This window comes from Acinetobacter sp. YH12069, assembly GCF_013419675.1.
GTDB classification, from domain to species: domain Bacteria; phylum Pseudomonadota; class Gammaproteobacteria; order Pseudomonadales; family Moraxellaceae; genus Acinetobacter; species Acinetobacter amyesii.
In genome coordinates this window covers 1-43,876 of sequence record NZ_VOZS01000021.1, presented here as the reverse complement: position 1 = coordinate 43,876, position 43,876 = coordinate 1, and the positions used below count along the sequence as shown (strand labels likewise).

Sequence of the window (43,876 nt, the reverse complement as noted above, 5' to 3'; positions counted from 1 at the left end):
AGCAAGTAACTTGGACCAGTGTTGATCATTTAGCATTGTTCGAGGCATAGCGAGTGTAAAATTGGGTTTGGCGATTTAATTTTACTATCTCGCTATTTTTTTAATCAACAAATGTCAACAGATCCTAGTACAAAATAGACTTAAAAACTATCTTAAAGAACCTCTATAAACGTGTATTTTTAATCATGGATATAGATGATAAAAGCCGTTATTTGAGCTATTTATTTATAAAAAACCCCGCACTTAGCGGGGTTTTTATTTAATCAAATGAATGATTAAGCATTTTCACGAGCAATTGCACGGTAACCAATATCTTTACGGTATTGAACGCCGTCAAAGGTTACTTTTTGGCAAAGTTCTAAGGCTTTCGCTTGAGCTTCACCAATGGTGTTTCCAAGCGCAGTCACGCACAGTACACGGCCGCCAGCAGTTACAATGTCACCATTCTCAAGTGCTTTAGTACCAGCATGGAATACTTTCGCATCAGCCATTTCAGTGTCTAAACCAGAAATCACATCACCATTGCTAGAAGTTTCAGGGTAGCCCTTAGATGCAAGTACGATACCTACAGTCTTACGCACATCCCATTCAGCTTCCGCAGGTAAGTTACCCGCAATACCTGCTTCAACTAAGTCAACTAAAGATGATTTTAAACGCATCATAATTGGCTGAGTTTCAGGGTCGCCAAAACGACAGTTGAACTCGATCACTTTAGGTTGACCTTGTTCATCAATCATCAAGCCTGCGTATAAGAAACCTGTATAAACGTGACCGTCTTTTTTCATACCTTCAACGGTAGGACGCATCACTTCATTCATGGTTTTTTCAAATACGTCAGCAGTCACAACAGGAGCAGGAGAGTATGCACCCATACCGCCCGTGTTCGGGCCTTGGTCGCCTTCAAAGATACGCTTGTGATCTTGAGACGTTGCCATTGGCAAAATGTTGTCGCCATCAATCATACAAATGAAAGAAGCTTCTTCACCTGCAAGAAATTCTTCGATTACTACGCGTGAGCCAGCATCGCCAAATTTGTTGCCGGCAAGCATGTCATCAATCGCATCAAATGCTTCTTGATTGGTCATGGCAACAATTACGCCTTTACCCGCAGCAAGACCATCTGCCTTGATTACGATTGGTGCACCATTTTTTTCAACAAATGCTTTTGCTGCATCTACTTCTGTAAATACATCATAGAAAGCAGTTGGGATGTTATGGCGTTTTAAGAAGTGCTTCGCAAATGCTTTAGAGCCTTCAAGCTGCGCTGCAAATTGAGTCGGACCCCAAATTTTAACACCAGCTTCGCGGCAAGCATCGACTACACCATTTACAAGTGGTGCTTCAGGGCCAACCACGATTAAATCAACGGCATTGTTTTTTGCAAAGTCGATAATTGCAGCATTGTCTAAAATGTTAAGTGCAACATTTTCGCATTTATTTTCAGTTGCAGAACCCGCATTACCCGGTGCTACAAATACTTTTGCGACTTTGTCATCTTGTGCGATTTTCCATGCTAATGCATGTTCACGACCGCCATTACCCAAAACTAAAATATTCATCGGTTCATACTCCATGAATCGAAAATGACATAAAGTCCTCAGCCTAAAAATAGGAGAGGACTTTATGCAAGATTAGAAATCTGTTTTAAACCACATGTATGACTTTGTCATTACACTCTAAGCACTGTGCTTAGTGGCGGAAGTGACGCATGCCAGTGAAGACCATTGCAATACCAGCTTCATCAGCTGCAGCAATTGTTTCGTCATCACGCATAGAACCACCCGGTTGGATAATGCATTTGATGCCCGCTTTTGCAGCGTTATCAATGCCATCACGGAATGGGAAGAATGCGTCAGATGCCATTACCGCACCTTCAACCACTAAACCAGCATGTTCAGCTTTAATTGCAGCAATACGAGCAGAGTTAACGCGGCTCATTTGACCTGCGCCAACACCAATGGTTTGACGACCTTTTGCATAAACAATAGCGTTAGACTTAACGTATTTCGCAACTTTCCAAGCAAAGATTAAGTCATCAATTTCTGCTTCAGTTGGCGCACGTTTAGTCACAACTTTAAGGTCATCTTTCGTGATCATGCCTAAGTCTTGATCTTGAACCAGTAAGCCACCGTTTACACGTTTGTAGTCAAGTTGCGCTTTACGTTCTGTAATTGCAGGAAGCTCACCGCATACGAGTACACGTACGTTTTTCTTCGCGCCAGTTACTTCAAGCACGCCTTCGGCAACGCTAGGAGCAATGATCACTTCAACGAACTGACGGTCTACAATGGCTTGCGCAGTAGCAACGTCTAATTCGCGGTTAAATGCAATGATGCCACCGAATGCAGATTCAGGATCTGTTGCGTATGCAAGGTCATAAGCAGCTTGGATGCCGTCTAAAGATACTGCTACGCCACATGGGTTTGCGTGTTTAACGATTACACAAGCAGGTTTAGCGAATGATTTAACACATTCAAGTGCTGCGTCAGTGTCTGCGATGTTGTTATAAGAGAGTTCTTTACCTTGAAGCTGTTTCGCAGTAGAAACAGAGGCCTCAGTTGCTGTGTCTTCTACATAGAATGCAGCAGATTGATGCGGGTTTTCACCATAACGAAGATCTTGGACTTTATTTAATTGCGTATTGAATGTACGTGAAAATTTGTCAGCTTGACCTTCTTCCTTACCTACGCGAGCGCCTAAGTAAGAAGCGATCATACCGTCGTATTGAGCAGTATGTTCAAATGCTTTAACCGCAAGGTCAAAACGAGTTGCATGTGAAAGTGAACCTTCAGCTTTAAGCTCAGCAACGACAGTTGCATAGTCAGCAGCATTTACCACGATACCAACAGAAGCATGGTTTTTCGCAGCAGCACGAACCATAGTCGGACCACCGATATCGATGTTTTCAATCGCATCAGCAAGTGAACAGTTTGGTTTTGCAACAGTTGCAGCAAACGGATAAAGGTTAACAACTACAAGATCGATTGCATCGATGTTGTGTTCAGCCATCACAGCTTCGTCTAGACCGCGACGAGCTAAGATACCACCATGAATTTTCGGATGTAGCGTTTTTACACGGCCGTCCATCATCTCTGGGAAACCTGTGTGCTCTGAAACTTCAACTACGGCAACATTATTGTCTTTCAACAATTTGTATGTTCCGCCAGTAGATAAAATTTCTACCCCTAGAGCAGCAAGTTCTTGTGCAAATTCAACAATTCCAGTCTTGTCAGACACAGAGATTAAAGCGCGTTTAATAGTCATGATCTTCGTCACAGTTTTCAAGGAACAGATTAAAACAAAATTAGCAAAATGCAGGTTAAAAAAAATGCCTGCGGAAGCCGCAAGCATTTTATCATTTATTCACTCATTAAACCGTGAGCTTTCAACTTTTTACGTAAAGTACCACGGTTTAAGCCGAGAATCTCAGCAGCACGGGTTTGATTACCACGTGTATATTCAAGAACTACAGATAGAAGAGGCTTCTCCATTTCCGCCAGCACCATATCGTATACCTGAGATGGTTGCTCGCCTTGCAATTGTGCAAAGTAATGGCGAACTGCGCGATCTACGTGAATACGAAGAGCGACATCAGATTGTGCAGTAAAAATAGGAGATTTGCTATTCATGCGAATTAATCCGAAAAATCAAATATCACTTGGGTAAAGTGATTTGTTAAAAGTGGTCTATAAACTTGAATGAACTCCGTTTTAGTTCCTAATGCGGAGTTCTAAAACTTGTACATTACTTGTAGCTTGACACAACTCGCAAAATTGTTCGAAAAATAAGCGTAACAATAGATTAATAATTGTTACAGCCTAAAAAACAAACAAAAAATCTACTCAATACGCAATAAATATTAAAGCGCACGGTTGGGATTGTATTTGTTGTGAAAAATTAGCGAGGAGTTTGCAGCACAAAGCTTTCGTGGCGCGTATCATACCATTGTCTAGGAAAAAGTGAGCAAGAAAACTGCATTTTTTTTATGTTTTTTTTACTTTTTTAATAGTTTTTTTCAATATTAGGGGCGAATCAACTCAATTGAATAATTATCGAAGCTTTTGCGTGCAATCGGTAAGCTAAATTGGAATTTAAAAGGACTACTTTTTGGGATCCGTTGGATACCATGCAGACTTTTATCCAAATACTCTTCAGGTAAAAGCGTATAGTTTGCTATTTCAGCACCATTTTCTTTTAGTGAAATTTTCATATTGGGTAAGGCAAGGCTACGGTCATGAAAATTGATCATTTCACCAGTAAAACGTGTTTCATTATTTCCAATGCTACGAATTTTGACTTTTTTGGTACTAATTAAGCTGTAGTGTTCCTCAAGACGTGAACAATTGAATACATCACAGACCGCAGTAAATGCTGCACCCATTACTGGGCTGTTTTTTAAATATTGTGGATTGAACCAGAAAAACTGGAATATAAGTGCACCAAATAAGAAGGCATTAATACAGAACCACATAAAATAGTTGAGTGGTGTACGTTTTTTATCCTTTTCAGCCTGTTCTGCCCAATTTACAGCAGGAAGGTTGCCGATCGGTTCGGTGCTGAAATAATTTAAGTTATTTAAATAGGTTTTTAGATCGATATTAGAGTTTTCGACTTTTTGATCAAATAGTTTTAATAAATGGTGGGTTGGTGTTTCTTCAACAGTCACTGGTGTAAGCGTATTATTAAATTCGCTGACATTAATAATAGTATTGGAGTTTTTTTGCGGCGCATTTTCTGGCTCAGGGGTAGAAAAAGACAACGCTTTATCTACCACCAAATGAGACAGTGCATTAAAAGATGTAGAGCACTTTGGGCAACAAACCATGCCCTGAGCGACAGTAAGCTGCGGAACAGTTACTTTATATGTTGTAAAACAAGTAGGGCAGTTAGTTAATTTGTCGCTCATAAGTACACATTTTAAATTTTAATACTGTTGGCGTTTACCCGAAATTCGGCACCATGTTTCGTCACGTTTTTCTACGTCTAATATATCAAAAAATTCTGAATAAACACTAGAAACATCAGAAACTTGCTCTTCAATTACACCTGCAAGTGCGAACTCTCCCTCAGATTTAATTAAAGTTGAGAATTCTGCAGCCAAGGCCATTAGAGGGCCTGCAAGAATATTGGCAACAAACACATCGGCTTTTTGTCCAGCAAGCTCTTGGTTGAACTCTTCAGGTAGGCCTACATACAAATTTTCGAGCACACCATTCAATTCGGCATTTTGTTGTGTTGCTAAAACGGCTTGTGGGTCAATATCAGTGGCATAAACTTTTTTTGCACCCAAAAGTAAAGCGGCAACACCTAAAATACCAGAACCACAACCGTAGTCGATTACGATTTTATCCTTAAGATCAACTTTACCTAACCATTGTAGGCATAAGAATGTTGATGCATGGTTGCCAGTACCAAATGCCAGACCTGGGTCTAGTTTGATGTTTACGGCGTCTGCTTCTGGCGCTTCCATCCATTCTGGGACAATCCAATATTTCTCACCAATTTGAATAGGCTCATAAGCATCCATCCATGTGCGTTCCCATTCTTGGTCTTCAATGAATTCGCTACGCATTGGTGCTTCAGGAAGTTGAGCTTTAATAAATGTTTCTAATGCAGCAACATCAATTTCTTCATCATCTTCTTGTGCATAGATACCAGTAACGATCACTTTATTCCAAAGTGGTGTTTCACCTGGAAGTGGTTCAAGTAAATCCTGATTCTCTGCATCATCTAGCGTGACACTGACTGCACCTAAAGAACTGAGCAGCGTTTCAGTGTAATCAACTTGTGCTTTTTCAACAGTAATATGAATTTGTAACCACTTCACGGACATAACCTAAATGAGTTTTATAAAAAGCTATTGTAACGGAACTCGGCAACTTGCAGCTAGCGATTATCAAAATTGACCAAAAATAAAAGGATGCACGTGGCATCCTTTTAAGTTTTCAGTGACTTAACTTTTAATTGTTTCAGTTGTAGTTGTCGAGATCGGTGCAAAACGTGTAATTACGAAACCAAATACAGCGGCAAAGATGTACATAAAGATTGAATATACTGCCGCAGGCATTGCAACTGCAGAGCTTGCCATCACTGTTAAGGCGATGGTCATGGCCAATGTGCTGTTATGAATCCCGATTTCAAATGCACATGCACGTGCCTGAGCACTATTGATGCCGAAAAGTCGCGGAACAAAATAACCGATACATAAGCTAAAGATGCAGAATAGAACCGTTGCTAAGCCAACTTGAGTTAGATAAGCCGCAATATTTTGTCGTTCAGAGTAAATAGCACCGATAATAATTAAGATGAGAAAGACCACAGCAAAGATACGGAGTGGTTTATGCAGTTTCTCAGTCAGTTTAGGTGCATAGTGACGAAGCAGCATGCCTATACCGACAGGGATGATAATGATGCCGAAAACTTGGAGGATTTTTCCAAACTGCAGACTGATTTGTTGACCTTCTTGCATGAAGTGCATGATCGAAAAATTAACGATCAATGGAAGGGTTAATGCTGCAATGACAGAGTTGATGGCGGTCAGGGTAATATTTAAAGCCAAGTCACCTTTAAATAGATAGCTAAATAAGTTAGCTGTGCTACCACCGGGTGAGGCTGCGAGTAGCATCAAGCCGACAGCAAGCAGTGGTGGTAATGCTAACAGTTTACATAGTAGAAAGGCGATACCGACAAGCAACACGAGCTGGCAAAATAATGCAATCAACACGGCTTTAGGGTGCTTGGTGACACGTGCGAAATCTTTGGGGGTAAGTTCTAGCCCAAGCCCGATCATAATAAAGGCCAGTGCTAATGGCAAAAGAACCGTAATAATTCCAGAATCCATCGTATTTATTCTCCTTGAGCATATTTAATGGTTTTTCACCAAATTCCTTATGGTGATTGCGTTAGAAAAAAATAGTTTAGGTTTTCACTTGTTGAATCAGGTGACTGCCACGGCGCGTCAAAATAAAACCAAATAAGGTCGCCAATAAATACATAAAAATAGAATAAACACCGGCAGGTATCGCCACTGTGGTGTTTTCAAGCACACTCAGTGCGATGGTTAGGGCGATACTAGTGTTATGAATGCCGATCTCAAAGGTACACGCACGTGCCTGCTTTTCCGGTACACCTGCGAGGAACGGAATTAGGTAACCCAAAAATAAGCCACTGAAACAGAGTAAACAGGTCGCAATGCCGACGCTGGCAAAATACGTCATTATGTTGGATTGTTCACGCAAAACTGCGAGTGTAAAGATAAGAATTAATAAGAAAATAGACAACATTCGCATCGGCTTGTTGATGTGATATGCAATGGTTGGAAAGGAGTTTCGAATAAACATACCGAAACATACCGGTATCAAAATAATCAGAAATACATGGGTGATCTTATCGATAGGCATACCAATACTGGTACTTTCACCAACAAAATGCAAAATGGATAGATTGACGATAAAAGGCAATGTAAAGCACGATACAACTGAGTTAATGGCCGTTAAGCTAATGTTTAATGCAACGTCACCTTTATATAGGTAGCTAAAAAGGTTAGCAGTGGGGCCGCCGGGTGAAGCCGCAAGCAACATGAGCCCGACCGCGAGTAAAGGGGGTAACTCAAGCAACTTACACAGGAAAAAAGCAATACTGGTCAGTAGAATAAGCTGAGTAAATAAAGCGATGAAAATAACTTTTGGATAGCGTCCAACGCGTAAAAAGTCTTTGACTGAAAGTTCAAGCCCCAAACCCATCATCATAATGGCTAAAGCGATGGGTAGAAAAAATGCAAATAATCCCGAATCCATGGAATTTCCTGATATTTTTATCCTTATAGTGTTTTTGAGTTTATCTCAGTTTAATAAATAAGCAATAAATAAAAGCGAGTAAAAACTGATGTTTTACCCGCTTTATTTTTGATCTGTTAATTGGTCGATATTTTTATCGACAACTGTTTATTTAGGACGAGGAGGAGTGAACCCTAAAGCACATTTTCCTTTAATTTCTTGTCCATTAATCGTTGCAGTAGTTGCTTTTGCATCTGCACTACATGTGCTTAATAATTCGGCTTCTTCGCCATGAAGATTTGCATTTTTGGAAGAGCTAAAAAATTGTGGTTCGCAGGTACCATTCCAGATAATACCGCGATAGGCAAATGATACTTGAGCGCCTTGGCTTTTACCTTTACAGACTTGTTGATATCGCTGTGCATCATACACTTTCTCAACTTTATCATTGGCTGAGGCAGCAAGTGGTGATAAACATAAACCGCATAAAACCGTGGATAGCAAAATATTCTTATTCATGCTTATAGTCCTTATGATTCTCATGGGATCTATAACAGAATAAAAAATCATCAGAATAAAACAACAATCTTCGAGTAACATTTGCTTGAGAAATGTATATTTTTATGTGGAATATGCAAAGTATGTATGTTCTTAAAGAAATATATAGGCATAAAACAGTAGCCAATAACAATAAAATCGAGTTAATCAGTCAACTTATCGGTGAATTTTTGCTATAATCTTCCGTCATCCTTTTTTAATCTCCTTTACCACTATGCATTATCCTAAAGTTTACGATGTCATTGTTATCGGCGGCGGTCACGCGGGTACTGAGGCAGCTCTTGCTGCGGCACGTATGGGTCGACAGACTTTACTCTTAACTCATAATATTGAGACTTTAGGGCAGATGAGCTGTAACCCAGCCATTGGTGGTATTGGTAAATCACATTTAGTACGCGAAATTGATGCGCTTGGCGGTGCAATGGCATTGGCTGCTGACAAAGGTGGTATTCAATTCCGTATTTTAAACTCACGTAAAGGTGCGGCTGTTCGTGCGACTCGCGCACAGGCTGACCGTATTCGTTATAAAGCTGCGATTCGTGAAACCTTAGAAAATCAAGCGAACTTGGATATTTTCCAACAAGCAGCTGACGACTTAATCGTTGAGGGCGATACTGTAAAAGGTGTGGTTACTCAGATGGGTATTCGCTTTGATGCGAAAACTGTTGTATTAACTACAGGTACATTCCTAGGTGGTGTGATCCACGTAGGTCTAAATAATGCTTCAGGCGGTCGTGCGGGCGATCCTCCTTCAATTTCATTGGCTGCGCGCCTTCGTGAATTGAACTTACCTGTAGGTCGTTTAAAAACTGGTACACCACCACGTATCGATGCACGATCAGTTGATTTCTCTGTGATGACGCCACAGCCAGGTGATTTCCCATCTCCAACTATGTCGTTCATGGGTGATGCGTCGATGCATCCTGAGCAAATCAATTGCTATATCACACATACCAATGAAAAAACTCACGATATCATTCGTGGCGGCTTAGACCGTTCACCAATGTATACCGGTGTGATTGAAGGTGTGGGTCCACGTTACTGCCCATCGATTGAAGATAAAATTCATAAATTTGCCGATAAAGATTCGCATCAAGTGTTCTTGGAACCTGAAGGTCTGGACACACATGAGCTTTATCCAAACGGTATTTCGACTTCTTTACCATTCGACGTTCAGTTTGAATTGGTTCGTTCGATTCGTGGTATGGAAAATGCGCACATATTGCGTCCGGGTTATGCAATTGAGTACGATTATTTCAACCCACAATCATTGAAATTCTCTTTAGAAACCAAATCGATTAATAACCTGTATTTTGCGGGTCAAATTAACGGTACAACAGGTTATGAAGAAGCAGGTGCGCAAGGTTTGCTTGCAGGCTTGAACGCAGCACGTCGTGCATGGGATCAAGAGCAATGGACACCAAAACGTGATGAAGCGTACATGGGTGTATTGGTTGATGACTTGATTACTTTGGGTACTAAAGAACCGTACCGTATGTTCACTTCGCGTGCGGAATACCGTTTGATGTTGCGTGAAGACAATGCGGATCAGCGTTTAACAGCAATTGGCCGTGAAATGGGTCTGGTCGATGATGCGCGTTGGGATTCGTTCTGCCAAAAAATGGAAGCTGTAGAAACGGAGAAAGGTCGTTTACAACACCTTTGGGCAGCGCCAAACAATCCACTAGGCAAAAAATTCGTTGAAATGACTGGCGATGACCTGTCAAAAGAAACCAATGCAATTGATTTGCTCAAACGTCCAAATATCAACTTTGCGCAAATTGCTGAATTGACGGGTTCTGAAGTTTCAGCATTTGTTGGAGAGCAAATTGAAATTGCAGTGAAATATGCGGGTTATATTAACCGTCAGCAAGAAGACGTTGCGCAAATGAAGCGTTTGGAAGATACACGTATTCCTGCTGATTTTGATTATGATGTCGTTTCTGGTCTTTCACGTGAAATCACCATGAAGCTGAAAAATGTATTGCCTGAAACATTGGCACAAGCAAGTCGTATTCCAGGTGTAACACCTGCGGCTGTTCAATTGGTGATGATTACGATTCGTAAGAATAACCAAGCGAAAAAATCTGCATAAGATTTTGAGTTAAATAAAAAACCCGCAACTGAGCGGGTTTTTTATTGCCAATAAATTATTGGCTGTTGGTATTTGATCGGATTAAATGAATATTTTGATCATCATTAGTTTTAGCTATGGTTTGATTATTAAAACCTTTCATAAACCTAAGTGATTGATAATGAATTATAAATACAAAAAATAAGATCTAAAAAATATTGATATACAAAGTTTTAGGTTTTAATGGTGGGCTTTTGGTCGTGTGAATTCCGACCTTTGTAGTGGTATTTATTCTACCCAATAAAGCCGAAACTTCAGGGCATGGCGTACAAGTGGGTTTACGCTACATGAATGGAGTTCGATTATGGCAAATCAACAATCGGGAAAAATGCAAAAATTTCTAACGGTATTTTTGTGTTTCTGGGTAGCATTTTTTGAAGGTTTTGACCTGCAAGCGCCCGGTATCGCAGCAAAAGGAATCGCAGCGACATTTTCCTTAGATCAAGTGCAAATGGGCTATGTGTTTAGCTTAGGTGTGTTTGGTATGTTATTTGGCGCGTTCTTTGGGGGGCGTGTCGCTGACTATTTGGGACAGAAGAAAGTCCTGATGTTATCGATTTTTATCTTCGGTGTATTTATGTCTATCACGGCAGTTGCACCAAGTATTGAAATTTTATATATCGCACGATTCTTTACAGGTTTAGGTTTGGGTGCTGCGATGCCAACGATGATCTCGGTGGTGGGTGATGAAGCGACGGATGCTAACCGTGGGCGCTTAAATAGTTTGATGTACTGTGGCTTACCCGTAGGTGCAATCTTTGTTGCTGGCTTGGGTATTGTCTTTAAAGATATCTCATGGCATACACTATTTTTAATTGGTGGTTTAACGCCTTTAATCTTGATTCCATTCATGGCGATTATCTTAAAAGATAAGCGTACAGAAAAAGTTGAGGCAGAAACCAAGGAAACGGTTCCACCGATGGGGCAAATCCTTTTTGCTGAACAGCGTTATAAGTATACATTGCCGCTTTGGCTGAGTTTCTTCTTTACCTTAATGGTGAACTATATTCTGATCAGTTGGTTGCCTAACTTGCTTATGGAACAAGGGTTGGAAAAGCAACAAGCTTTTATGATCATGTTGATGTTCCAAGTGGGCGCAGTGATTGGTACGCTGGGTTTAGGCTACTTGCTGGATCGCCTAAAATTATGGCAAATGGCAGTGATTATCTATTCAGGTTTGTTTGTAGCATTGTTTGTACTGTTCACAACAAATTCCATTCCTGTACTTATCGCAGCAGGCATCATGGGCGGGATTTTCTCTACAGGTGGTCAATCGATTTTGTATGGGATCTCTCCAATTTTCTATACACCAGCTGGGAAAGTGACAGGTGTGGGAAGTGCAATTTCATGGGGACGTTTGGGTGCAATGACAGGTCCATTACTTACAGGCAAGATTTTGGCGTTAGGTCTAGGAACGACAGGTATTTTAATTGCAAGTGCGCCGGGTATTGCTTTGTCGGCTATCGCGGTGGCTGCATTATCTGCCTATAAGTCATCCCTTAAGAAATAATCGAAATCAGTCAAATTTAAAGGAGCTACGGCTCCTTTTTTATTGAATAAATATCTTTAGCTGAAACTAAGTTTTGTTAGAATAAATCTAATATTTATGAATAAATTTACTTTTATGTCTTATCAATTGATCGAACTTGATATTTCTCCGTCAGATAACATTCAGTGTCCACATTGCCAGCAGCAAGTGATTGATTGGTCAGAAGAGCAGTATGTACAGCCATGTGAGCATGTGCTGTTTATTGCAATGGATATTGGTTTTGAGTTTATTACCGATGAATTTGAGCAAACTATGCAGCATACAGTCGATGACTTGCATGCTAATGATGATCAGTATCATATGTTTACTGAAATTACCGCCTCGAGCTTCCCTGAGTTTCTGATTTATAAGTCTGATTTAGGGGTGGAAGGTTATTCACGTTATGTCGGCTTTACGGCATAAAATATTGTTAAAAAATCTCAAAATAAAAAAGCCAGTCAAGTGACTGGCTTTTTTAATGTAAATCAGAAAATTAACTTTCTAATTCTTCTTCGACATCATCTTCGGCACTGTCCATACCGAGTTCTTTAAGTTTACGGGTTAAGGTATTACGACCCCAACCTAAAAGTTCTGCTGCATGGCGCTTACGCCCACGTGTTTGCTGTAGTGCTGCATTGATGAGGGTGCGTTCAAACATTGGTGTGGCAATGTCGAGAATTTTCATCTCACCATTTTTAAGTTTTTGTACGGCCCATTGACCAAGTAACTCATCCCAGTGATGCACACCAATACGATCAATCCCTTGAGTAGCAGGATTGCCATCTGTGCCTTGAATTGGAATCTGTTTTAATTCAGACGGTAAATCTTCTGGATAAACTTCACGGCCTGTGATCATGACTGTTAGCCAGCGACAGGTATTTTCGAGCTGACGCACATTACCTTGCCACGGCAGTTTTTGCATGTATTCTTGCGTTTCAGGACGCAGAATTTTCGGGCTTACCCCAAGTTCTTTGCCTGCACTTGCTAGGAAGTGCTGTGCAAGCATCGGAATATCTTCACTACGATGTGCAAGTTTTGGAATATGAATACGAATGACGTTTAGACGGTGGTACAAGTCTTCACGGAAGCGACCTTCATGTACTAACTTTTCTAAGTCTTGGTGTGTTGCCGCAACGATACGGACATCCACCTTGACTGGGATGTGACCACCAACGCGGTAGAATTCGCCATCCGCTAAAACACGCAGTAAACGTGTTTGAGTTTCAAATGGCATGTCGCCAATTTCATCAAGGAAAAGAGTCCCGCCATTGGCTTGTTCGAAACGCCCTTGACGCTGTGTGTTGGCACCGGTGAACGCGCCTTTTTCATGACCAAATAATTCAGTTTCGATCAAATCTTTTGGAATTGCCGCCATGTTGAGGGCAATAAAAGGCTTGTTGCCACGTGGTGAATGCTTATGCAATGCATGCGCAACTAATTCTTTACCCGTGCCTGATTCACCATTAATTAATACGGTAATGTGTGATTGAGAAAGACGACCAATGGCACGGAAGACTTCCTGCATAGCAGGTGATTCACCAATAATCTCAGTAGATTGAATCGGTTGAACAGTTTTAGCAGATTCTTGTTGTTGTAATTTGGCAATATGCAAAATTGCACGGTTTACAAGCGCTAAGGCTTCATCAATATCAAAAGGTTTTGGTAGATATTCAAATGCACCCGTTTGATAGCTCGACACAGCAGATTCTAAATCTGAATGAGCGGTCATGATGATCACAGGTAAGTCTGGGTAGTTGCCTTTGACTTTACCTAAAAAGGTCAGTCCATCAATACCTGGCATACGAATGTCCGTCAAAATAACATCTGGCGCATCGACACTTAACTGATCTAAAGCGGATTGTGCTTCTTCAAAACTGGTAACATCAAAACCTTCTTCTTTGAATGTTTTTTCCAGCACCCAACGCATGGCGCGATCATCATCGATGACCCAAATCTTATTACGCGACATGATCTGACTCCCAAGGTAAATATAGGCTAAATACTGTTTTTCCAGGAACTGATTGGCATTCAATCATTCCGTTATGTTGATGCATAATATTTTGTGCAATGCTAAGGCCGAGACCTGTGCCTTTCGCTCGTCCTGTCACTAAAGGGTAAAATACGGATTCTAATATTTCTTGTGGGACACCCGGTCCATTGTCCTCGATGTCAATGCGTACCGCAGAACGTTTTAATACACCGTTGATGGTGACTAAGCGTTGAATTCGTGTGCGCAAGGTCAGTTCTGGTTGATGCTCAACAAAGAACTCTTTATTTTCAGTCATCGCCTGAACAGCATTAACACTGATATTCAGCATGACCTGAATCAATTGATCACGATCTGCCAGAACATCCGGTAAAGAAAGGTCATAATCACGGGTGATTTTAATTTTCTTTTTAGTTTGGTTGACGATCAGTGAACGAACACGTTCAAGGGGTTCATGGACATTGACTGGTTCGTAACTTGGTAATTGTCTTGAACCAAGCATAGTGTCAGCAAGATTACGTAATCGGTCCACTTCACTAATAATAATGTCGGTGAATTCGCTGTACTTCGGATCATTTAAACTACGCGCTAAAAGTTGTGTCGCCCCACGGATACCACCAAGTGGATTTTTAATTTCATGAGCAACACCACGAATCAGTTGTCGTGCAACTTGATGTTGTTGAATCAGGTTTTCTTCTTTAGAGATTTTCAACATCCGGTCGATTTGATTGAGTTCAATCAATAGCAACGGGTGGTAGGGTTTGCCAGAGTTGAGCTGTGACACGGTGTAATCAACATGAATGTCTTTAAAGTTGACATTAATCGTTGCTTCTCGGCGCGTATAGTGCTGACCGGAAGTTAGTGTATTCATTAATGCATCATGCGTATTGAACTCATCATCGGGCATATGGAGTAAATTTAATACAGGCTGACCTGATGCACGAAGTAAGCTGATGTCAAAAAGCGCTTCACAAGATGAATTTAAATAAAAAATATTCAGGTTGCTATCGACCAATAAAATGGCAGTGGTTAAATTATCCACTAAAAGCCTGTAATCAATCGTCATAGTCTGATCCATTAGCGAGAGGTTCCTGTCTTAAAATGGCGCAATGGCATCTTCATAAAGCAAATCGTTCAATCTAATAAGGTTCGAATTGATGCAAGTTATGCAAGATATAAGCCAACTATTTGAGAAATACGCTAAGTTTTGATGCTTATTTGAATAAATGCGCTTATTTAAGACTTTAAATAAAGTGTATAGCCGATTAAAAACAGGCTGTAAATCAAAAATGCATTAAAATGGTGCAAATGAAATTATATGGATGAATTTATAGCATTATTTTGGTGCGTGATATAAAGAGTGGCCTTTTCACCTGTTTTTATGTTTTGAAAAGACATACAATACGCGGATTATAGTGGAGCGCAGATTCATGAAATCCCCCAAAGTCGGTTTTGTTTCTTTAGGTTGTCCTAAGGCATTGGTAGATTCCGAACGAATTTTAACTCAGTTAAAGACTGAAGGTTATGATGTAGCATCAGATTATGATGGTGCCGATTTAGTAGTTGTAAATACCTGTGGTTTTATTGAATCTGCAGTACAAGAGTCGCTAGATGCCATTGGCGAAGCGATGAGTTCAAACGGTCGCGTAATTGTGACTGGTTGTTTAGGTAAAGACGAAGACAAAATTCGCCAAATGCACCCAAATGTCTTAAAAGTGACAGGTGCTGCGGCATATCAAGAAGTGATGGAAGCTGTGCACGAATACGTGCCTGAGCCACCGAAACACAATCCGTTTATTGATCTAGTACCGGAACAAGGTATTCGATTAACACCAAAACATTATGCTTATTTGAAGATTTCAGAAGGTTGTAACCATCGTTGCACATTCTGTATCATCCCAAGCATGCGTGGTGATTTGGTTTCTCGTCCAGTAGGTTCAGTATTGACTGAAGCTCAAGCGCTGAAAAAAGCAGGCGTAAAAGAAGTCCTTGTGATTTCTCAAGATACATCGGCTTATGGCGTAGACACCAAATACAAATTGGACTTCTGGAACGGTCAGCCCGTTAAAACCAAATTCTATGACATGTGTGAAGCATTGGGTCAATTGGGTATCTGGGTGCGTCTGCACTATGTATATCCATATCCACATGTGGATGCTGTGATTGACTTAATGGCACAAGGCAAAATCCTGCCGTATTTGGATATTCCATTCCAGCATGCAAGTCCTAAGATTTTAAAACTCATGAAACGCCCTGCGCACAGTGAAAATACACTGGAGCGTTTAAAAGTTTGGCGTGAGAAATGTCCTGATCTTGTGATTCGTTCTACATTTGTTGTGGGCTTCCCGGGTGAAACTGAAGAAGACTTCCAAATGTTGCTTGATTGGTTAAAAGAAGCGCAGCTTGATCGTGTGGGTTGTTTTACTTACTCACCAGTTGAAGGCGCGACTGCAAATGATTTGCCAGATCATGTGCCTGAAGAAATCAAGCAAGAGCGTTATGAGCGTTTCATGCAAGTTCAGCAAGAAATCTCTGCTGCAAAATTGCAAAGCCGTATTGGTCAGAAAATGACAGTACTTGTGGATGATCTTGAAGAAGAGTTCCCAGTTGCTGTTGCGCGTTCTTATGCAGATGCACCTGAAATTGATGGTAATGTTTTTGTTGAGGATATCGATAAGTCAGTGATTAAAGCAGGTGATTTACTTGAAGTAGAAATTACAGATGCAGATGAATATGACTTATTTGCAAAACTGATCTCGGTTAAGTCTGCTTAAACGATTCATTAAAAATAATTGAAATTAAATAATTCGGAGTTGATGATGCTTGATTCTAAAAAACCACGTTTTGGTCGCATCCTGCTTAAGCTTTCAGGTGAAGCTTTAGCGGGCAATAAAGAGATGGGTATCGATGCACAAGTGCTCGATCAAATGTCACTCGCAATTGCGCACCTTGTTGGTTTAGGTGTTCAAGTGGGTATCGTTGTCGGCGGTGGTAACCTTTACCGTGGGAGCCAATTACAAAAAGATGGTTTGGTTGGCCGTGTAACAGGTGACCAAATGGGTATGTTGGCCACTGTGATGAACGGTTTGGCACTTCGTGATGCTTTGGTACGACGTAATATCAAAACTCGTCTAATGTCAGCTTTACCCATTGGTGCAGTAGTTGAATCATACTCTAGCCGTGATGCTATTCGTCATTTAACTCGTGGCGAAGTGTGTGTATTTGTCGCAGGTACGGGTAACCCATTCTTTACGACAGATACAGCGGCATGCTTACGCGGTATCGAGATTGAAGCCAATCTTATCCTTAAAGCGACGAAGGTTGATGGCGTATACAACAAAGATCCAAGTAAATATGAAGATGCAGTGAAATACGATGCATTAACATTTGACCAAGTTTTAGATGAAAAACTGGGTGTGATGGATTTAACTGCGATCTGCTTATGCCGTGACCACAACGTTCCACTTCAAGTATTTGATATGAACAAATCAGGTTCATTACTTTCAGTGGTAATGGGTGAAAAAGAGGGTACTCACGTTACTAACTAATGTACGTGGGCCTTAAAGCTCTTTATACTACAAGCTATTTTAGAATTTACATCTTTTCGAATTAAGTAAGGAAGATCACATGATTAACGATCTTAAAAAAGACGCAGAAGACCGTATGAACAAATCTCTAGATTCTCTAGAGCATGGTTTTGCTAAAGTTCGTACAGGGCGCGCGCACCCATCAATTTTAAATGGTGTTATGGTTCCTTACTATGGCTCTGATGTGCCATTAAACCAAGTAGCGAACGTGGGTGTAGAAGACTCTCGTACTTTACTTGTTCAGCCTTTTGAACGTTCAATGGTTGCTGCAATTGATAAAGCAATCCGTGAATCTGACTTAGGCTTAAACCCGATTACTGCTGATGCCATCCGTGTTCCTATGGCTGCATTAACAGAAGAAACACGTAAAGACATGCAGAAAGTTGCACGTAACGAAGCTGAAAATGCAAAAGTTGCGATCCGTAACATCCGCCGTGATGTTTTGGGTGATATCAAAGCATTGTTGAAAGAAAAAGAAATTTCTGAAGATGATGAGCGTCGTGCGGGTGATGACATTCAAAAAATCACAGACAAATTCGTTGCTGAAGTTGAAAAACGTCTGGCTGCAAAAGAAGCTGAATTGATGAAGGTCTAAGTTTTAATGACCTCATCTGAAGAAACTTCCCGTCTTCCAAAACATGTTGCCATCATTATGGATGGCAACAATCGTTTTGCCAAAAAGAATCAAATGCAAAAAGGTGAAGGGCATCGTTCTGGAAAGGACATCCTAGATCCCATCGTTGAACATTGTCGTAAAAGAAATATCCAAGCACTGACGGTTTTTGCTTTTTCGAGTGAAAATTGGAATCGTCCTCAGTTTGAGGTTGATTTGTTAATGGCTCTTCTCGAAGAAACCATTCATGAGCAGTTGCCACGCATGGAAAAATTTAACATTTCCCTACGTTTTATTGGTGATCGTTCTCGTTTATCTCCTAACTTACGTGACTTAATGTTGCAAGCCGAACAAAGGACTGCTAATTTCGACAGCATGACTTTAACTATTGCAATTAGTTACGGTGGTATGTGGGATATGGCACAGGCTGCAAAACAAATCGCAGCAGATGTTTTAACTAACAAAATAGATCTTGAAGCAGTGGATGCTGAAGTCTTTGGTCAATATGTCAGTTTAAGTGATCTACCTCCGGTAGATTTGTTAATTCGTACAGGTGGTGATTTCCGTCTTTCGAACTTCTTGCTTTGGCAAGCTGCTTATGCAGAACTTTATTTTACCCAGACATTATGGCCTGAATTTACCATTGAAGAATTTGATGACGCACTAGCAGTATTTGGTGGTCGTGAACGTCGTTTTGGTAAGACCTCAGAGCAGATTCAACAAGAGCAGTTTGAGAATAAATAAATGTTAGAGCGGATAATAACCGCATTGGTACTGGTTTCAGTTGTATTGAGTTGCATGTTTGCAACCGAGTCTAAATACCCAATGCTTGTGCTGATGATTATTGCATCAGCTGTCGCGGGTTATGAGTGGTTTAAACTCATGCCGCGTAATACACAAAATGTGATTAAACCTTTCGCTTGGGGCTATGGTCTAGTCACTGCTATTCTTTCAGCACTAGCATTGCATTTTACTGATGTTGCATTGCTGCTTTGGGCGGCTTCAATCTTTACTTGGATCTTAAGTGTCTATTGGGTGAAGTCTTATCCTGATTACGACAACTGGTATAACCCAAGTTTGAGTGGTATTGGTTTAGTCTTAGTTCCTGCTGCGGTAACTGCTATTTTTTCTGTGTGGATGAACTCACCGTGGTGGCTCATGTATCTGTTCCTATTGGTATGGGGTGCAGACAGTGGTGCATACTTCGTGGGACGTAAATTTGGTAAGAAAAAACTTGCACCAGATGTGAGCCCGAATAAATCGATCGAAGGTTTATACGGCGGTCTATTCACTGCAATGCTAATTGTTATTGTTGTTGAAATTATTTATCTAGATTTAAGCATCGCTGAACATATCTTATTTTTAATACTTTCAGTAATAACGGTATTTAGTTCAGTACTTGGTGATTTATTTGAATCGATGATCAAGCGTCGTGCAGGGATCAAAGATTCTGGTCGTATTCTTCCGGGACATGGCGGTGTGCTGGACCGTATCGACTCGTTGCTTGCCGCAGCACCTATCTTTGCAGCAGGTATGTATGTTTTAAAATTAATTGGCGTAGATTTATAGATGTCACAATCTGTTTGTATATTGGGTGTAACAGGATCCATTGGTCAAAGTACTTTAAAGATTCTGCAACAGCACCCCGAAGAGTATTCAGTTTTTGCAGTCACTGCACATAGCCGAATTGTAGAACTTGTCGAAATATGCAAACAATATCGACCGAAAATCGCAGTTGTTCCATTCAATAAAGTGGATGAACTGCGCCAATTACTCGTAGCTGAAAAATTAACTGATATTGAAATCTTGCATGATGAAGCAGGATTGATTGCAGTAGCAGAACATCCACAGGTTGATGTGGTCATGGCAGCTATTGTGGGGGCAGCAGGATTGCTACCTACATTGGCTGCTGCGAAAGCAGGTAAACGCGTGTTGCTTGCAAATAAAGAAGCGCTGGTGATGTCGGGTGACATCATGATTCAGACCGCACGTGAAAATAATGCTTTGTTGCTGCCGGTCGATTCTGAACACAATGCAATTTTCCAATGCTTGCCTGAAACTTATCTACAAGGTGAGCGTAATGGTCAGCCAAAGCTAGGTGTCAAACAAATCTTACTCACCGCGTCTGGTGGTCCATTTTTGCATCATAGTTTAGAACAATTGCAAAGTGTGACGCCTGCACAAGCCTGTAAGCATCCAAATTGGTCGATGGGGCAAAAAATTTCTGTTGATTCTGCAACGCTGATGAATAAAGGCTTGGAATTGATCGAAGCCTGTCATCTTTTTGCAGTTGAAGAACAATTTGTAACAGTTGTTGTCCATCCACAGAGTATCATTCATTCAATGGTTCAATATGTAGATGGTTCGACTTTGGCACAAATGGGAAATCCTGATATGTGTACGCCTATCGCTCATGCATTAGCGTGGCCAAAGCGTATTCAAACACATGTGCCTCCATTAGATTTATTTGTTCATTCACAGTTAAACTTTGAACAGCCTGATATACAGCGATTCCCAGCACTAAAATTAGCACGTCAAGCCATGAAGGCTGGAGGCTTAGCTCCTACGATTTTAAATGCAGCCAATGAAATCGCCGTGGCAGCATTTTTGCATGAGAAAATTGGCTTTACTCAAATCCCTCAAATTGTTGAACATGTGTTGGGGCAAGTTGAAAACTCAGCTGCAAATAATATTGATGTTATTTTGCATGCAGATAAATCGGCACGTATGGTTGCTGAAAAAGCAGTATTGAATTCAGGAAGTTAAGACATGAATGCCTTGTTTATGATTATTGCAGCAATATTGCTACTTGGACCGCTGATAGCGATTCATGAATTTGGGCATTATTTCGTTGCACGTAAACTGGGCGTAAAGGTTTTGGTGTATTCGATTGGTTTTGGCCCAACACTACTTAAGTGGACGTCAAAGAAGTCGGGTATTCAATATCAACTGTCTGCATTACCACTGGGTGGTTATGTCAAAATGTTGGATGAACGAGAAGGTGATGTCGCAGCAGAAGACTTACCAAAAGCATTTAACCGACAACACCCTTGGAAGCGTATTGCAATTGTTGCGGCAGGGCCACTCATTAACTTGGCTTTTGCAGTAGTGTTGTTTTGGATTTTATTTTTACCAGCTCAGGAACAGCTGAATACGCGCGTAGGTAAAATTTTACCGAATACGCCTGCAGCAGCTGCGCAAATGCAGTCTGGTGATAAAATTACTGCCGTAGATGGCACTCAAGTATCCACTTGGGAGCGCTTGAATTATGCCTTGGTTGATCGTGTAGGTGAAACTGGCAATATTCAAATTCAAGCTGAACGAGCAGGGCAAATTCAAAACTTCAGTTTACCTATTCAAAGTTTCTTACGTGATCAAACTCAGTCACCACTCGATGTTCTAGGTTTTACACCGTATCGTCCTGAAATTCCTGCAGTGGTTTCAAAACTCAGTGAAGATGGCGCAGCAATTCGCCAAGGGATGCAAGTGGGTGATCGAATTGTTTCGATCGATGGCGTAAAAATGAAAGACTGGTTTGATGTTGTACAAGTTGTACAAGCTTCTCCAGAAAAGTTACTTAAAATTGATGTTTTACGACAAAATAAAATTGTGCATTTAAGCGTGATGCCGCAAGGTAAGCGTGACCAAATGGGTAAAGTCACAGGGCTTTTAGGTGTACAAAGCGAGCCGGGTAAAGTCAATATTCCAGCCGAATACAAACAAACCATTCAATACACGCCTGTAGAAGCGCTGGGCAAAGCAGTAGAAAAAACAGGTCAGATCTCTAGTATGATCTTGAATTCTATTGTAAAAATGGTGCGTGGTTTGGTGGGTTTAGATAATTTATCTGGTCCGATTACCATTGCGAAAGTGGCTGGACAAAGTGCTGAAATGGGGTGGCAAACCTTCATTTCATTTATGGCACTGATGAGTGTAAGTTTGGGTATTTTAAATTTACTACCAATTCCTATGCTCGATGGCGGTCATTTAATTTACTATTTTATTGAATTAATTCGTGGTAAACCTGTTTCTGAACAAATACAATTGGTTGGATTAAAAATTGGTATGGTATTGCTGGGTAGCATGATGCTACTGGCTCTATTCAATGACATTATGCGTTTATAATAACGTTATACGAAATAAATTAACAGCGGAAAAGACTGGCATGCAGCACAAACATTTATTTATGCCATTGGCACTGGTTAGTGCTATGGCCGTAGCACAACAAGTATATGCAGCAGATGATTTTGTAGTACAAGATATTCGTGTTGATGGCTTAGTGCGTTTAACTCCTGACAATGTAGCCGGAATGATCCCATTCTCCGCTGGTGATCGTGTCAATGATCAAATCATTTCAAACTCAATTCGTAGCATGTTTGCATCGGGTTTGTTTGATGATGTGAAGTCTTCACAAGTCGGTAATACCCTTGTATATACAGTGGTTGAACGCCCAGTTATTTCTAAAGTTGAGCTAAAAGGCAATAAACTTATTCCTAAAGAAGCCTTGGAAGAAGGCTTAAAGAAAATGGGTCTGTCCGAAGGTGAAGTTTTAAAGAAATCATCTTTGCAAACGGTTGAGACTGAATTAGAACAACAGTACATGCAGCAAGGTCGTTATGATGCTGATGTCAAAGTTATTACAACCGCTCAACCAAACAACCGTGTTAATGTCTTAATCGAGTTTGAAGAAGGCCAATCTGCCAAAGTATTTGATATCAATATCATTGGTAATACGGTCTTTAAAGAAAGCGAAATTAAACAAATTTTTGCATTAAAAGAAAGTGGTTGGAACTCGATCATTTCTCGTAATGACCGTTATGCACGTGAAAAGATGGCTGCGAGTTTAGAAGCTTTACGTGCGATGTATCTCAACAAAGGTTACATCAACTTTAACATTACCAATTCAAGTCTGAATTTGAGTGAAGATAAAAAACACGTCTTTATCGAAGTTTCGGTGGATGAAGGTGAACAATTTAAGTTTGGTAAAACTCATTTCTTAGGTGATACGCTTTATACGCAAACTGATTTAAACGCTTTAAAACTCTATAAAGATGGCGATTTATATTCACAAGAAAAAGTGAATGGTGTTAAACAACTTTTACTTCGTAAATACGGTAACGCAGGTTACTACTTTGCAGAAGTGAACATTGTTCCTGAAATCAATAAAGACACCAAATTGGTCGATTTAAATTACTATGTGAATCCGGGTCAGCAAGTCACTGTTCGCCGCATTAATTTTACAGGTAACTCGAAAACAGCTGATGAAGTTCTACGTCGTGAAATGCGTCAAATGGAAGGCGCATTAGCAAGTAACGAAAAAATTGATTTGTCTAAAGTGCGTTTAGAGCGTACAGGCTTCTTTAAAACCGTTGATGTTAAACCTGCACGTATTCCGGGTACGCCAGATCAAATTGATTTAAATGTGAATGTTGAAGAACAGCATTCAGGTACAAGTACTTTGGCTGTTGGTTTCTCACAAAGTGGCGGTGTAACTTTCCAAGCAGGTTTGAGTCAAACCAACTTCTTGGGTACAGGTAATGCAGTTTCTATCGATTTGTCACGTTCTGAGACTCAAGATTACTACAACCTCAGTGTAACTGACCCGTATTTCACTATTGATGGTGTACGTCGTGGTTATAATATGTACTACCGTAAAACCAAGTTAGATGACGACTATAACGTTAACAACTACGTCACTGACAGTTTTGGTGGTGGTATCAACTTTGGTTATCCGATCGATGAAAACCAAAGTATCAGTATGGGCTTGAATATTGATAATACCGAAGTAACTACAGGCCCATATGTTTCTACTTATGTGCGTGATTATTTACTAGCAAATGGTGGGAAGGCGACGGATACCACATCATTCTGTCCTACGGATGCGTCTGGTAACTCACAATTAACTGTGCCTGTATACAAAACTGATGCGAATGGAGATTTTGTACTAGATAGTGAAGGTAATAAAATTGTTACTCACAACACTTGCGCAGTACCTGAAGAATCATACGATAGTGCGTTTAAAGGTGATTTCTTAACTTATAACCTTAACTTGGGTTGGTCATACAATACCTTGAATCGCCCGGTATTCCCTACATCGGGTATGTCACACCGCGTCAATGCCGAAATTGCATTACCAGGTAGTGATGTTGAATATCAAAAAATCACTTACGATGCACAAGCCTATTTCCCACTGGGTAAAGACTTTGTATTACGTGGTTACGGTAAGTTAGGCTATGGTAATGATTTGCCGTTCTATAAAAACTTCTATGCAGGTGGTTTTGGTTCGGTACGTGGCTATGATAACAGTACTTTAGGGCCTAAATATCCTGGTGTGTATTATGATGCGCAAAATAAGGTTGACTATGATCCAGAAGAAGTGGGTGGTAATGCTTTAATTCAATTTGGTACTGAATTAGCTTTACCTGTGCCATTTAAAGGCGATTGGGCGCGTCAAGTTCGTCCAGTATTATTTGCTGAAGGCGCACAAGTATTTGATACCCAATGTGACGTTCCTAAATCTAGTGAAGACCGTCAATACTGTAAAGATAACTACGGCTTTGATATGAATAACATGCGTTATAGCGTTGGTGCAGGCTTTACTTGGATCACGATGATTGGTCCAATTTCACTGAGTTATGCATTCCCGCTTAATGACAAAGCTGGCGATGAAACAAAAGAAATTCAATTCGAGATTGGTCGTACCTTCTAAGTACGACCCTTCTGGGAATAACAAAATTACAGGTTGATAAGATGAATAAATTATTTACTGGTTTGGCGGTATTGGGTATGTCATGTTCTGCTGTGGTACATGCAGCAGGTTACGGTGTGGTTGATTTAGAAAAGGTGGTGGATCAAAGCACTTATATAAAACAACAAAATGCTCAAATTCAACAGCAATTGAAACCACAAACCACTAAAATTGAATCACTGGCTAAAGAGCTGGAAGCAATGCAGCAAAAAGCTCAGCAGGGTGGTGATAAGTTGACTGCTGCGCAAAAGCAGCAAATGGGTCAACAGTATCAAACTAAACTTAAAGAGCTGACTGATTTACAGCAAAAAGTTCAAGCTTCGGTTCAAGGGAATATTCAGTCTTTAAATCGCACGATGGATACACGAATCAAGCAAGTTGCAGAACAATTGCGCACAGAAAATAAGTTAGATGTTGTTTTGAATAAAAATTCAGCACTTGCGTATGACCCTAAGTTTGATTTAACTGATAAAATGATTCAAAAGGTTAATGCAATTAAATAATCAATGAATTCTCAAAAATTCAGTTTAGAAAAGCTTGCTCAACTTGTTCAAGGTCAATGTATTGGCCAGCTAGATTTGCTATTCAGTGGAATGGCAAGTTTAGAGAGTGCTCAACCGCATCAGCTTGCATTTTTAAACGCAGATAAGTATCTGAATGAAGCTCAACAGTCTCAGGCTGGTGCGCTGATTGTGACTGCAGAGATGCAGTCACAAATCCCTTCACAGCAAAACTTCATTGTTGTACCCAATCCGTATCTGGCTTTCGCTATTCTGACGCATGTTTTTGAAAAAAAATCTGTAGAAACAGGAATTGAAAGTACTGCCCAAATTCATCCTTCCGCAATCATTTCTGATACTGCTTATATTGGGCATTATGTGGTGATTGGTGCGAATAGTGTGGTGGGTGAAGGAACGCGCATTGAATCACAAGTGAAGATTGATCATGGTGTTGAAATTGGTAAAGATTGTTTTATCGATTCGCATGTGACGATTACTGGTGAAGCCAAGTTAGGTGATCGTGTACGTATCCATGCAAATACGGTGGTCGGTGGTGAAGGATTTGGTTTTGCACCTTATCAAGGGAAATGGCATCGTATTGCTCAATTAGGTTCTGTACGTATCGGGAATGATGTGCGTATTGGTTCAAATTGTAGTATCGACCGTGGTGCTTTAGATGACACAATTTTGGAAGATGGTGTCATTATTGATAACCTTGTGCAAATCGCGCATAACGTCAAAGTTGGTGCAAATACGGCAATGGCTGCGAAATGTGGTATTGCCGGTAGTACAACTATTGGCAAAAATTGTGTGCTAGCAGGGGCTGTTGGTATCGTAGGTCACATTAATATTGCAGATAATGTGACAATTACCGGTATGTCAATGGTCACAAAAAGTATTTCCGTTGCTGGGAGTTATTCTTCAGGTACGCCAATGCTTGAAAGTGGTTCTTGGAAAAAGGCAGCAATCCGCTTTAAACAATTAGCAGATGTGCCATTGACCCAATTGGTCAAACGACTTGATCATATGCAGTCTCAAATTGAGTCCCTTGAATCAACATTTAAATTGCGTAAATAATTATGATGACAGAGTCGAATACCCCAGCTTTCACAAAACCTGAATTACCAATGACTATTCAGACTATTCGTGAATATTTGCCACATCGTTATCCGTTTTTATTGGTTGATCGTGTTGTTGAAGTGACTGACAACGGGATTGTAGGCTATAAAAATGTAACGATTAATGAAGAATTTTTACAAGGCCATTTCCCTGAATACCCAATTATGCCGGGTGTGCTGATTGTTGAAGCATTGGCGCAAGTATCGGGTATCTTAGGTTTCATCATGAATAATGAGAAACCTTCAGCGGGTTCGCTGTTCTTATTTGCTGGTGCAGAGAAGGTTCGATTTAAAAAACAAGTCGTTGCAGGCGATCAACTTGTATTAAAATCGGAATTAGTGATGCAAAAGCGTGGCATTTACAAATATAATTGTGTTGCCACTGTAGATGGCGTAGTCGCAGCAACCGCGGAAATTATGGTTTCGCATCAGAAAACAGAGACAGCATGAGCAATAACGAATTAATTCATCCTACCGCCATTATTGACTCATCAGCAGTAATTGCTCCGGATGTGCAAATTGGACCATATTGTATTATTGGTCCTCAAGTCACAATTGGAGCGGGTACTAAACTGCATTCACATGTTGTGGTGGGTGGTTATACCCGTATTGGTCAACATAACGAAATTTTTCAATTTGCCAGTGTTGGTGAAGTCTGCCAAGACTTGAAATATGCTGGTGAAGAAACTTGGTTAGAAATCGGGGATCATAACTCGATTCGTGAACACTGTAGTTTACACCGTGGTACTGTTCAAGATCAGGGTCTAACTAAAGTTGGTAGTCATAATTTATTGATGGTGAATACACATATTGCACATGACTGTGTGGTAGGTGATCATAATATCTTTGCTAATAACGTCGGCGTTGCAGGTCATGTCCACATTGGTGATTATGTCATCGTAGGTGGTAACTCTGGTATTCATCAATTCTGTAAAATCGATTCTTACAGTATGATTGGTGGTGCATCTCTTATTTTGAAAGATGTACCTGCTTATGTCATGGTATCTGGTAATCCAGCCCATGCTTTTGCCATGAACATTGAAGGCATGCGTCGTAAAGGTTGGTCTAAAAATGTGATTCAAGGTTTACGTGAATCCTTTAAATTGATCTATAAAGATGGTTTAACGACGAATGAAGCGATTGAGCGTATTCGTACTGAAATTTTGCCTGAAGTGGCAGAAGCGCAATTGTTGATTGACTCACTTGAGCAGTCTAAGCGCGGTATCGTACGCTAAATGCTGCGAATAAAAAAAGACACCTTATAAGGTGTCTTTTTTTTGCGTTAAAAATAGGACTATTTTTTAACAAAGCCTGCTTCTTCAGATTTTGGATATTTTTGGGTAAGCTTGGTTTTGAGCTGCGTTGCTAAACTGCTATTTCGATCGACGTCTTTTGCAATGCTATACAGTTGATATAACGCTCTAGGCGCGCGGGTCGACTCAGGGTATTGATCTACCACGATACTATAGTTCTTTTTCGCTTCTGCGTAGTTGGTCGGTTCAACAGCAAGGTTGAACTCAGCTAACCAAAAATATGCATTGCTAATGTAGACGCTATTAGGATTATTCTTAATAAAGTTTTTCATTGGTGCAATGGCTTTTTTCGCACCACCTTGTTTATATGCATCTAAAGCAACGGTATAAGCTGCTTTCTCAAGCTCAAGTGAGTCACCACCTGCATTTACAGGTTGTTTTGCAGATGAGCTTAATGTTGCTTGGGTCGTAGGTTGTTTAGCTGGTGTAGGGGCTATATTAGCTGCTACTGGGTGCAGTACCTTGTTGGTTATCCTCCGCAGCCTCTGTGTCTTCACTCGGATCTACTTTTTGTTGGAGTAGCTCTAAACGTTGATCTAAATCTGCATAGCGGTTTGTAAGTTCACTTTTTAATTGTTCGATAATATTGTCTTGCTCTTCCATTTTACCGCGTAAGCTACGCAATTCATTTTCGAGCTGTTGGTTCTTCTGCATGAGCTGCCAATTTAAATTTGTTGGCGTAGGGGTAGAGCCAGCACCTGTTTGAATGGCTGTATTATTTGCTGTATACACAGTGCCATTATCTGCGCCACTCAAACCGCGAGATTCAATTGGAATATTGGCAAATAGCGTACCTGAGCAAGTCAATGTAAGGGCACACAATACATGCTGTTTAAACATCATAAAAATTCCATGTAGTTGCAAGCATGTCCGTATTGAATAGTTTTATTACAGACTGCTTTAGATAAAACGATAAGCACATTAAAAACGCCAAAGTTCTGAATTGCAATAAGCTTTTACAATCTTGTTGTGTATTAAAGTAAAAATATAGTGATGATGTTTCACGTTTTCTACATCATCGACCATCATATTGATTTATAAATAATCAAACAGTGTTTTCTACTCAGGAATTCTTGGTTTTAGTCTTGCATGTTTATCAAAAATCTCTATACTCTGTTCTTGCAATGGTAGCCCTGCCGGTTACTTCGCAATTGTACTCTACAAACCCCGCCAGGACCGGAAGGTAGCAACGGTAGTAGAAATATGATGTGCCGAAGTCTTGCTGGTAGGGTTGCCACCAGTTTCAATCATAATAAATTAAACGTCCTCTCATTTTTTTTAATCCTAGATTCTTCTTTATTTTAGTTTTATTAATTCTTTATTTAGATCTATATCTTTGTTATTCGGCATCAAATTCTTTACGTGCAATCACTTTAAAAATCGTATCGAGATCGAATCCTCGATATTGTAAAAAACGTATTTGTTTGGCTTTTTGTTTTGGATCACGTTCAACAGCTTTGCCAAATTTTTTGATCTTGAGCTGGTAGGCTTCGGCGACCCAATCTGTTTCTTTTAATTCATCCTGAATTAATTCACTGTCTACTTTTTTATTTTTTAAAGCGAGCTTTATACGGTTGGGACCTTTACCTTTACGCTTTTGACTCGACAACAGCATTTCTGCTACACGTTGATCGCTTTGATAGTTCTCACGTGCGAGTTCTTCCACCAAGTGTATGACTTCTTCACGACTATCCGCATACAGTGCTAATTTTTCAATTAAATCCGCTTTTGAGTATTCTTTACGTGTGAGTACTGCAAAGGCGTAGGAGCGTAAACGAGAGCCGCGCAGTCCTGGTTTTTTTTCAGCATGAACATCTTTACCATTGGCATCAAAATGCAACGCAGAGTGATCGGTCACCGAAGTATTGTCATGTGAAATGTCAGTTTGTGCAGTATGATTTGCGCAGGTAGGTTCTTCAGCTTCTGCGAACTGTTGTTTTAGTGCTTCGTAGTCGAGCAAGAGTGGAAAATGGTCTTTAGTCATGGGGTCATTTTAATACAAATTTTGAGTGCAAAACAAAACGCCCCGTAGGGCGTTTCGTCTACTATTAAAGTATGCTGTAATTAAGCATCTAAAAAGTCTGGTTCTTCTTCGTCTTTGTCTTCTACAGGTGCTGTACCCGTAGTCAGAAGTTGTTCACGAATCAGTTTTTCGATAGTTTGCACAAGTTCAGGGTGTTCTTCTAAGTGGCGAATGGTATTGTTTTTACCTTGCCCAATCTTGTCACCTTGGTATGAATACCAAGCACCTGCTTTTTGAACAATTTCTTGTTGTACTGCGAGGTCAACAAGCTCACCTAAATGGTTCACGCCTTTACCATAAAGAATTTGGAAAATCGCTTCACGGAATGGAGGAGCCATTTTGTTTTTCACAACTTTCACTTTGGTTTCTGAACCAATGATTTCGTCGCCTTCTTTCACTTGACCAATACGGCGGATATCTAAACGTACAGATGCATAGAATTTAAGTGCATTACCACCAGTTGTGGTTTCTGGGCTACCAAACATTACACCAATCTTCATACGGATTTGGTTAATGAAGATCACCATACAGTTCGAACGTTTCGCATTACCGGTAATTTTACGCAGTGCTTGGCTCATCAGGCGAGCTTGTAAGCCCATGTGTGAGTCACCCATTTCGCCTTCAATTTCGGCGCGAGGGGTCAGTGCAGCTACAGAGTCGACAACGATCAGGTCAATGGCACCTGAACGTACCAGCATGTCTGCAATTTCAAGTGCTTGTTCACCATTGTCTGGCTGTGAAACAAGTAAGTTATCAATATCTACGCCAAGTTTACGTGCGTATTGAGGGTCTAATGCATGTTCAGCATCGATGAATGCACAAGTACCGCCAGCTTTCTGACATTGTGCAATAGCTTGTAATGTCATAGTCGTTTTACCAGAAGATTCAGGACCGTAGATTTCTACGATACGACCTTTAGGCAAACCACCAATACCTAGTGCGATATCTAATGTTAAAGAACCTGTAGAGACAGCTTCAACTGCCTGTACAGTATTATCGCCAAGACGCATAACGGTGTTTTTACCAAACTGCTTTTCAATTTGGCTTAAGGCCGCATTTAACGCCTTGCTTTTATTATCATCCATCTTACAACCTCAATACGATGTCACGAAACAATATACTCAAGTGGATGTATTCAGTTTAGATCTGTTCCACGAGGGTATAGTGACAGAAATCATCCTTTTGTTCTATGAAAATCACAACAGGTGCGACATGTTGTGACGCTTTAACTTAATCATCATTATAAGACCATTGCTGGTCAAACTGTTGATCATTTTCTCTTTTAAATTTACCAATATCTCGACGATCTTTTTTACTTGGTCGATGATCTGGCCGAGCTAGATTATGCAACTTTCTTTGGGATGCGAGCAATTCCCGTTTTGCAATACTGACCTCAGTTTCATCATAAAGCAGCTGAGCGGTGGGGGCAGGCCCACGAACATCCGACAGTGCTTTCACCACCACGGTTTTTTTCTCAAGGCCTTGGGCAATGGTTAATTCCATGCCTACACGAACTTCACGAGAAACTTTAACGCGTTCGCCATTATGATGAACTTTACCGCCTTCAATCGCATTTTTGGCAATAGAGCGTGTTTTAAAAAAACGTGCAGCCCACAACCATTTGTCTATACGCATACCAACTGCATCTTCGGCTAGATTTGATTTACGCATATTTTTTCTGTTCCTCGGCTTGCTCAGTCATTTGAGCTTCTAAAATAGGGATTAAATCTGTTAATGCGGACAGCATTGGATAATTACAAGTCTCGCGAGGCACTTTGGCAGATGAAGGCTGCTGAATCGAATAGAGCTGTTCAATCCCAAAAAGTTTTGCACCATTAAGCACTTTTTCTGTGTCATCAATGAAATAACAGTTTTTTGCATCGAAGGGGTGTTTGCTTGCTAATATTTGCCAAAACTCAATAAACTCTTTGGCATGACCGAGAGTTTCTGAACTGACGATAACATCAAAATAATCACGAAGACCGGTTTGTTCGAGTTTGAATTGTAAGCCTGCAAAGTCGGCATTGGTCGCAAGCCAAATAGGATAGCCATTTTCTTTAAGATAGGTAAGCAGCTCAATGCAGCCTTCGCGTTTGGCTACTTTGGCTTTTTGTTCTATCTGCATTTCCAGAACATCAACGCCAACTTGTGACGTCCAAAAGCGAGAGGAGTACCATTTTAGGGTATGATTATGCTGTTGATAAAAACTAAATAGGGTTTGCTTGCTTTGTTCGAGTGAGCACTGATGCTGTTCAGCATAGCGAATTGGCAGCAGCTCATTCCAAATGAAATCATCATAAGCAAGATCGAGTAAAGTACCGTCCATATCGAAAATGATAGTCGGCTTTTCTGAGTAATTTGGCATATAAAGGTATTCTATGTTTAAAACAACAACAGCACCGCAAGACCCACTGATTTTGCAGTTGGTTCCCATTGTGACACAAGCTTGTGAAATTTTGCGAGAAGAATATCGGCGTTATTGCTCAGGTGCAGATTTTGATGTGGAACGTAAAAGTGATGATTCACCTGTAACGCAAGCTGACTATCGTGCAAATAGCTATATTACCCAAGCATTATCTAAAGTTTCTAGCTTGCCTGTATTGTCAGAGGAAGGTGACAAGTCTGAACGTATGCAATGGCAAAAATTTTGGCTGCTTGATCCTTTGGATGGTACTAAAGAGTTTTTACATAAAAGACCTGAATTTACCATTAATCTGAGTCTGGTTGAGGGTGCTAATACTACCTTTGCCATATTGGCGATCCCCGGGGAATACAGCGTATATATTTGTCCCTTTGAGGGACTGCCGCTGAAATATGATAGCCAGTCAACCACATGGTATAAATATGTTCAAACCTCTGTAGAGAATGTCGTACACGTTGGCTTGAGTCAAAGTGCTAAAAATAAGCCGATTTATACGGATTATTTAGACGCTTTAGAAAAACTTAGTCCTTATCAGGCATACCATGCTGGTAGTGCATATAAGTTTTGTATGATGTTAGAAGATCGAGTGGATATTTACCCGCGTTTTCATCCCACCTGTGAATGGGATACCAGCGCTGGACAATGTTTAATCGAGCGTATTGGTGGTGGTTTGGTTGATTTTAAAGGTCGCGCATTTTTATATAACCAGCGCAAGACTTTATTAAATGGTGGATTTATTGCATTTAAAAATGCCGAAATGAAAGAATTGGCCTTAAATGCTTTGGCAAACATGCCTGACAAAACTTGAGCTAAATCGGGTTCATGCTATAGTGTCTGCACACTCCGTTAAATCTCCTGCATTTAAGAACTGTCAATTATGGCCCTAGATTTGCTCCCACCGAGTATGCTGAAAGCAATAGACTTATTGCCGGATGAAAAGACGCCTGTAACATTGTTTACACGTCATTCCATTCGTGAAGTTGTACAAGGACAAGGCTTGGCCGGTTATGACTTGCAACTGACCCATCAAGGACGTGATTTAGCCGAAGCGTGGGGCAGCTATTTGGTTGAAAATACCGATCGTGTTATTCAGCACTGTATTTCGAGTCCAATTCAGCGCTGTGTGGATACGGCGGCATTGATGATTCAAGGTGCAGATAATGTCACGATTGAACCGAATACCCACCATATCGAGATCATTGAACAAGGATTATTGGTCGAGCCGGGAAGTTTTGTGCTCGATATAAAAAAAGCAGGACCATACTTTCAAAAGCAAGGTGCTTTAGGCTTTATCAATAGTTTTGTGAATAATGCTTTGCCGGGTATGAAACAACCCATTCATGGGGTAGTAGATGTATTGGAGTTGATTTACAACACTCATCCAACCAATGATTATGGGCTGAGTCTAGCGGTGAGTCATGACACGATTTTGGCTGCAATTCTTGCCATTATTTCAGGTAAAAATATCGTGACACGCGAAGACTGGCCGAAAATGATGGAAGGACTATTTGTTTGGTTTGAAGGAGATGTATTCCTTGAATCTAAACTGAAATGGATTTGGCGTGGTGAACTACATGAATTAAATATTCGTGAATTTCAGCAGGCTGAACAGCAACTTTAAGTATTTTTGCGCATACAAAATATTTAAAAAAGGCATCCATGTACGGGATGCCTTTTTTATCTGCTTCAGTATTTCATTAAATAAAAGATTAAATATTGGCTTTAATTCGTGCAGGGTATTGATTTAAATCAATACTTGAACCGTCGTCACTATAAGGCCAGCGGCTAGTATTGACAGGTAGATGCTGTTGGTGGATTCGACTGTATTTGTCTGCGGCAATCAATGTGGCAATGTCATGATCTTTAATGCTATACGCTTGTACGATTTCAACTGGATATTGTGTGCGTTCAAAAAATTCAGCTTCTGTTTCCCCTTGATGCAGTGCAAAAATACGTTCTACAGCTGGTAAGTACACGCCATATGCTAACCATGAGTCTACGCCTTGAGAGGCTTGAATCTCAGCGGTCGATTTCATATTTGAAATGACTTTACCTAAAATGTCTTTTTCACCTTTCGATGTAAAATATTCAATATATTGATTTTCTGCTTCTGCAAACTTTTCTAATGATGGCAAAAATTGGTTAATCGACATTTTTATCCCTCTTTTCATTTGTACAGCAATGGCTGCCTAGGATGAAAATTAAAATACCATAAAAAATATATGGGATTAAGCCATTTCTTAAAATTTTTATTTACAAAGTTTCTAAAAATATCCTGACAATTTCTGTCGGGAATATACGATTGTATTAACAGGTCTACATCTTAATTTTAGTTGAAAAGTGAAATACCTGTCACATTAATAATGATTCTACCAATACAAAATATTTAGATTTTATTTGAATTGTTAATAAGTGACAAAACACGGCAATTGAATGATTAAAAAAAAGAAAATAGCATTAACTTTGTTGTAAATTATTGATTTATATATTTTTATGTAAGTCTCTTTTATTGGATTTTTTTGTGGCTAATTGGGGAATAGTAGTGAAAAGTGTGATAGATTTTTCATATGACAAATTATCAATTTGTATTGTGTCATTCATGTTAGTTGCTTGTGGTGGTGGAGGCGGTGGTGATAGTTCAAGTGGTTCTGCATCAACTGCAAATTATCCAGAACCGACCCAAGACATAGTCGATGATACCAGTATTGGCTTTTATGACTACGATGCAAATGATGCTGTTCGTGAAATACGAAATGATTTAGTCGGCAACTTTTCAGCGCAAGTTCAATTTGGTCAAAGTCATGTCGTCGATCCGAATGCGAACGAAGCCAAGAAAATGCCACGGTTAACCAGTGAAAAAGAAGCGCTGCTTATCGTGACGCCAACACTTGATATGCAAAACATCAAGCAACTCAAAGTAGAAATCTATCAAAACAACCGCTTAATTCGTACCGCGACATTGGATGATCCGACGCAAATGCCTGTTTCAGACCAGAGTGGGCAAAGAGGTCGTCCAGATGTTTGGTACAGTAAACGCGCGTGGGCCACGAAGCTCAATTGGGATGAGGTTAAACCCGGTCTAAGATTAAAATTTATTGACGCAAATAAAGTCAGCGGTGAATTGGCTGAGGATAAAATCGATTTTGCTGCACCAGGTGAATTGGTTTTAAATAATATCCGTGTTGGTATGTTGGCAGATAAGCCAAATTCTACCGGCCACTATATGCTACTAGAGCCTGAAAAAGCGGGCACAGATTATTTCCAAACCATTCCTGCAGCAGAAATGACGGTTGCACAATATGATGATATTCAGTTAACACGTGCAATGGTATCTTCAGGTGTTATTTATGACAGTAAAAGTGCCGGAGATGGTGGTGTTTATGCAGGAGACATGCGTGAGGATGTCGGTAAATCAACCTTTAGTGTTGGTATAAACCTTGCTAACTGGGGTATTACCAGTGCATCTATGGCCAACCAAAGTCAGCCACAATTAACCCAAACAGTAGTTGTCCATCATACGAAGGGGAACTATGCCAATGGTGTGCATACTCATGGACTGAGTGGTGGTAATGGCATGCTCACGCTTTATGATTCTGTAGGGAATGAATTTAGCCATGAAATTGGTCATCACTATGGTTTAGGACATTACCCTGGTCAGGTAGGTGACAATCTATTTTGGGCTGCACATCATGCGGACAGTGGATGGGGTTATATTGCCAATCGCAATATGATGCGCGGAAATCTATCATGGACGGCGACATGGAAGTGGGATGGAGCGAATGGTATCCCAAATTTTAAAAATTTGTTCCCGTACGGAAAAGATGCCATGTCCGGCGGGTATCCTGATAGTAATGTATCACGCTACACACACTATACGGGTTACAGCACATTCCTGAAAATTCAACCGCACTTTGACCGTTATGTCTGGGATGAAACATCACCTACCGGCTACAAAAAGTGGAATAAAACCACTCGTGAAATGGAAGTCGCTCAACCGAAGATGCCAAATTCTACGGCTCCGGTTTGGTATAACGCAGATCAAAATTATCCACGACCACGGGTCTTTGGTCAGCCTGTCATTACCATTTTAGGGGGCTATGATCCTGTCAATCAAGTCGGTTTGTTGTATCCTGCTGCACGTTCAAACTGGGGTAATGTGTATGACTTAAATGCTGCCAATACCGCTTTGGATCAAGCGGCATGTTGGTTGAATGTGCAATACACGAATAAAGTCAACAATATTGCTTTAGCACCTGCACGATTAGGCAGTAATGCCAATAAATTGCATGTCAATTTAGCTTTGGCAGATCAACCACAGAAAGTTGATTTGTATTGTAAAAAAGCAGGTGAAAAAGCCAAGTTATTAGCAAATATTGATATTCCAGTCTACAGTACAGCGATCAAGCCGGCCGTCAAAATTGGACGTCAGCATGGTTATAGTGCATTGCGTGCTATCGAACTTCCTCAATTAGAAAGTGCTTTAGAAGCGCAAGCTGCAAATGCTGTTGTTGCTCTTAATCCAACTGAAAAAATGCTGTATGAGTCATATAAAAATGACAAGTCATTGATGAATAGTGTGGCGCGTCAGCAATTAACCCGTTATGAGTCGCAACAAAACACAGCATACCGACTAAATCGTTGGATGAATGTGTATGCACAAGACCTAACCAATCAAGTTCCTGAGGCACAAAGCGCACTCGACGCATTTATGACAAAGCTTTCAGTATCTCAGGAAGGTTTGTTTGATCAGGCAACATTGATCAAAAATGGTAATAACTGTTTGAAAGCAGAAACATTAACCGATGGAAAATTAAACTTATATATTAGTGGTCCAAGCGGATGTACTGCGGACGAATCGGAACAGTGGGTATATGATGCGATTGGTCGGATACACAGCAAGTCAAATCCAGATCAATGCATAACAGGCAACGGTGGTTCAGCTAAAGTGACGCTAGAACGCTGCATGTTAAACCAAACCAACCAAATTTGGACCATGGACCCTGCGACTACAACGATTCGTCAAAGTGGTCAATGTATGGATTTAAATACGGGACGTTTGCAAAATAACCGTGCGGATTTAATTCGATATAGCTGTACCAATGGTGGCAATCAACGTTGGACAAATTTGACAGCAAGCCAAAACTTATTATGGACATATTTATCAGCGACGAATATGAAACTGATTCATAAATAATCTGTAAATAGAAAATAAGGTCCATCGAGGACCTTATTTTTTTGCTTTTAAAAACCTATAGGTACAAAAAAAGCCCTAAAAAGGGCTTTTTTTATCGCAACAAATTAGTTAGCTAAAGCTTTAACTTGTGCATTTAAACGGCTCTTATGACGAGCAGCTTTGTTTTTATGGATGATGCCTTTATCAGCCATACGATCGATAACAGGAACAGCTTTTTTGTAAGCTTCTGTAGCGACAGCATAATCACCAGCAGCAATAGCAGCTACTGTGCGTTTAAGATAAGTACGAACCATAGAACGTAAGCTTGCGTTGTGTTGACGTGCTTTAACGTTTTGACGAGCACGTTTTTTTGCTTGAGCAGAGTTTGCCACTCGTGCACTCCTTGAAATAGATTGGTCTGGGCGGGCTGAAATTACATCTGAAAACCAACATCAGAAGAACTATCACCAGCCCGTAAACAAGTGCCATATTGTGATTAAACTAAGCGCTTAAGTCAAGTCTTGACATGCTTTGACAACATTTTAGATGCAGAAAAATTTTAAAGAAAACGTTAGATTAGTCTAAAGTGATTGAGATTGTATGAAAAATGACTAAAAGTATAGAGAATGCGATTGTCATCGGAGCAACAGGATTGGTCGGGCGGGAATTGGTTCGTCAGCTCAGTCAAAATACAGGATGTAAGAATATTACGGCTGTGGTACGTCAGCGTGACCATGAACTGAATGGACTGGCAAAAGTTCAACAAATGGTGATCAGTGACTTTCTTTCTCTGACTCAGGATGATGTGAGAGATTATAGTCATGCCTTTAGTTGTTTAGGCTCGACCATTAAAAAAGCAGGGTCTAAAGATAATTTTTATCAAATTGATTTTAGCATCAATGCGCATTTTGCTGAATTATTAGAATATACAGAAACCCATTTGATCATAGTTAGTGCTATGGGCGCTGACGCTAATTCCGCATTTTTTTATAATCGAGTCAAAGGGGAATTGGAATATTATTTAAAAACCTTAAAGTTAAATCAACTTTCGATATTAAAGCCTTCGCTGTTACTTGGCGAGCGTCATGAATCTCGGCGTTTAGAAGATGCGACACAGAAGCTCTATATGCGCTTTTCGCATTTTGTACCTGACCGTTTCAAATTTAAGCCAGTGACAGCACAGCAAGTGGCTCATACTATGGTCGAGGCTGCACAAACTCAGACTGAAAAGTTCGAGATTTATGATAATTTACGCATACTAACAATTAAATGAGGGAAATACCGTGTCTACAGTTCCATTCGTCACCTGTGATTTACTTGATGATCATCCAGATAAAGAATTACAAGTGGTGATCCCGTCGTTGGATGGTAAATTCTTTCAAAGTTATGGTGCACGAAAAAGTTTTGGCGGTCAGGTGATGACGGTCAAATGTTTTGAAGATAACTCTCGTGTTAAAGAATTATTGGCAACCGATGGTACGGGTAAAGTATTGGTTGTGGATGGTGGCGCGTCGATGCGCTGTGCCTTGATGGGCGATATGATTGCTGAATCTGCAGTCAAGAATCATTGGAATGGTGTCATTATTTACGGCTGCGTGCGTGATGTTGATGCGATTGCCGAACTTGATTTAGGTGTGCATGCTTTGGCTGCGATTCCACAAAAAAGTAACCGCAAAGGCGTGGGTGAAACAGATATTCCATTAAGTTTTGGTGGTGTAAACATTCAGTCTGGTGATTTTATCTATGCTGATAATAACGGCATCGTTGTTTCAAAAGAGCAATTGGTTGTTCTATAAGCGTACTTGAATTTTTAGTCGTGGAATGAAAGCGTAATTCTTGCTCATACACGACGATATAAATGTGAAAAAGAAAATACAAACATCAGCTGAGGACTCTCGGCTGTTGTATAAAAATACGAAATAAAAAAAGAAAGGAAAAAGTATGTTGTTGCATCAATTAAAAGTGGCGCAAGCGTTGCTCTCAGGCGTAGCAGAAGGCGGACGAGGTACAAATGGGACGCCTTATCCGAAACAACCTGAAAAAGCCCTTAAACTGTACGAATTTGAAGGTTCTCCGTATTGCCGTCGTGTGCGTGAAGTTTTGACCACACTTAATTTGGATTATGAGGTTTACCCATGTCCCAAAGGGGCTAAAAAGTACCGTTTAGAGGTACAGAAATTAGGTGGAAAACAGCAATTCCCTTTCTTGGTGGATGACAATACTGGGGATCGTTTGTACGAATCTCAGCAAATAATTCATCATCTATTTAAACATTATGGCAAAACAGGTCAAACTCCTAAGAAATATGCCAATTATCCTAAAATTCCGTATGTTGCCTATGTTGGAACCTTAATTAATGGGGCTCAAGGCGTGTGGGTGCACCGTAAAGTCATTCATCGTGATGCTCCAAGTCAACTCTTAGAACTATGGGGTTTTGAAGCGAGTCCATATACACGTATCGTACGTAGCGCATTGTCTGAAATGGAATTGGCATATATCTTTCATAATGTGGCTAAGGAACGTTGGCAAGATCAGGGATTAGCGGTAATGCGCTTAAGACCTGGTAAATATGTACCCCTGAAAGGTGGCAAGCGTGAACAAGTGTTAAAAATCATGGGGAACAATATTCAAGTGCCATATTTGAAAGATCCTAATACTGGTGTAGAACTTTTTGAATCTGAAAAAATTGTAAAATATCTGAAGAAGCAATATTTGAGCTAATCTCACTCAAGTTTAAGCTTAGTGCTGTGTATAGTCAGACAAATGACTATACACATGTTGTAATGATAAATGGGTCTAAAATTAGAAGAAAAATGCATCATAGCTGCATCAATTGAATTAGAATAAATTGTTAAAAAATAAGAAATTTACTTAATTATAGGGATATCCTAAAAGGATTAAACTCATTAATGTAAAAGACATTTCATTTTTTCGGGGGAAGTAAATCATGTCACCACAAGAAGTCATACTACCCGTACCGGTGCTCGTCGTTGAAGATGAGGAAATTATTCAATTACGTTTACGTCAAATTTTGACAGAGCTGGGTTATAAGCGTGAAGAGCTTATCTTCACCAAAAATGTTAAAGAATCTATTCAAGCCGTAGAGACCCAACCGATATCCTTAGCCTTAGTTGACTTAGGTTTGCCTGATGGTAGTGGTATCGAAATTATTGAAAAAATACGTTCCCTCGAAAGTAATACCATGATCTTGGTTGTCTCTGCATGGAGTACACAAGAAAGCTTATTTGCCGCAATTAAAGCAGGTGCAACGGGCTATGTATTAAAAGAACGTGATGATGCTGAAGTACTTTTATCTATTCGGAGTATTTTACGTGGTGGGGCGCCGATTGACCCATTTATTGCACGAGAAATCCTTAAACAAATATCCGAAGCCGAAGCGCCAAGTCCAGAACAAACAGTCGCCGATGAAGCAGACTTGAACCTCTTGACCAGTCGTGAAAAAGAAATTTTATGTTTGGTTGCTCAAGGTTTGAGTAACCGTGAGATTGCTGAACAGCTTTTTGTTTCACGCTATACGGTAGAAAGCCATATTAAACATATTTATCGCAAATTAGCCGTAACGAAACGTACCAAAGCCGTGAGTACAGCAAGATCTATGGGTATTCTATAATGCGTAAAGGAGGATATTTTTTCTTATTTATCCTCTGTTTAGTATGGGGGAGCTTGAGTCATGCAGAGCAAGTTTTCCCTGTAAATGATCAATGTAATGTAACTGTGAATAGCATTTCACGGGTGAAGACACCATCCAATCAAGAATTACCCAGAACGGGATGGAAAACCACGCAATTACCTGACCGTTGGAAAGAAGATAAAGACTGGGAGGGTTATCAAGGTGGTGCTTGGTATAAATTAGACTGGTCTTGGTACTGTAAAAATAATGCGCGTTTGGCAGAACCCATCGCACTATATGTTGATTACATTATTAATACGGGTTCAGTCTTTCTGAATGGCGACTTGCTGTGGACCAATAAAAATCTTCAAGAACCGGTCTCTAAAAGTTGGAATGTTGCACGCTATTGGATTTTACCGATAAGTGGAATCAAGCATGATCATAATGAAACCTTGATCTATGTGTATGGTTATTCGAGTTTAAATGCTGGCTTGGGCCCAGTAGTATTTAACAATGTAATGGCAACGGTTGAGCAAGCTGAAAAAACAACGTTTACACGTCGGACCATATTACAGTTAAATATTTTTCTTTCTGGGGTCTTGGGTCTAATTTGCTTTATTATTTGGTTGATGCGTCCTCGTGATACCAGTTTTGGCTGGTTTGCGCTTTCAACAGTGTTGTGGATTTTATTTCTCAGTAATGCTCTGACTACTGAAACCTTTCCATACCCAGATTCGGTTTTTTCTGCCAAAGCTAATCTGATATTTGTAATGCTGTACTTTCAGTGCTTTAGTATCTATATCTTGCGCTTTCTTGGGCGTAAGTTTCCACGAATAGAACTGTCATTTACTATGTTGACTGCTGCACTGATTGGTGTAGTGTGTATCTGGCCATTTGAACAAAATGCAGATATTTCGAGCCTTATTTTCTTTTTATATTGTGCATTCTTTTTTATCACTTACCTCTATCTGTGTAGAATTAGTTTCAAAGAACGAAGAAGGGACTATATTTTATTAGCAATCTGTTTGACTGCGATAATTGTGATAGTCATAGCTGATATCACAGTCTTGGTGCTCTTTCCAAAAGAAAATTTTACACCTTTATCACCCTTTACTTCACCGATTATAACCTTATTTATAGTGGTGATCTTGGGGGCGAGACTCAATCGTAATATACAGAAGATTGAAAAATATAATGATGATCTGGCATTTGAAGTTCAGAAAGTCAGTGATGAATTATGCAGTAGCTTGAATGATAAACATCAGCTTGAACTGAGTAATGTACGCCTGCAGGAACGCATTAAATTATCGCATGATCTGCATGATGGTCTGGGTGCATCCATTGTGCGCTCGATGATCTTGGTTGATCAGTGTGAAAGTAATATTCCAAACAGACAGTTCTTGTCGATGTTGAAATTATTGCGCGATGATTTAAGGCAAATTATTGATAGTGGATCATCTTTAGACAGTAAAGTGCCAGATTCACCTTTGCTCTGGATCGCACCTGTTCGACATCGCTTTAGTCAGTTGATGGATGAAGTGGAAATGAATGCCAAATGGTGTATTCCTTCGCAGTGGGCGATCAAACCAACGGCAATTCAGTGTCTGACTTTAATACGAGTGATTGAAGAAAGCCTGACCAATATTGTGAAACATAGCCAAGCAAATCATGTCAATGTCACGCTGTCACAGTTCGAAAATGGCGCATTGTTATTAACTATTGAAGATGATGGCGTCGGTTTTGATGTTGAGAGTGTTTCAAATCATGGCATGAGTATCGGTATGAGAAGTATGAAAATGCGTGTAGAGCGTATAGGCGGAAATTTCAAAATTCATTCTCAGCAAGGCTGTACGATTATTCATACAGAAATTAATTTAAAATCAGCTGCATAATAATATGTTGAAATAATAAAAATGATGATCAATTCGATATTAAATAACCTAAAGCGCATTGCATTGTTCTGCTGTGTCACTTTTATCGCCGCTTGTGGTTCGCAGGATCAAGCGCCTAAACCGGGTGAGTATGGGCAGATTTTGTTCCAACAATCAGTGTTAAGCACCGAAGAAATTCAGTAATTACTCACAGAAAGTCAAAGCGATACAAATGCAATAAACACTAAAAATTTTGCAGTGGATTACACGGCGACATCGAGCCAAAACCCATATCGTGCAGTCTTGTTGGTCAAAGGTAGGGCAATGACCAGTGGTGAGGTATCCGTTAAATTTCAAATTGATAACTACAATGCCGCTATTCAACAAACTTCAAGCAATCTCATGCAAATGGATGCAGGTGTTGATCAGATTGAACGATTAGAAACATTGGATGCAGGACAAGATTTTACTTTTGTCATGGATGGTGCGCCTTTTTCAGTCAATGCTGCCAATGACCCAAATAGCATGACCAGTCAACTAAGTTTGTTAGAGTCGAGGAATGTGGAGTTTCAAAGTATTGAATTACAAATTTGGCAAGGCAAAGGTAGTCAATACGGTGTAATGCGCTATCTGTGGTTTATTGGACTGGTGTTGTTGATAGTATGGGTTTATCACGTCATCGTGGAAAAAAAAGCCGATCAAGTCGAAGATTTTTTAAATCGTAGAAAGCGAAAATAATGCTATTCAGCAGTATAAAAAGGGAGCATGACGCTCACTGCTGTCCCACAAAAATCACAAGAGGAACCTCAATTGAGGTTCCTCTTGTTTTATCACCCTCTTGTCTGGTGAGAATAGCGATTTCAAATACTTCCTTTCGAATAAGTTCACTTGGATA

The 43,876-nt window shown here is 40.1% G+C and carries 41 protein-coding genes, 1 other RNA gene and 1 pseudogene; 26 read left to right on the top strand and 17 right to left on the bottom strand.

Going from position 1 to position 43,876, the window contains the following annotated elements:
* Positions 1-275 precede the first annotated feature (275 nt).
* From purD to FTU16_RS13705, 8 genes are all read right to left on the bottom strand, one after another.
* Complete coding sequence (gene purD / locus FTU16_RS13740) at positions 276-1,559, bottom strand: phosphoribosylamine--glycine ligase (protein ID WP_180163484.1); 1,284 nt, start codon at positions 1,557-1,559, stop codon at positions 276-278.
* A gap of 130 nt (positions 1,560-1,689) precedes the next feature.
* Positions 1,690-3,264 carry a bifunctional phosphoribosylaminoimidazolecarboxamide formyltransferase/IMP cyclohydrolase gene (purH, locus tag FTU16_RS13735; RefSeq protein ID WP_180134948.1) on the bottom strand — a complete coding sequence of 525 codons (1,575 nt, stop codon included), beginning with the start codon at positions 3,262-3,264 and terminating at the stop codon, positions 1,690-1,692.
* A 95-nt stretch (positions 3,265-3,359) separates the two neighbouring features.
* The gene (gene fis / locus FTU16_RS13730) at positions 3,360-3,629 is read right to left on the bottom strand and encodes a DNA-binding transcriptional regulator Fis (protein WP_001086304.1); all 270 of its coding nucleotides are present in this window, start codon (positions 3,627-3,629) and stop codon (positions 3,360-3,362) included.
* 392 nt (positions 3,630-4,021) lie between these two features.
* Positions 4,022-4,906 (bottom strand): DUF3426 domain-containing protein, encoded by an 885-nt coding sequence (locus tag FTU16_RS13725; RefSeq protein ID WP_180163483.1) that lies wholly within the window; start codon positions 4,904-4,906, stop codon positions 4,022-4,024.
* Between the two features lie 18 nt (positions 4,907-4,924).
* Positions 4,925-5,827 carry a 50S ribosomal protein L11 methyltransferase gene (gene prmA / locus FTU16_RS13720; protein WP_078188734.1) on the bottom strand — a complete coding sequence of 301 codons (903 nt, stop codon included), beginning with the start codon at positions 5,825-5,827 and terminating at the stop codon, positions 4,925-4,927.
* Positions 5,828-5,953: 126 nt separating this feature from the next.
* The gene (locus tag FTU16_RS13715) at positions 5,954-6,841 is read right to left on the bottom strand and encodes a bile acid:sodium symporter family protein (protein ID WP_180163482.1); all 888 of its coding nucleotides are present in this window, start codon (positions 6,839-6,841) and stop codon (positions 5,954-5,956) included.
* A 76-nt stretch (positions 6,842-6,917) separates the two neighbouring features.
* On the bottom strand, positions 6,918-7,796 hold the full coding sequence (locus FTU16_RS13710) for a bile acid:sodium symporter family protein (protein ID WP_180054440.1): 879 nt from the start codon (positions 7,794-7,796) through the stop codon (positions 6,918-6,920).
* Positions 7,797-7,943: 147 nt separating this feature from the next.
* Complete coding sequence (locus tag FTU16_RS13705; protein WP_078188731.1) at positions 7,944-8,294, bottom strand: hypothetical protein; 351 nt, start codon at positions 8,292-8,294, stop codon at positions 7,944-7,946.
* 253 nt (positions 8,295-8,547) lie between these two features.
* On the opposite strand from FTU16_RS13705, the gene mnmG reads away from it, so the two are divergent.
* The 3 genes from mnmG to FTU16_RS13690 all read left to right on the top strand — a co-directional run bounded on the left by mnmG (position 8,548) and on the right by FTU16_RS13690 (position 12,418).
* Positions 8,548-10,428, top strand: coding sequence for a tRNA uridine-5-carboxymethylaminomethyl(34) synthesis enzyme MnmG (mnmG, locus tag FTU16_RS13700; RefSeq protein ID WP_180003879.1), 1,881 nt, complete (start codon positions 8,548-8,550; stop codon positions 10,426-10,428).
* A 343-nt stretch (positions 10,429-10,771) separates the two neighbouring features.
* The gene (mhpT, locus tag FTU16_RS13695) at positions 10,772-11,977 is read left to right on the top strand and encodes a 3-(3-hydroxy-phenyl)propionate transporter MhpT (protein WP_180034781.1); all 1,206 of its coding nucleotides are present in this window, start codon (positions 10,772-10,774) and stop codon (positions 11,975-11,977) included.
* 114 nt (positions 11,978-12,091) lie between these two features.
* Positions 12,092-12,418 carry a hypothetical protein gene (locus FTU16_RS13690; RefSeq protein ID WP_078193710.1) on the top strand — a complete coding sequence of 109 codons (327 nt, stop codon included), beginning with the start codon at positions 12,092-12,094 and terminating at the stop codon, positions 12,416-12,418.
* A gap of 70 nt (positions 12,419-12,488) precedes the next feature.
* On the opposite strand, the gene glnG is transcribed toward FTU16_RS13690, so the two are convergent.
* Positions 12,489-13,964: a nitrogen regulation protein NR(I) gene (gene glnG, locus FTU16_RS13685; RefSeq protein ID WP_078188728.1), complete on the bottom strand. Its 1,476-nt coding sequence runs from the start codon at positions 13,962-13,964 to the stop codon at positions 12,489-12,491.
* On the bottom strand, positions 13,954-15,060 hold the full coding sequence (gene glnL / locus FTU16_RS13680; RefSeq protein WP_078188727.1) for a nitrogen regulation protein NR(II): 1,107 nt from the start codon (positions 15,058-15,060) through the stop codon (positions 13,954-13,956). Before glnL ends, glnG begins: the two co-directional genes overlap by 11 nt.
* A 352-nt stretch (positions 15,061-15,412) precedes the next feature.
* Here glnL and rimO point away from each other — a divergent pair, with 352 nt between their 5' ends.
* The 12 genes from rimO to lpxA all read left to right on the top strand — a co-directional run bounded on the left by rimO (position 15,413) and on the right by lpxA (position 27,783).
* Positions 15,413-16,756, top strand: coding sequence for a 30S ribosomal protein S12 methylthiotransferase RimO (gene rimO, locus FTU16_RS13675; protein WP_111883759.1), 1,344 nt, complete (start codon positions 15,413-15,415; stop codon positions 16,754-16,756).
* A gap of 45 nt (positions 16,757-16,801) precedes the next feature.
* Positions 16,802-17,530 carry a UMP kinase gene (pyrH, locus tag FTU16_RS13670; RefSeq protein ID WP_078193535.1) on the top strand — a complete coding sequence of 243 codons (729 nt, stop codon included), beginning with the start codon at positions 16,802-16,804 and terminating at the stop codon, positions 17,528-17,530.
* 79 nt (positions 17,531-17,609) lie between these two features.
* A complete protein-coding gene (gene frr, locus FTU16_RS13665; protein WP_078188724.1) occupies positions 17,610-18,164 on the top strand; it encodes a ribosome recycling factor in 555 nt (184 codons plus the stop codon).
* 6 nt (positions 18,165-18,170) lie between these two features.
* Positions 18,171-18,926, top strand: a complete 756-nt coding sequence (uppS, locus tag FTU16_RS13660) for a polyprenyl diphosphate synthase (RefSeq protein WP_078188723.1) — start codon at positions 18,171-18,173, stop codon at positions 18,924-18,926.
* Positions 18,927-19,751, top strand: coding sequence for a CDP-archaeol synthase (locus tag FTU16_RS13655; RefSeq protein ID WP_078193533.1), 825 nt, complete (start codon positions 18,927-18,929; stop codon positions 19,749-19,751). It abuts the gene before it with no gap.
* Positions 19,752-20,948: a 1-deoxy-D-xylulose-5-phosphate reductoisomerase gene (gene ispC / locus FTU16_RS13650; RefSeq protein ID WP_180163481.1), complete on the top strand. Its 1,197-nt coding sequence runs from the start codon at positions 19,752-19,754 to the stop codon at positions 20,946-20,948.
* Positions 20,949-20,951: 3 nt separating this feature from the next.
* Entirely contained in the window at positions 20,952-22,307 is a 1,356-nt protein-coding gene (rseP, locus tag FTU16_RS13645; RefSeq protein WP_180163480.1) for an RIP metalloprotease RseP, read from the top strand.
* Positions 22,308-22,347: 40 nt separating this feature from the next.
* Positions 22,348-24,891: an outer membrane protein assembly factor BamA gene (gene bamA / locus FTU16_RS13640; protein ID WP_180007770.1), complete on the top strand. Its 2,544-nt coding sequence runs from the start codon at positions 22,348-22,350 to the stop codon at positions 24,889-24,891.
* A 41-nt stretch (positions 24,892-24,932) separates the two neighbouring features.
* Positions 24,933-25,433: an OmpH family outer membrane protein gene (locus tag FTU16_RS13635; RefSeq protein ID WP_180003883.1), complete on the top strand. Its 501-nt coding sequence runs from the start codon at positions 24,933-24,935 to the stop codon at positions 25,431-25,433.
* A 3-nt stretch (positions 25,434-25,436) separates the two neighbouring features.
* On the top strand, positions 25,437-26,507 hold the full coding sequence (gene lpxD / locus FTU16_RS13630) for a UDP-3-O-(3-hydroxymyristoyl)glucosamine N-acyltransferase (protein ID WP_180163479.1): 1,071 nt from the start codon (positions 25,437-25,439) through the stop codon (positions 26,505-26,507).
* A 5-nt stretch (positions 26,508-26,512) separates the two neighbouring features.
* Positions 26,513-26,998 (top strand): 3-hydroxyacyl-ACP dehydratase FabZ, encoded by a 486-nt coding sequence (gene fabZ, locus FTU16_RS13625; RefSeq protein ID WP_171263789.1) that lies wholly within the window; start codon positions 26,513-26,515, stop codon positions 26,996-26,998.
* Entirely contained in the window at positions 26,995-27,783 is a 789-nt protein-coding gene (gene lpxA, locus FTU16_RS13620) for an acyl-ACP--UDP-N-acetylglucosamine O-acyltransferase (protein WP_168377606.1), read from the top strand. The genes fabZ and lpxA overlap by 4 nt, the downstream gene beginning before the upstream one ends.
* A 59-nt stretch (positions 27,784-27,842) precedes the next feature.
* Here the strand turns inward: lpxA and FTU16_RS13615 are convergent.
* Positions 27,843-28,704 (bottom strand): annotated as a pseudogene (locus tag FTU16_RS13615) (YbgF trimerization domain-containing protein).
* Between the two features lie 291 nt (positions 28,705-28,995).
* Between FTU16_RS13615 and ffs the strand changes: the two are divergent.
* An RNA gene (gene ffs / locus FTU16_RS13610) (signal recognition particle sRNA small type) lies at positions 28,996-29,092 on the top strand.
* A 108-nt stretch (positions 29,093-29,200) separates the two neighbouring features.
* Here ffs and FTU16_RS13605 read toward each other — a convergent pair.
* The 4 genes from FTU16_RS13605 to FTU16_RS13590 form a co-directional block, all read right to left on the bottom strand.
* Complete coding sequence (locus tag FTU16_RS13605) at positions 29,201-29,845, bottom strand: regulatory protein RecX (protein WP_180004627.1); 645 nt, start codon at positions 29,843-29,845, stop codon at positions 29,201-29,203.
* Positions 29,846-29,925: 80 nt separating this feature from the next.
* Entirely contained in the window at positions 29,926-30,969 is a 1,044-nt protein-coding gene (gene recA, locus FTU16_RS13600) for a recombinase RecA (protein ID WP_078193524.1), read from the bottom strand.
* 145 nt (positions 30,970-31,114) lie between these two features.
* Positions 31,115-31,555, bottom strand: coding sequence for an RNA-binding S4 domain-containing protein (locus tag FTU16_RS13595; protein ID WP_168377604.1), 441 nt, complete (start codon positions 31,553-31,555; stop codon positions 31,115-31,117).
* Positions 31,548-32,249: an HAD-IA family hydrolase gene (locus FTU16_RS13590; RefSeq protein WP_180027018.1), complete on the bottom strand. Its 702-nt coding sequence runs from the start codon at positions 32,247-32,249 to the stop codon at positions 31,548-31,550. Before FTU16_RS13590 ends, FTU16_RS13595 begins: the two co-directional genes overlap by 8 nt.
* 13 nt (positions 32,250-32,262) lie before the next feature.
* Here FTU16_RS13590 and FTU16_RS13585 point away from each other — a divergent pair, with 13 nt between their 5' ends.
* Together FTU16_RS13585 and FTU16_RS13580 are read left to right on the top strand one after the other, a co-directional pair.
* Positions 32,263-33,114, top strand: a complete 852-nt coding sequence (locus FTU16_RS13585) for a 3'(2'),5'-bisphosphate nucleotidase CysQ (protein ID WP_180163478.1) — start codon at positions 32,263-32,265, stop codon at positions 33,112-33,114.
* A gap of 69 nt (positions 33,115-33,183) precedes the next feature.
* Complete coding sequence (locus FTU16_RS13580) at positions 33,184-33,927, top strand: histidine phosphatase family protein (protein WP_180088419.1); 744 nt, start codon at positions 33,184-33,186, stop codon at positions 33,925-33,927.
* A gap of 88 nt (positions 33,928-34,015) precedes the next feature.
* On the opposite strand, the gene FTU16_RS13575 is transcribed toward FTU16_RS13580, so the two are convergent.
* Positions 34,016-34,459, bottom strand: a complete 444-nt coding sequence (locus tag FTU16_RS13575; protein ID WP_180066534.1) for a hypothetical protein — start codon at positions 34,457-34,459, stop codon at positions 34,016-34,018.
* 446 nt (positions 34,460-34,905) lie between these two features.
* On the opposite strand from FTU16_RS13575, the gene FTU16_RS13570 reads away from it, so the two are divergent.
* Positions 34,906-37,500 carry a M66 family metalloprotease gene (locus tag FTU16_RS13570; protein WP_180163477.1) on the top strand — a complete coding sequence of 865 codons (2,595 nt, stop codon included), beginning with the start codon at positions 34,906-34,908 and terminating at the stop codon, positions 37,498-37,500.
* Between the two features lie 104 nt (positions 37,501-37,604).
* Here FTU16_RS13570 and rpsT read toward each other — a convergent pair whose 3' ends face one another.
* Positions 37,605-37,871: a 30S ribosomal protein S20 gene (rpsT, locus tag FTU16_RS13565; protein WP_078188707.1), complete on the bottom strand. Its 267-nt coding sequence runs from the start codon at positions 37,869-37,871 to the stop codon at positions 37,605-37,607.
* Positions 37,872-38,086: 215 nt separating this feature from the next.
* Between rpsT and FTU16_RS13560 the strand changes: the two genes are divergently transcribed.
* The 7 genes from FTU16_RS13560 to FTU16_RS13530 all read left to right on the top strand — a co-directional run bounded on the left by FTU16_RS13560 (position 38,087) and on the right by FTU16_RS13530 (position 43,719).
* Positions 38,087-38,752, top strand: coding sequence for an NAD(P)H-binding protein (locus tag FTU16_RS13560; protein WP_180134939.1), 666 nt, complete (start codon positions 38,087-38,089; stop codon positions 38,750-38,752).
* A gap of 10 nt (positions 38,753-38,762) precedes the next feature.
* Positions 38,763-39,275 carry a ribonuclease E activity regulator RraA gene (rraA, locus tag FTU16_RS13555; protein WP_180066641.1) on the top strand — a complete coding sequence of 171 codons (513 nt, stop codon included), beginning with the start codon at positions 38,763-38,765 and terminating at the stop codon, positions 39,273-39,275.
* Between the two features lie 145 nt (positions 39,276-39,420).
* On the top strand, positions 39,421-40,200 hold the full coding sequence (locus tag FTU16_RS13550) for a glutathione S-transferase N-terminal domain-containing protein (protein WP_180114006.1): 780 nt from the start codon (positions 39,421-39,423) through the stop codon (positions 40,198-40,200).
* A 226-nt stretch (positions 40,201-40,426) separates the two neighbouring features.
* A complete protein-coding gene (locus tag FTU16_RS13545) occupies positions 40,427-41,110 on the top strand; it encodes a response regulator transcription factor (RefSeq protein ID WP_078188703.1) in 684 nt (227 codons plus the stop codon).
* A gap of 53 nt (positions 41,111-41,163) precedes the next feature.
* Positions 41,164-43,002 (top strand): ATP-binding protein, encoded by a 1,839-nt coding sequence (locus FTU16_RS13540; protein ID WP_306670012.1) that lies wholly within the window; start codon positions 41,164-41,166, stop codon positions 43,000-43,002.
* Between the two features lie 21 nt (positions 43,003-43,023).
* On the top strand, positions 43,024-43,185 hold the full coding sequence (locus FTU16_RS13535) for a hypothetical protein (RefSeq protein WP_180163476.1): 162 nt from the start codon (positions 43,024-43,026) through the stop codon (positions 43,183-43,185).
* Positions 43,186-43,239: 54 nt separating this feature from the next.
* The gene (locus tag FTU16_RS13530; protein WP_180163475.1) at positions 43,240-43,719 is read left to right on the top strand and encodes a hypothetical protein; all 480 of its coding nucleotides are present in this window, start codon (positions 43,240-43,242) and stop codon (positions 43,717-43,719) included.
* The last annotated feature ends 157 nt before the right edge of the window (positions 43,720-43,876 follow it).

Excerpts from the sequence above, each read along its gene's own strand:
- purD (WP_180163484.1), bottom strand. The coding sequence starts at position 1,559 with ATGAATATTTTAGTTTTGGGTAATGGCGGTCGTGAACATGCATTAGCA.
- purH (WP_180134948.1), bottom strand. The coding sequence starts at position 3,264 with ATGACTATTAAACGCGCTTTAATCTCTGTGTCTGACAAGACTGGAATT.
- fis (WP_001086304.1), bottom strand. The coding sequence starts at position 3,629 with ATGAATAGCAAATCTCCTATTTTTACTGCACAATCTGATGTCGCTCTT.
- FTU16_RS13725 (WP_180163483.1), bottom strand. The coding sequence starts at position 4,906 with ATGAGCGACAAATTAACTAACTGCCCTACTTGTTTTACAACATATAAA.
- FTU16_RS13715 (WP_180163482.1), bottom strand. The coding sequence starts at position 6,841 with ATGGATTCTGGAATTATTACGGTTCTTTTGCCATTAGCACTGGCCTTT.
- FTU16_RS13710 (WP_180054440.1), bottom strand. The coding sequence starts at position 7,796 with ATGGATTCGGGATTATTTGCATTTTTTCTACCCATCGCTTTAGCCATT.
- FTU16_RS13705 (WP_078188731.1), bottom strand. The coding sequence starts at position 8,294 with ATGAATAAGAATATTTTGCTATCCACGGTTTTATGCGGTTTATGTTTA.
- mnmG (WP_180003879.1), top strand. The coding sequence starts at position 8,548 with ATGCATTATCCTAAAGTTTACGATGTCATTGTTATCGGCGGCGGTCAC.
- mhpT (WP_180034781.1), top strand. The coding sequence starts at position 10,772 with ATGGCAAATCAACAATCGGGAAAAATGCAAAAATTTCTAACGGTATTT.
- FTU16_RS13690 (WP_078193710.1), top strand. The coding sequence starts at position 12,092 with ATGTCTTATCAATTGATCGAACTTGATATTTCTCCGTCAGATAACATT.
- glnG (WP_078188728.1), bottom strand. The coding sequence starts at position 13,964 with ATGTCGCGTAATAAGATTTGGGTCATCGATGATGATCGCGCCATGCGT.
- glnL (WP_078188727.1), bottom strand. The coding sequence starts at position 15,060 with ATGGATCAGACTATGACGATTGATTACAGGCTTTTAGTGGATAATTTA.
- rimO (WP_111883759.1), top strand. The coding sequence starts at position 15,413 with ATGAAATCCCCCAAAGTCGGTTTTGTTTCTTTAGGTTGTCCTAAGGCA.
- pyrH (WP_078193535.1), top strand. The coding sequence starts at position 16,802 with ATGCTTGATTCTAAAAAACCACGTTTTGGTCGCATCCTGCTTAAGCTT.
- frr (WP_078188724.1), top strand. The coding sequence starts at position 17,610 with ATGATTAACGATCTTAAAAAAGACGCAGAAGACCGTATGAACAAATCT.
- uppS (WP_078188723.1), top strand. The coding sequence starts at position 18,171 with ATGACCTCATCTGAAGAAACTTCCCGTCTTCCAAAACATGTTGCCATC.
- FTU16_RS13655 (WP_078193533.1), top strand. The coding sequence starts at position 18,927 with ATGTTAGAGCGGATAATAACCGCATTGGTACTGGTTTCAGTTGTATTG.
- ispC (WP_180163481.1), top strand. The coding sequence starts at position 19,752 with ATGTCACAATCTGTTTGTATATTGGGTGTAACAGGATCCATTGGTCAA.
- rseP (WP_180163480.1), top strand. The coding sequence starts at position 20,952 with ATGAATGCCTTGTTTATGATTATTGCAGCAATATTGCTACTTGGACCG.
- bamA (WP_180007770.1), top strand. The coding sequence starts at position 22,348 with ATGCAGCACAAACATTTATTTATGCCATTGGCACTGGTTAGTGCTATG.
- FTU16_RS13635 (WP_180003883.1), top strand. The coding sequence starts at position 24,933 with ATGAATAAATTATTTACTGGTTTGGCGGTATTGGGTATGTCATGTTCT.
- lpxD (WP_180163479.1), top strand. The coding sequence starts at position 25,437 with ATGAATTCTCAAAAATTCAGTTTAGAAAAGCTTGCTCAACTTGTTCAA.
- fabZ (WP_171263789.1), top strand. The coding sequence starts at position 26,513 with ATGACAGAGTCGAATACCCCAGCTTTCACAAAACCTGAATTACCAATG.
- lpxA (WP_168377606.1), top strand. The coding sequence starts at position 26,995 with ATGAGCAATAACGAATTAATTCATCCTACCGCCATTATTGACTCATCA.
- FTU16_RS13605 (WP_180004627.1), bottom strand. The coding sequence starts at position 29,845 with ATGACTAAAGACCATTTTCCACTCTTGCTCGACTACGAAGCACTAAAA.
- recA (WP_078193524.1), bottom strand. The coding sequence starts at position 30,969 with ATGGATGATAATAAAAGCAAGGCGTTAAATGCGGCCTTAAGCCAAATT.
- FTU16_RS13595 (WP_168377604.1), bottom strand. The coding sequence starts at position 31,555 with ATGCGTAAATCAAATCTAGCCGAAGATGCAGTTGGTATGCGTATAGAC.
- FTU16_RS13590 (WP_180027018.1), bottom strand. The coding sequence starts at position 32,249 with ATGCCAAATTACTCAGAAAAGCCGACTATCATTTTCGATATGGACGGT.
- FTU16_RS13585 (WP_180163478.1), top strand. The coding sequence starts at position 32,263 with ATGTTTAAAACAACAACAGCACCGCAAGACCCACTGATTTTGCAGTTG.
- FTU16_RS13580 (WP_180088419.1), top strand. The coding sequence starts at position 33,184 with ATGGCCCTAGATTTGCTCCCACCGAGTATGCTGAAAGCAATAGACTTA.
- FTU16_RS13575 (WP_180066534.1), bottom strand. The coding sequence starts at position 34,459 with ATGTCGATTAACCAATTTTTGCCATCATTAGAAAAGTTTGCAGAAGCA.
- FTU16_RS13570 (WP_180163477.1), top strand. The coding sequence starts at position 34,906 with ATGTTAGTTGCTTGTGGTGGTGGAGGCGGTGGTGATAGTTCAAGTGGT.
- FTU16_RS13560 (WP_180134939.1), top strand. The coding sequence starts at position 38,087 with ATGACTAAAAGTATAGAGAATGCGATTGTCATCGGAGCAACAGGATTG.
- FTU16_RS13550 (WP_180114006.1), top strand. The coding sequence starts at position 39,421 with ATGTTGTTGCATCAATTAAAAGTGGCGCAAGCGTTGCTCTCAGGCGTA.
- FTU16_RS13545 (WP_078188703.1), top strand. The coding sequence starts at position 40,427 with ATGTCACCACAAGAAGTCATACTACCCGTACCGGTGCTCGTCGTTGAA.
- FTU16_RS13535 (WP_180163476.1), top strand. The coding sequence starts at position 43,024 with ATGATGATCAATTCGATATTAAATAACCTAAAGCGCATTGCATTGTTC.